The sequence below is a fragment of the Mycobacterium sp. genome, assembly GCF_035274705.1.
In the GTDB taxonomy this organism is placed as follows: domain Bacteria; phylum Actinomycetota; class Actinomycetes; order Mycobacteriales; family Mycobacteriaceae; genus Mycobacterium.
Window position 1 is genome coordinate 1 of the sequence record NZ_DATENY010000027.1, and the last position, 55,214, is coordinate 55,214.

The 55,214-nt window shown below is 64.2% G+C and carries 58 protein-coding genes and 5 pseudogenes (1 of these 63 running past the window's edge); 33 read left to right on the forward strand and 30 right to left on the reverse strand.

Annotated elements, in window-relative coordinates; translation table 11 throughout:
- From VJV41_RS06885 to VJV41_RS06920, 8 genes and pseudogenes are all read left to right on the forward strand, one after another.
- Positions 1-280, forward strand: a pseudogene (locus VJV41_RS06885) (amidohydrolase); the annotation flags it as partial.
- 96 nt (positions 281-376) lie between these two features.
- On the forward strand, positions 377-1,543 hold the full coding sequence (locus VJV41_RS06890; RefSeq protein ID WP_325332576.1) for an acyl-CoA dehydrogenase family protein: 1,167 nt from the start codon (positions 377-379) through the stop codon (positions 1,541-1,543).
- Entirely contained in the window at positions 1,543-2,382 is an 840-nt protein-coding gene (locus tag VJV41_RS06895) for an SDR family NAD(P)-dependent oxidoreductase (protein WP_325332455.1), read from the forward strand. The genes VJV41_RS06890 and VJV41_RS06895 overlap by 1 nt, the downstream gene beginning before the upstream one ends.
- 5 nt (positions 2,383-2,387) lie before the next feature.
- On the forward strand, positions 2,388-3,605 hold the full coding sequence (locus VJV41_RS06900; protein WP_325332457.1) for a CaiB/BaiF CoA-transferase family protein: 1,218 nt from the start codon (positions 2,388-2,390) through the stop codon (positions 3,603-3,605).
- A 110-nt stretch (positions 3,606-3,715) separates the two neighbouring features.
- Positions 3,716-3,913: pseudogene (locus VJV41_RS06905) on the forward strand (enoyl-CoA hydratase); the annotation flags it as partial.
- A 4-nt stretch (positions 3,914-3,917) separates the two neighbouring features.
- Positions 3,918-5,063 carry a thiolase family protein gene (locus VJV41_RS06910; protein WP_325332459.1) on the forward strand — a complete coding sequence of 382 codons (1,146 nt, stop codon included), beginning with the start codon at positions 3,918-3,920 and terminating at the stop codon, positions 5,061-5,063.
- A gap of 13 nt (positions 5,064-5,076) precedes the next feature.
- Complete coding sequence (locus VJV41_RS06915; protein ID WP_325332461.1) at positions 5,077-6,225, forward strand: acyl-CoA dehydrogenase family protein; 1,149 nt, start codon at positions 5,077-5,079, stop codon at positions 6,223-6,225.
- A gap of 4 nt (positions 6,226-6,229) precedes the next feature.
- Positions 6,230-6,736 carry a nitroreductase/quinone reductase family protein gene (locus VJV41_RS06920; RefSeq protein WP_325332463.1) on the forward strand — a complete coding sequence of 169 codons (507 nt, stop codon included), beginning with the start codon at positions 6,230-6,232 and terminating at the stop codon, positions 6,734-6,736.
- Here the strand turns inward: VJV41_RS06920 and VJV41_RS06925 are convergent.
- The gene (locus tag VJV41_RS06925; RefSeq protein ID WP_325332465.1) at positions 6,724-6,849 is read right to left on the reverse strand and encodes a hypothetical protein; all 126 of its coding nucleotides are present in this window, start codon (positions 6,847-6,849) and stop codon (positions 6,724-6,726) included. The two genes, VJV41_RS06920 and VJV41_RS06925, sit on opposite strands and share 13 nt — an antisense overlap.
- Positions 6,850-7,019: 170 nt before the next feature.
- On the opposite strand from VJV41_RS06925, the gene VJV41_RS06930 reads away from it, so the two are divergent.
- Both VJV41_RS06930 and VJV41_RS06935 read left to right on the forward strand, forming a co-directional pair.
- Positions 7,020-7,661 (forward strand): helix-turn-helix domain-containing protein, encoded by a 642-nt coding sequence (locus tag VJV41_RS06930; protein ID WP_325332578.1) that lies wholly within the window; start codon positions 7,020-7,022, stop codon positions 7,659-7,661.
- Positions 7,658-8,161: a hypothetical protein gene (locus tag VJV41_RS06935; RefSeq protein ID WP_325332467.1), complete on the forward strand. Its 504-nt coding sequence runs from the start codon at positions 7,658-7,660 to the stop codon at positions 8,159-8,161. Before VJV41_RS06930 ends, VJV41_RS06935 begins: the two co-directional genes overlap by 4 nt.
- Positions 8,162-8,230: 69 nt before the next feature.
- Here the strand turns inward: VJV41_RS06935 and VJV41_RS06940 are convergent, their stop codons facing one another.
- From VJV41_RS06940 to VJV41_RS06960, 4 genes are all read right to left on the reverse strand, one after another.
- Complete coding sequence (locus VJV41_RS06940; RefSeq protein WP_325332469.1) at positions 8,231-9,196, reverse strand: NADPH:quinone oxidoreductase family protein; 966 nt, start codon at positions 9,194-9,196, stop codon at positions 8,231-8,233.
- Between the two features lies 1 nt (position 9,197).
- Positions 9,198-10,187, reverse strand: coding sequence for a phosphotransferase family protein (locus tag VJV41_RS06945; RefSeq protein ID WP_414684902.1), 990 nt, complete (start codon positions 10,185-10,187; stop codon positions 9,198-9,200).
- Positions 10,188-10,225: 38 nt separating this feature from the next.
- Positions 10,226-11,527: an acyl-CoA dehydrogenase family protein gene (locus VJV41_RS06950; RefSeq protein ID WP_325332473.1), complete on the reverse strand. Its 1,302-nt coding sequence runs from the start codon at positions 11,525-11,527 to the stop codon at positions 10,226-10,228.
- Between the two features lie 279 nt (positions 11,528-11,806).
- On the reverse strand, positions 11,807-12,460 hold the full coding sequence (locus VJV41_RS06960; RefSeq protein ID WP_414684897.1) for a TetR/AcrR family transcriptional regulator: 654 nt from the start codon (positions 12,458-12,460) through the stop codon (positions 11,807-11,809).
- A gap of 285 nt (positions 12,461-12,745) precedes the next feature.
- Here VJV41_RS06960 and VJV41_RS06965 point away from each other — a divergent pair, with 285 nt between their 5' ends.
- The 3 genes and pseudogenes from VJV41_RS06965 to VJV41_RS06975 all read left to right on the forward strand — a co-directional run.
- Complete coding sequence (locus tag VJV41_RS06965; protein ID WP_325332475.1) at positions 12,746-14,029, forward strand: cytochrome P450; 1,284 nt, start codon at positions 12,746-12,748, stop codon at positions 14,027-14,029.
- A complete protein-coding gene (locus VJV41_RS06970; RefSeq protein ID WP_325332477.1) occupies positions 14,026-14,217 on the forward strand; it encodes a ferredoxin in 192 nt (63 codons plus the stop codon). Before VJV41_RS06965 ends, VJV41_RS06970 begins: the two co-directional genes overlap by 4 nt.
- Positions 14,218-14,296: 79 nt before the next feature.
- Positions 14,297-14,458 (forward strand): annotated as a pseudogene (locus VJV41_RS06975) (DUF1330 domain-containing protein); the annotation flags it as partial.
- 86 nt (positions 14,459-14,544) lie between these two features.
- Here VJV41_RS06975 and VJV41_RS06980 read toward each other — a convergent pair.
- The 10 genes from VJV41_RS06980 to VJV41_RS07025 form a co-directional block, all read right to left on the reverse strand.
- Positions 14,545-15,363 carry a hypothetical protein gene (locus VJV41_RS06980; protein ID WP_325332582.1) on the reverse strand — a complete coding sequence of 273 codons (819 nt, stop codon included), beginning with the start codon at positions 15,361-15,363 and terminating at the stop codon, positions 14,545-14,547.
- 195 nt (positions 15,364-15,558) lie between these two features.
- Positions 15,559-16,317, reverse strand: a complete 759-nt coding sequence (locus VJV41_RS06985) for an alpha/beta fold hydrolase (RefSeq protein ID WP_325332479.1) — start codon at positions 16,315-16,317, stop codon at positions 15,559-15,561.
- Positions 16,317-16,517: a ferredoxin gene (locus VJV41_RS06990; protein ID WP_325332481.1), complete on the reverse strand. Its 201-nt coding sequence runs from the start codon at positions 16,515-16,517 to the stop codon at positions 16,317-16,319. Before VJV41_RS06990 ends, VJV41_RS06985 begins: the two co-directional genes overlap by 1 nt.
- Positions 16,514-17,716 carry a cytochrome P450 gene (locus VJV41_RS06995; protein WP_325332483.1) on the reverse strand — a complete coding sequence of 401 codons (1,203 nt, stop codon included), beginning with the start codon at positions 17,714-17,716 and terminating at the stop codon, positions 16,514-16,516. The genes VJV41_RS06990 and VJV41_RS06995 overlap by 4 nt, the downstream gene beginning before the upstream one ends.
- Positions 17,717-17,839: 123 nt before the next feature.
- On the reverse strand, positions 17,840-18,640 hold the full coding sequence (locus tag VJV41_RS07000) for an NAD(P)-dependent oxidoreductase (RefSeq protein ID WP_325332485.1): 801 nt from the start codon (positions 18,638-18,640) through the stop codon (positions 17,840-17,842).
- The gene (locus VJV41_RS07005) at positions 18,637-19,455 is read right to left on the reverse strand and encodes an NAD(P)-dependent oxidoreductase (protein WP_325332487.1); all 819 of its coding nucleotides are present in this window, start codon (positions 19,453-19,455) and stop codon (positions 18,637-18,639) included. The genes VJV41_RS07000 and VJV41_RS07005 overlap by 4 nt, the downstream gene beginning before the upstream one ends.
- On the reverse strand, positions 19,455-20,306 hold the full coding sequence (locus VJV41_RS07010) for an alpha/beta hydrolase (RefSeq protein ID WP_325332584.1): 852 nt from the start codon (positions 20,304-20,306) through the stop codon (positions 19,455-19,457). The genes VJV41_RS07005 and VJV41_RS07010 overlap by 1 nt, the downstream gene beginning before the upstream one ends.
- A gap of 107 nt (positions 20,307-20,413) precedes the next feature.
- Positions 20,414-22,057, reverse strand: coding sequence for a thiolase C-terminal domain-containing protein (locus VJV41_RS07015; RefSeq protein WP_325332489.1), 1,644 nt, complete (start codon positions 22,055-22,057; stop codon positions 20,414-20,416).
- On the reverse strand, positions 22,054-22,353 hold the full coding sequence (locus VJV41_RS07020) for a ferredoxin (RefSeq protein ID WP_325332586.1): 300 nt from the start codon (positions 22,351-22,353) through the stop codon (positions 22,054-22,056). The genes VJV41_RS07015 and VJV41_RS07020 overlap by 4 nt, the downstream gene beginning before the upstream one ends.
- 4 nt (positions 22,354-22,357) lie before the next feature.
- A complete protein-coding gene (locus VJV41_RS07025; protein ID WP_325332491.1) occupies positions 22,358-23,662 on the reverse strand; it encodes an NADH-ubiquinone oxidoreductase-F iron-sulfur binding region domain-containing protein in 1,305 nt (434 codons plus the stop codon).
- Between the two features lie 36 nt (positions 23,663-23,698).
- Here VJV41_RS07025 and VJV41_RS07030 point away from each other — a divergent pair, with 36 nt between their 5' ends.
- Entirely contained in the window at positions 23,699-24,172 is a 474-nt protein-coding gene (locus VJV41_RS07030; RefSeq protein WP_325332493.1) for a hypothetical protein, read from the forward strand.
- 5 nt (positions 24,173-24,177) lie between these two features.
- Here VJV41_RS07030 and VJV41_RS07035 read toward each other — a convergent pair whose 3' ends face one another.
- The 4 genes from VJV41_RS07035 to VJV41_RS07050 are packed head-to-tail and all read right to left on the reverse strand — an operon-like array spanning position 24,178 to position 27,753.
- Positions 24,178-25,086, reverse strand: coding sequence for an alpha/beta hydrolase (locus VJV41_RS07035; protein ID WP_325332494.1), 909 nt, complete (start codon positions 25,084-25,086; stop codon positions 24,178-24,180).
- Positions 25,083-25,475: a Rieske (2Fe-2S) protein gene (locus VJV41_RS07040; protein WP_325332496.1), complete on the reverse strand. Its 393-nt coding sequence runs from the start codon at positions 25,473-25,475 to the stop codon at positions 25,083-25,085. Before VJV41_RS07040 ends, VJV41_RS07035 begins: the two co-directional genes overlap by 4 nt.
- Position 25,476: 1 nt before the next feature.
- Positions 25,477-26,619, reverse strand: coding sequence for an amidohydrolase family protein (locus VJV41_RS07045; protein WP_325332498.1), 1,143 nt, complete (start codon positions 26,617-26,619; stop codon positions 25,477-25,479).
- A 39-nt stretch (positions 26,620-26,658) separates the two neighbouring features.
- Entirely contained in the window at positions 26,659-27,753 is a 1,095-nt protein-coding gene (locus tag VJV41_RS07050; RefSeq protein ID WP_325332588.1) for an amidohydrolase family protein, read from the reverse strand.
- A gap of 277 nt (positions 27,754-28,030) precedes the next feature.
- On the opposite strand from VJV41_RS07050, the gene VJV41_RS07055 reads away from it, so the two are divergent.
- Positions 28,031-29,023 carry an acyl-CoA dehydrogenase family protein gene (locus VJV41_RS07055; protein ID WP_325332500.1) on the forward strand — a complete coding sequence of 331 codons (993 nt, stop codon included), beginning with the start codon at positions 28,031-28,033 and terminating at the stop codon, positions 29,021-29,023.
- Positions 29,023-30,210 carry an acyl-CoA dehydrogenase family protein gene (locus tag VJV41_RS07060; protein ID WP_325332502.1) on the forward strand — a complete coding sequence of 396 codons (1,188 nt, stop codon included), beginning with the start codon at positions 29,023-29,025 and terminating at the stop codon, positions 30,208-30,210. Before VJV41_RS07055 ends, VJV41_RS07060 begins: the two co-directional genes overlap by 1 nt.
- A gap of 11 nt (positions 30,211-30,221) precedes the next feature.
- Here the strand turns inward: VJV41_RS07060 and VJV41_RS07065 are convergent, their stop codons facing one another.
- From VJV41_RS07065 to VJV41_RS07085, 5 genes are all read right to left on the reverse strand, one after another.
- Positions 30,222-30,662, reverse strand: a complete 441-nt coding sequence (locus VJV41_RS07065) for a hypothetical protein (RefSeq protein ID WP_325332504.1) — start codon at positions 30,660-30,662, stop codon at positions 30,222-30,224.
- Positions 30,663-30,729: 67 nt separating this feature from the next.
- Positions 30,730-32,079 (reverse strand): cytochrome P450, encoded by a 1,350-nt coding sequence (locus VJV41_RS07070; protein ID WP_325332590.1) that lies wholly within the window; start codon positions 32,077-32,079, stop codon positions 30,730-30,732.
- Positions 32,080-32,191: 112 nt separating this feature from the next.
- Entirely contained in the window at positions 32,192-32,386 is a 195-nt protein-coding gene (locus tag VJV41_RS07075; protein WP_325332506.1) for a ferredoxin, read from the reverse strand.
- Between the two features lie 13 nt (positions 32,387-32,399).
- On the reverse strand, positions 32,400-33,260 hold the full coding sequence (locus VJV41_RS07080; RefSeq protein ID WP_325332508.1) for a mycofactocin-coupled SDR family oxidoreductase: 861 nt from the start codon (positions 33,258-33,260) through the stop codon (positions 32,400-32,402).
- A gap of 31 nt (positions 33,261-33,291) precedes the next feature.
- Positions 33,292-33,990 (reverse strand): SDR family NAD(P)-dependent oxidoreductase, encoded by a 699-nt coding sequence (locus VJV41_RS07085; RefSeq protein WP_325332510.1) that lies wholly within the window; start codon positions 33,988-33,990, stop codon positions 33,292-33,294.
- A 249-nt stretch (positions 33,991-34,239) separates the two neighbouring features.
- Between VJV41_RS07085 and VJV41_RS07090 the strand changes: the two genes are divergently transcribed.
- The 12 genes and pseudogenes from VJV41_RS07090 (at position 34,240) to VJV41_RS07145 (ending at position 47,236) form a co-directional block, all read left to right on the forward strand.
- A complete protein-coding gene (locus VJV41_RS07090) occupies positions 34,240-35,724 on the forward strand; it encodes an aldehyde dehydrogenase family protein (RefSeq protein WP_325332592.1) in 1,485 nt (494 codons plus the stop codon).
- Positions 35,724-36,929 carry a CoA transferase gene (locus VJV41_RS07095; RefSeq protein WP_325332512.1) on the forward strand — a complete coding sequence of 402 codons (1,206 nt, stop codon included), beginning with the start codon at positions 35,724-35,726 and terminating at the stop codon, positions 36,927-36,929. Before VJV41_RS07090 ends, VJV41_RS07095 begins: the two co-directional genes overlap by 1 nt.
- A gap of 17 nt (positions 36,930-36,946) precedes the next feature.
- Positions 36,947-37,192, forward strand: a pseudogene (locus VJV41_RS07100) (DNA-binding protein); the annotation flags it as partial.
- 144 nt (positions 37,193-37,336) lie between these two features.
- Positions 37,337-37,666 (forward strand): annotated as a pseudogene (locus tag VJV41_RS07105) (thiolase C-terminal domain-containing protein); the annotation flags it as partial.
- Positions 37,653-38,465, forward strand: coding sequence for an ABC transporter permease (locus VJV41_RS07110; RefSeq protein WP_325332514.1), 813 nt, complete (start codon positions 37,653-37,655; stop codon positions 38,463-38,465). The pseudogene VJV41_RS07105 and the gene VJV41_RS07110, both read left to right, overlap by 14 nt.
- Before the next feature lie 4 nt (positions 38,466-38,469).
- On the forward strand, positions 38,470-39,327 hold the full coding sequence (locus tag VJV41_RS07115; RefSeq protein WP_325332516.1) for an ABC transporter permease: 858 nt from the start codon (positions 38,470-38,472) through the stop codon (positions 39,325-39,327).
- A 9-nt stretch (positions 39,328-39,336) separates the two neighbouring features.
- Positions 39,337-40,617 (forward strand): MCE family protein, encoded by a 1,281-nt coding sequence (locus VJV41_RS07120; protein WP_325332518.1) that lies wholly within the window; start codon positions 39,337-39,339, stop codon positions 40,615-40,617.
- Positions 40,614-41,645 carry an MCE family protein gene (locus tag VJV41_RS07125; RefSeq protein WP_325332520.1) on the forward strand — a complete coding sequence of 344 codons (1,032 nt, stop codon included), beginning with the start codon at positions 40,614-40,616 and terminating at the stop codon, positions 41,643-41,645. The genes VJV41_RS07120 and VJV41_RS07125 overlap by 4 nt, the downstream gene beginning before the upstream one ends.
- Positions 41,645-42,739 (forward strand): MCE family protein, encoded by a 1,095-nt coding sequence (locus tag VJV41_RS07130; RefSeq protein WP_325332522.1) that lies wholly within the window; start codon positions 41,645-41,647, stop codon positions 42,737-42,739. Before VJV41_RS07125 ends, VJV41_RS07130 begins: the two co-directional genes overlap by 1 nt.
- On the forward strand, positions 42,736-44,226 hold the full coding sequence (locus VJV41_RS07135) for an MCE family protein (protein WP_325332524.1): 1,491 nt from the start codon (positions 42,736-42,738) through the stop codon (positions 44,224-44,226). Before VJV41_RS07130 ends, VJV41_RS07135 begins: the two co-directional genes overlap by 4 nt.
- A gap of 56 nt (positions 44,227-44,282) precedes the next feature.
- Positions 44,283-45,599, forward strand: a complete 1,317-nt coding sequence (locus tag VJV41_RS07140) for an MCE family protein (RefSeq protein WP_414684903.1) — start codon at positions 44,283-44,285, stop codon at positions 45,597-45,599.
- The gene (locus VJV41_RS07145) at positions 45,599-47,236 is read left to right on the forward strand and encodes an MlaD family protein (RefSeq protein WP_325332528.1); all 1,638 of its coding nucleotides are present in this window, start codon (positions 45,599-45,601) and stop codon (positions 47,234-47,236) included. Before VJV41_RS07140 ends, VJV41_RS07145 begins: the two co-directional genes overlap by 1 nt.
- A 16-nt stretch (positions 47,237-47,252) precedes the next feature.
- Here VJV41_RS07145 and VJV41_RS07150 read toward each other — a convergent pair whose 3' ends face one another.
- The gene (locus VJV41_RS07150; protein WP_325332530.1) at positions 47,253-47,504 is read right to left on the reverse strand and encodes a hypothetical protein; all 252 of its coding nucleotides are present in this window, start codon (positions 47,502-47,504) and stop codon (positions 47,253-47,255) included.
- A gap of 380 nt (positions 47,505-47,884) precedes the next feature.
- On the opposite strand from VJV41_RS07150, the gene VJV41_RS07155 reads away from it, so the two are divergent.
- Positions 47,885-48,235, forward strand: coding sequence for a hypothetical protein (locus VJV41_RS07155; RefSeq protein WP_414684904.1), 351 nt, complete (start codon positions 47,885-47,887; stop codon positions 48,233-48,235).
- Between the two features lie 9 nt (positions 48,236-48,244).
- Here VJV41_RS07155 and VJV41_RS07160 read toward each other — a convergent pair whose 3' ends face one another.
- On the reverse strand, positions 48,245-49,525 hold the full coding sequence (locus VJV41_RS07160) for a cytochrome P450 (RefSeq protein WP_325332534.1): 1,281 nt from the start codon (positions 49,523-49,525) through the stop codon (positions 48,245-48,247).
- A gap of 187 nt (positions 49,526-49,712) precedes the next feature.
- On the opposite strand from VJV41_RS07160, the gene VJV41_RS07165 reads away from it, so the two are divergent.
- Positions 49,713-50,354, forward strand: a complete 642-nt coding sequence (locus VJV41_RS07165; protein WP_325332536.1) for a helix-turn-helix domain-containing protein — start codon at positions 49,713-49,715, stop codon at positions 50,352-50,354.
- On the opposite strand, the gene VJV41_RS07170 is transcribed toward VJV41_RS07165, so the two are convergent.
- Genes VJV41_RS07170 through VJV41_RS07180 form a run of 3 tightly spaced genes read right to left on the reverse strand, consistent with a single transcriptional unit; the run spans position 50,320 to position 52,415 of the window.
- Entirely contained in the window at positions 50,320-50,763 is a 444-nt protein-coding gene (locus VJV41_RS07170) for a hypothetical protein (protein WP_414684898.1), read from the reverse strand. The genes VJV41_RS07165 and VJV41_RS07170 overlap by 35 nt on opposite strands.
- A 55-nt stretch (positions 50,764-50,818) precedes the next feature.
- Positions 50,819-51,961, reverse strand: a complete 1,143-nt coding sequence (locus VJV41_RS07175) for a thiolase family protein (protein ID WP_325332538.1) — start codon at positions 51,959-51,961, stop codon at positions 50,819-50,821.
- A gap of 46 nt (positions 51,962-52,007) precedes the next feature.
- A complete protein-coding gene (locus VJV41_RS07180) occupies positions 52,008-52,415 on the reverse strand; it encodes a Zn-ribbon domain-containing OB-fold protein (RefSeq protein ID WP_325332540.1) in 408 nt (135 codons plus the stop codon).
- A 104-nt stretch (positions 52,416-52,519) separates the two neighbouring features.
- On the opposite strand from VJV41_RS07180, the gene tpx reads away from it, so the two are divergent.
- Complete coding sequence (tpx, locus tag VJV41_RS07185; protein WP_325332542.1) at positions 52,520-53,011, forward strand: thiol peroxidase; 492 nt, start codon at positions 52,520-52,522, stop codon at positions 53,009-53,011.
- A 209-nt stretch (positions 53,012-53,220) separates the two neighbouring features.
- Entirely contained in the window at positions 53,221-53,433 is a 213-nt protein-coding gene (locus VJV41_RS28945; RefSeq protein WP_414684899.1) for a hypothetical protein, read from the forward strand.
- A gap of 3 nt (positions 53,434-53,436) precedes the next feature.
- Here VJV41_RS28945 and VJV41_RS07195 read toward each other — a convergent pair whose 3' ends face one another.
- Complete coding sequence (locus tag VJV41_RS07195; RefSeq protein ID WP_325332544.1) at positions 53,437-54,153, reverse strand: enoyl-CoA hydratase/isomerase family protein; 717 nt, start codon at positions 54,151-54,153, stop codon at positions 53,437-53,439.
- An 82-nt stretch (positions 54,154-54,235) separates the two neighbouring features.
- On the opposite strand from VJV41_RS07195, the gene VJV41_RS07200 reads away from it, so the two are divergent.
- Positions 54,236-55,214: the 5' portion of an AMP-binding protein gene (locus VJV41_RS07200; protein WP_325332545.1), read on the forward strand. 548 nt of this gene lie beyond the right edge of the window; the window shows 979 of its 1,527 coding nt (coding positions 1-979); the start codon lies at positions 54,236-54,238; the stop codon falls past the right edge of the window.

Here is a 55,214-nt window from a genome sequence, read left to right on the forward strand (position 1 = left end):
GATGTGGCCCGGAGCCCCCGAGCAGCTGCACGAGGTGCTGACCAAGAATCAGGTGCCTGATGACGAGGTCAACAAGATGACCTTCGAAAACGCCATGCGCTGGTACCACTGGGATCCGTTCACCCACATCACCCGTGAGCAAGCCACCATCGGCGCATTGAGGAAGGCCGCTGAGGGCCATGACGTCTCCATCAAAGCCCTCAGCAAGCACGAGCACGGCGGCGCCAACTTCGCCGACTTCGCTGCGAATGCCAAGGAGCTGACCGGCAATAAGGACTGAGTCGTAGTTCTAGAGTCAAGTGCGCCGGTGCGAAAGAACCGTTTAGGCACCGGCGCACTGGCTTGTGACCGGAGGGGAGTGGTTGTGTCCAGCGGGATGAGTTTTGAGCTGACCGAGGATCAGGAGTTGATCCGAAAGTCCGTCGCAGAGCTTGCGGGCAAATTTGACGACCACTACTGGATGGAGAAGGACCTAGCCCACGAATTCCCGCAGGAGTTCTACGACGCCATCGCTAAGGGCGGCTGGCTGGGCATGACGATCCCGGAGGAGTACGGCGGCCACGGTCTGGGCATCACCGAGGCGACCCTGCTACTCGAGGAGATCTCGCGCTCCGGGGCGGCGATGAACGGCGCCAGTGCCATCCACCTGTCGATCTTCGGGATGCAGCCCGTGGTCAAACACGGCTCTGCGGAGCTAAAGGCTGCGACGTTGCCCCGGATCGTCAACGGCGACCTGCACGTGTGCTTCGGTGTCACGGAACCCGGTGCAGGACTGGACACTTCGCGCATCACCACCTTCGCCAAACGGGAAGGCGACAAATACCGCATCAACGGCCGCAAGGTGTGGATTTCCAAAGCGCTGGAGTCGGAGAAGATCCTGCTGCTGACTCGCACCACGCCGTACGACGAGGTCACCAAGAAGACCGACGGCATGACGCTGTTCCTCACCGATCTGAACCGCGACCACGTCGACATTCGTCCGATCAAGAAGATGGGCCGCAACGCCGTCAGCTCCAACGAGGTGTTCATCGACGATCTGATCGTGCCGGTCGAGGATCGGGTTGGCGAAGAGGGTAAGGGTTTCAAGTACATCCTTGACGGGCTGAACCCGGAACGGATGCTGATCGCCGCCGAGGCGTTGGGCATCGGGCGGGTCGCGTTGGCGAAGGCGGTCAAGTACGGCAACGAGCGGGTCGTCTTCAACCGTCCCATCGGCATGAACCAGGGACTGCAGTTCCCGCTGGCGGACTCACTGGCGCGTCTGGACGCCGCCGAACTGGTGCTGCGCAAGGCAACGTGGCTGTACGACAACGGCAAACCATGTGGGCGCGAAGCGAATACCGCGAAATATCTGTGTGCCGACGCCGGTTTCGGCGCCGCCGACAGGGCACTGCAGTTGCACGGAGGGATGGGGTATTCCGAGGAGTACCACGTGTCGCGATATTTCCGCGAATCGCGGTTGATGAAGATCGCGCCGGTGAGCCAGGAGATGATCCTGAACTTCCTTGGCGAACACGTGTTGGGAATGCCGAGGAGCTACTGATGACCAATTCTCCTCGCGTCGTCCCCCTGCTCTCCGGGCGGGTGGGCCCCCAGCTTGCGAGGGGAGTGCCCCCAGCGCTCGCCCAGGCCTACTTCGACCTGACCGGCCGCTCAGCGTTGGTGACCGGAGCCGCGGGCGGCATCGGCTCTGCGGTCGCCGCGGCGCTGGCGGACGCGGGTGCGGCGGTCCTCGCCACTGACCTCGACAAGGATGCGGCCGCCGCTGTGGCTGAACGCATTTCGGATGCAGGCGGCCGGGCCGAATCCGCCGCGCTCGACGTTTCGGACCGCGACTCGGCCGACGCCGCGGCCGCCCAGGCGGCCGCACTGGCCGACGGCGCGGTTCACATCGTGATCAACAACGCCGGCGTGACGAGGCCGGCGATGTTCGACAAGACCACCCAGGAGTCGTTCCGGCTGCTGTTCGACATCCACGTGATGGGCGCGTTCAACGTCACCCAGGCGGCGCTGCCCTACATCCCCACCGACGGCAGCGGCCGCATCGTCAACGTGACATCCGCTGCCGGACTGACCGGCACCCTCGGTCAGGTCAACTACTCGGCCGCCAAGGCCAGCATCGTCGGCTTCACGAAATCGCTGGCACGCGAACTGGCGACCAAGAACATCACTGTCAATGCGCTGGCTCCGCTGGCGGCCACCCCGATGACCGAAACCATCCGCACCAACGAGAAATTCGCGGCCAACATGATGAACCGCATTCCGATGAAGCGCTGGGCCGAGCCGTCGGAGATCGCCGGCGCGTTCGTGTTCATGGCGTCCAACGCGGCGTCCTACATCACCGGACAGGTGCTGCCGGTCGACGGCGGCCTGGTGATGTGACGGGGATGTCAGCCGCCCCGCTGGCCGGGGTCACGGTCGTTGCGATGGAGCAGGCCGTCGCCGCCCCGATGTGTACTCGCGTGCTCGCCGACTTCGGTGCGCGCGTGATCAAGGTGGAGAATCCCAACGGCGGCGACTTCGCCCGCGACTACGACGACGTGGTCAACGGTCCTGGCGGCCTTGCCGCCCACTTCGTCTGGTGCAACCGCGGCAAGGAGTCGGTCACCCTCAACACGAAGTCGCCGGCAGGCATGGAACTTCTGCACCGGCTTCTCGACCGGGCCGACGCGTTCGTGTCAAATCTCGCACCAGGATCCACCGCAAAAATGGGCATTGCGGCCGCCGACCTCGCGCAGCGCCACCCCAATGTCATTCCCGTCGAGATAGACGGTTACGGACCGGGCGGACCCATCTCGCACAAGCGCGCGTATGACCTTCTCGTGCAAGCAGAATCCGGCTCGTGTGCCGTTACCGGATACCCCGGCATGCCCGCCAAGCCCGGACCCGCGATGGCCGACTTCACGACCGGGCTGTACGCCGCGATCTCGATCCTGGCGCTGCTGTTCGCACGGGGTAACCGTCCCGAAGGGGCCGTAGCGCCGTCCGTCGAGCTGAGCCTGTTCGACGTGATGACCGATGTGATGGGCTACGCACTCACCTATACCCAGCACTCCGGCATCGACCAGCAGCCGCTCGGCGTCGGATCGCCCGCCGTCGCGCCGTACGGAGCGTTTCCGACCCGTGACGGTCAGACTGTCGTGCTCGGCACCACCAACGACCGCGAGTGGCAGAGGGTGGCCAGGGAGATCATCGACCGCCCCGACCTCGCCGACGATCCGCGGTTTGCCACCAACCGTGGCCGCTGTTCGCACCGCGACATCCTCGATGAGGCCATCGGATCCTGGTGTGCCCAGCATGATCTCGTGGAGATCCAGAAGACCGCCGACGCGGCGGGCATCGGCAACTCGCGCTACAACTTGCCGAGCGAAGTGGTGGTGCACCCACAGTTGACAGCCCGGGACCGCTGGCGCACTGTCGGCACGTCCAAGGGGGACATCCAGGCATTGCGGCCACCGCCGGTGATCAGCGGATTCGAGCAGCCAATGGGTGCCGTGCCCGGGCTGGGCGAACACACCGACGCCGTCCTCGTCGAATTGGGGCTGACCGAAGACGAAATCAGTCGGCTGCGTGCCGACGGGGTGATCGGGCCGGCGTTCTCGTGAGCCAGGAAAAGGTGCTGCTGTCAGACGACCGGGACGGCGTTCGGACGCTGACCCTGAACCGGCCCGATCGCAAAAACGCGATCAACGCGCAGCTGTGGATCGAACTGGCCGACGCGGTCGCGCTCGCGCAAAGCAAGGCCCTGCTCAACGACGGGGCTAACTCGATGTTGCGGGAGGCGCTGGCCCATGAGGCCCGCGCGCAGCCGGGCAACTTCGCGACTGCAGACTCAATAGAGGGGTACGCGGCGTTCGCCGAGAAGCGTGATCCCGCGTTCACTGGTCGATGGGCCGTACCGAGATCGGAGTAGCAAGATGCGTGAAACCGTAATCGTCGAGGCGGTGCGCACGCCCGTCGGCAAGCGCAACGGGGGACTGGCCGACATGCACGCCGCCGATTTATCGGCGATCGTCCTCAATGCGCTGATGGAGCGCGCCGGGGTGGACCCCGACATCGTCGACGACGTCGTGTGGGGCTGCGTCTCGCAGGTCGGCGACCAGTCGAGCAACATCGGGCGATACTCGGTGCTGGCCGCCGGGTGGCCCGAACACATTCCCGGTACCACCATCAACCGCGCATGCGGGTCGAGTCAGCAGGCGCTGGACTTCGCGGTACAGGCCGTGATGTCCGGCCAGCAGGACGTCGTGGTGGCCGGTGGCGTCGAGGTGATGAGCCGGGTGCCGCTCGGTTCTGCGAGGGCGACCGGCATGCCATACGGGCCGAAAGTCCTTGCGCGGTACGGCGATTTCTCGTTCAACCAGGGCATCTCTGCGGAGCTCATCGCAAAGAAGTGGGGTTTTTCGCGGACTCGCGTCGATGAGTATTCGGTCCGCTCACACGAGCTGGCGGCCAAGGCGCAGGACAACGGCGCGTTCGAGACGCAGATCATGCCGGTGTTCACCGACGGCGAGCCAGTGGTGGCCGACGAAGGCATTCGCCGGGGGACGACCGTCGAGAAGCTTGCTGGGCTCAAGCCTGCGTTCCAGGAGGACGGCGTCATTCACGCCGGCAACTCCTCGCAGATCTCCGACGGCGCGGCCGCCCTGCTGGTCATGTCGGCCGACAACGCCATCGCGCTGGGTCTGACGCCGATCGTCCGATACCGGGCCGGCGCGGTCACCGGGGCGGACCCCGTGCTGATGCTCACCGGTCCCATCCCGGCGACCGAGAAGGTCCTGCACAGGGCGGGCGTCACATTGGACGAGGTCGGCGTGTTCGAGGTCAACGAGGCGTTCGCGCCGGTACCGCTGGCGTGGCTGGCCGAAACCGGCGCCGACGAGGACAAGCTCAACCCGCTGGGCGGGGCCATCGCGCTCGGCCACCCGTTGGGCGCGTCGGGTGCAGTGCTGATGACGCGCATGGTCAATCACATGCGCGACAACGGGATTCGCTTCGGCCTGCAGACCATGTGCGAGGGCGGTGGCACGGCCAACGCCACGCTGGTCGAACTCATCTCGTAGACAAGGAGATTCGATGCGCCGCGATCTGTTCACCGAGGACCACGAAGCGTTTCGCGAACTCGCCCGCAACTTCGTCGACAAGGAGGTGGTTCCGCACTATCCCGAGTGGGAAAAGGGAGGACGGATGCCCCGCGACGTCTTCAAGCAGATGGGTGAGCTCGGCATGCTGGGGATGGCCATCCCCGAGGAGTACGGCGGCGCGGGGATGCCCGACTACCGCTATAACGTCGTGATGCAGGAGGAGGCGGCGCGCGCGCTGGTGACCCTGTCGACCGTGCGCACCCAGCTCGAGGTGATCCTGCCGTACTTCCTGCATTACGCGAACGAAGAGCAGCGGAATCGCTGGTTCCCGGGTCTGGCGGCCGGCACGTTGCTCACCGCGATCGCGATGACCGAACCGGGAACCGGGTCGGATCTGGCCGGCATGCGCACCACCGCGGTGCGTGACGGGGACGACTTCATCGTCAACGGTGCCAAGACTTTCATCACCGGCGGCATCCAGGCTGACCTGGTCATCGTGGTCGCCCGCACATCGACAGATGCGGACAACCGCCGCAGGGGTCTGACGCTGCTGGTCGTCGAGGACGGTATGCCGGGGTTCACGCGCGGGCGTGAACTCGAGAAGATGGGCTGCAAGGTGCAGGACACCGCCGAGCTGTCGTTCGTCGGCGTCCGCGTCCCGGCCGCGAATGTGCTGGGGGAGGAGGGTGAGGCATTCGGTTACCTCGGCCATAACCTGCCGCAGGAGCGCCTGACCGTCGCCGTCGGATCGGTTTCCCAGGCCCACTCGGCTATCACGGCGGCCATCGAGTACACCCAGAACCGCAAGGCGTTCGGCACGCCGGTCGCGTCGTTCCAGAACACCAAGTTCGAGTTGGCGGCGTGCTCGACGGAGGTGGAGGCCGCCCAGGCGATGCTCGATCGCGCCGTCTCACTGCACGTCGAGGGTGATCTGACGGCCGCCGACGCCGCCCGCGTGAAGCTCTTCTGCACCGAGATGCAGCAGCGCGTGATCGACCGCTGCCTGCAGCTGTTCGGCGGCTACGGCTACATGATGGAGTATCCGATCGCGCGGCTGTACACGGATGCGCGCGTGGCCCGCATCTACGCTGGTACCAGCGAGGTGATGAAGGTGATCATCGCCAAGTCGCTGGGCCTTTAGCATCATGAGCGATGAATCGTCAGCCGACATCCGGCAAGCACGCGGCGACTGGGCGGCCAGTCACCGCGATACGTATCTGCGAACGGGCGGCGTACAGGGCCACGTCATGGACATCTCCGAGGTCGGTGGCCACTCATTCACGACGCACTGTTTGATCAGGGTGAAGGGGCGCAAATCCGGCAGGACGCAAATCGTTCCGCTGATCTACGGCGATGTCGGTGGTGAGGTCGTGGTCGTCGCGTCGCAAGGTGGCGCCGACCAGCATCCCGAGTGGTATCTCAACCTTCGTGCCGCCCCCGAGGTTGACTTCCAGATTGGTACCCAAGCCTTTCGGGCGACCTGGCGTGAGCCCGAAGGCGAAGAGCGGCACAAGGTCTGGGACTTCATGGTGCGTGCGTTCCCGCCGTACATCAAGCATCAGAAATCAACGGCACGGCACATCCCGGTGATCATGATGACGCCCGTAGCGGCCATCGAGGTGTTCCGGGAGTCCGACGTTCAATCCTCGTAGACCAACTCGACGCGCGGCATCTGCCCGCTCGAACCCATCGGCGAGTCGTACACCACCACCGAGCACATCGAGGTCGACCTCGATGAGGCGGTCTTCTCGTGATCGTCAGCCATACGAGTCTGGGACAGCATGCCCGCACGTTTCTGAACGATGTCTGGAAGGCGCTGACCTGCGGTGTGACGGCGAACGAAGCGTTTTTTTCGCTGAGACCCTTGTCGCAGCTGGCAAACCTACCTACTGTGTGTTCACTAGGTTGGTTGGACGAAGGAGCTATGTGACGTCGGTGTCAGGCCCTGACGCATCGGCTCTTCGCGCGAGCGCTCATCGCAGGCCGTACGCCACACTCCTCGCCAAGGGCGAGGACCGTAGGCAGCGGATCCTGGCCGTCGCCGAACGGCTGTTGGCGCGCAATGGATGGCGCAACACCTCCCTGGCCCAGATCGCGAAGGAAGCCGGGGTCACGCCGGCCGGCCTACTGCATCACTTCGAGTCCAAGGAGCAGTTGCTCAACGCTGTGCTCGACGCCCGTGACGCCGACGACGACGCCCACGCCGATTACCGCCGCGGCGATCTGATCACCGAGCTGAGCCGGGTCCCGGAGCGGTTCGAACGAGCCCCGGAGCTGATCGGCACGTTCACGGTGCTGCTTGTCGAGAACATCGCGCCGGACGCTCCGTTGCGCGACCGCCTTCACAAGCGGTATCGCGACGCCATCGACATCATCACGACCATCATCGAGCGCGGTCAGCAAGACGGGCTGTACCGCACAGACTTCGACCCGGCCAGCAAGGCCGTGGAGATCCTCGCCTTCATCAACGGAATGGAGACCTTATGGTTGCTCGATCCTTCAATACCGCTGACCGAAGTGTTCAAGGGGTACGCGGAGTCGCTAGTACGCGACATCGAGCCGCGGAGCTCGACATGAGGTACCGGCTCGACGTTGTCGCACCGACCGTGCTCGACGCGGTGCGGTTCGCCGGCGGCTGGGTCTATGACCGGGTGATGGCTGGATGGGACGTCACGGTCCTGATCGGCGGCGACGAGGAAGCCCGGCCTCTCGAGATCCTCGGCGCCGAAGTGCGCGATCTCGAGCCGGTGCTGGCGTCGTGGGAAGATCGCCCGCATCCGCAGACTGTTGCCGTCGCAGGGGATCTGTTCGCAGTGGATGCGCGCGTCCGCGAGCATGTCCTGAACGCGTTGGATCAGGGCGCAACCGAAGTGACGCTCTGGGGCGACAGCCTGCCCTCGGAGCTCGATGAGAGTGTTGATTCGGTGCAGCACCGATTGAGTGCGGCGGCACGCGCGTTCAAGGCTCAGGCGCTCGCCGCGGCTGACGATTCGGCGACCGTGGCAGTCGGCGACACCGAGACGTTCCGCTGCGGCATGATGGCCTCGGTCGCCGCGGACCTGATCCCGGCCAGCTAGTTTTCGCGAGCAGTCGCAAAGGACCCCGACACGCCGCGATTTTGGGGCCCTCTGCGACTGCTCGCGCAATTAGGTGAGGTCGATGAGCACCTTGCCGATGGCGCGGCCATCGGCGACATGTCTCAGCGCCGCAACAGTTTCGGTGAGCGGGTAGACGGCGCAGACGTGAGGTAGCACCCGGCCGCTGACGAGGTGCTCACGCAGTTCGTCCTCGTTGCGGGCGAATTCGTCGGGCGGAACATCCTGGAATTGAAAACCAAGGACGTGCACGCCCTTGATGAGCACAAGGTTGAGCGGGATGCGGGGAATGGTGCCGGATGCGAATCCGACTGTGACGAATCGCCCGCCGCGACCGAGCGACCGCAATGCGGGCTCTGACAGCTCACCTCCGACCGGGTCGATGACCACATTGGCACCGCCGGGCACGGCCTCCTTCAGCGCGCTCCGAAAATCACCTGTCTTGTGGTTGACGAGGTGCTTGGCACCGTAACCCGCTGCCACGTCTAACTTTTCGGTCGATGATGCGACGGCGGTCACCGAGGCGCCGAGCTGCACGCCGAGCTGAACTGCGGCAAGGCCGACGCCACCGCCAGCGCCGAGCACGACGAGCTCGTCGCCCTCGTGCACGCGGGCCATCGACCGCAGTGTGTGATACGCCGTGCGATACGCCACACCGAACGCCGCGGCGGTTCGGTCGTCGACGCCTTCGGGGATGCGTGACAGTCGTGCCGTTGGGACCGCCACCTCATCGGCGAAGGCGCCGTACAGTCCGGCGCCGGTCACCCGATCCCCGGCGGTGAAACCCTCTGCGCCGTCGCTCGTCTCGACGATCACACCGGCGAATTCGCTGCCGGGCACAAACGGCGGCGCCACACTGATCTGGTACTCGTTGGCGATCAGCAGCACATCGGGAAAGTTCACCGCCGCCGCGCCGACCCTCACCCGTACCTGCCCCGCCGCGACCGTTGGCGACGGCTGTTCCTCGACACGGACCACTTCCGGTGGCCCGTACGACCGGCAGACCGCAGCTCGCATGTCAGCGGTAGTCGCTGGACTCGGCCAGCTCAGCCGCCGAGGCCATCAGGTCTGTCACGACGGGTCCGAACGCCAGCAGCTTCTCGTCATCGCCCGCGCGCTGGTAGCCCTGCTCCAACACGATTGCCAACTTCCACTTGGCGAGCACCAGGTAGTAGTCGAGGTCGTCCACTTGGCGACCCGATACGTCGGCGTAGTGCGCGACCACCTCGTCGCGCGTAGGCATACCCCGCATGTCGGCATAGCTCATCTCCGACTCTTGCGGAGCGCTGGTGTCGGTCGGCCAGCTCTGCACCATCCAGCCCAGGTCGAGTTTGGGATCGCCGACGGTGCCCATCTCCCAGTCGACGATCGCGGCGAGCCGCGCTGGTGCGCCATGGTGATACATCACGTTGGCGAACTGATAGTCCCCGTGCATCACGCCGGGAATGCAGTCGAGCGGCCTGTGGGCCCGCAGCCAGTCGGTGGCCACCTCGAGCCCGGGTAGCTCGCGCTTCTTGATTCGTTCGAGGAAGCCGATCCACCTCTCGACCTGGCGCTCGTGGAACCCGTCCGGGCGACCGAGATCCTGCAGCCCCTTTGCCTGCCAGTCGACCTTCGACAGCAACGCAATACCTTCGGCCAGCTGGTAGCTCAGCTCCGGGCGCGTGCTGAAGTCGCTGTTGAACGGTTCGGGCCACTTACCGTGCTGATCCATCGGTGACCAGCCGTCGACGAAGCCCATCAGATAAAACGGCCTGCCCAGAACCGAGGCGTCCGAACACACTGCGACCGCCCTGGTGTGCGGCACGTCGGTGCCGTCGAGCGCCTCGATGATCCGCCACTCCCGCAGGATGCCCTTGTCGCGATCCGGGGGAGCGCCCGGCGGAGGCATGCGCAGCACGCAACGCTCCTCGCCGCGGCAGATCTCATAGATGACGTTCTGCGTGCCGCCGGCCAGGAAGCGAGCCGTCAGCGGCTCGTCCTTGCCGGGCAGCGCGGCGGAGTCCATCCAATCGGCAAGCCGCCCAACATCAATCTCGGGTTCGGTCACAGGTTCCCTACTTCGTCTTCCAGGTATTCGGCGTACTTCGCCCTCGCCGCTTCGCGTTTGCGCGGTGTCCATTGGCTGGGCCAGGTGTCGTCGGTGGCCTGATAGTTCCGTAGTACCTGGCGAGCCACCGTCGTCTTGTGTACCTCTGTGGGGCCGTCGGCCAGCCCCATCACCGCAGCGCCGGTGACCATGCCCATGAACGGCATCTCGTTGGTGACACCCAGCGCGCCGTGTATTTGCATTGCGCGCCATGCGATGTCGTGCAGCACTGTCGGCATGACCACCTTGACGGCGGCGATGTCCTTGCGCACCTTCTTGTAGTCGTTGTACTTGTCGATCTCCCACGCGGTGTAGAGCACCATCAGGCGGAACTGGAGCAACTGCGCGTACGAATCGGCGATGTAACCCTGTACGAACTGCTTGTCCGAGAGCTTGCTGCCCTGGGTCTCGCGGCTGAGCGCACGCTCGCACATCATGTCCAGCGCCTTGCGGGCCAGGCCGATGGTGCGCATCGCGTGGTGAATGCGGCCGCCGCCCAATCGAGTCTGGGCGATGACGAATGCCTGACCCTCGCCGCCGAGCACCGCATCGGCGGACACCCGCACGTTGTCGTAGTGAATCAGCGCATGCGAGCCCTCGTTGTCCCGCTCGCCGTACAGGCCGACGTTGCGCACGATGTTGACGCCCGGCGTGTCGGTCGGCACCAGGAACATCGACATGCCCTGGTAGGCGCTGACTTCTGGATTGGTCACCACCATCACGATCAGGAACGACGCGGTTTTGGCGTTGGAGGAGAAGAACTTCCAGCCGTTGATCACCCAGTCGTCGCCGTCGCGCACCGCCGTTGTCTTGAAGAGGGTGGGGTCGGCGCCGGCGTGCGGTTCGGTCATCGAGTAGCAGGAGAAGATCTCGCCCTCGAGTAGGGGTCGCAGGTAACGCTGCTTCTGCTCGTCGGTGCCGTAGTGCGCGATGATCTCGGCGTTGCCGGTATCGGGTGCCTGGCAACCGAACACGATCGGCGCCCACTGCGAGCGGCCCAGAATCTCGTTGAGCAGCGCGAGCTTGAGCTGGCCGTAGCCCTGCCCGCCAAGCTCGGGTCCGAGGTGCGTGGCCCATAGCGCCCTGCGGCGCACTTCCTTCTTCAATGGGTCGATGGCCTTGCGGCGCTTGCCATCCAGCGGAGTGAACGCCTGATGCGGCCACACCAGATCGAGCGGCTCGACCTCCTCACGGACGAACTCGTCCGCCCAATCCAGAACCTTCTGGTACTCAGGATCGGTTTCGAAATCCCACGCCATCGGGGGCTCCTCTCAATTGAAGGTGACGACGACCTTGTCGGCGGCGCCGGGTGTCGTAGGCTGTCGATGACCTTGCCGGCCGGCTCGTGGCCCAACGGAATGCCGCCGTCGTGGGCAGTGATACCGCCCAGGGAGATGAAAAACGAGTCGGTGGCGCAGATTTCGCAGGTCCGGATTTTGACCAGCACATCCGCCGGCGCGATAGTCGGCTTCGGCGCGTCGACTACCTGCGTCGCGCCGGGTGCTGTCACCCACCGACACCTTCATACCTCTGCTCCTTCAGGCGGGAAGTTGGTTGAAACCGGCAATCAGGGCGGCGATACCACGAGTGACGACGTCTGAGAACGGCCGGTCGCCGTAACTGCCGGCCGCCCAGTGTCGGACGCCCTCGCTGACATGCATGCCCGCCAGGTGGGACAGGTGGTCGACATCGATGTGGGCGGCCAGCTTGCCGTCCTGCTGAGCCTTCGTGAACAAATCACCAAACATGTCGGCGTCCGCATCTTCCGCCAGTTCGCCCGAGAGGATTCGGTGCTCGTGCCGGTAGCCCTCCAGAATCGTCTCGATGATCAAGTCGCGTGGGTTGCGTGACATCGAGCGTTCGAGACTGCGCAGCGCCTCCGTGATGACCGACTCGACTTCGTAGTCCGTTTGCAGCATTGCCCGCACGGTCTTCTGAGCCGCGCGAGTCGACAACAGACCGACTTCGAAGAGCACGTCTTCCTTGGCCGGGAAATAGAAGTAGAACAGCGCCCGGGAGACACCCGCCGCGCGGCAGATGTCGGCGACCGTCGTCCTGGCGTAGCCGTTGGTGCGCCAAAGCGCCATCGCGGCCTGCACAAGGGCGCGCTTGGTTTCGTGCGAACGTGCGCGCTGATAAGAAGCTCGGCGCTGACTACCGTCAGCAACTACAGCCCCGTCGTTGTTCGGCACAGACGCACTGTAACAGCCAGATTGGCCCTTGCACATAGTTGACGTATGTCTAACTATCTAGACATGACGCGACCACTGCAGGGCAGGCGCATCATCGTCACCGGGGGCATCGGCGCGGCCGGAAATGCTGCGGACCACTGTGCTCGGCGGCGAGCCGGTCCAGTAACCAAGCAGATGTGCTGAGCAGTCGCCCGTCGTTGACGCCGGAGGGCGGGTGTGGAAATCTAATACCCCAAAGATGAGAATCACGTTCTCGCTCGGCGAGATCGTCGAAACGGAGGGTGTATGGCGGAGGACCTCACCGCGGTCGACTTCTTCCGGGACGGTCGTCTAACGGATGATCCGTACCGGTTCTACGAGGCACTTCGCAACAAATGCCCGGTCAGCCGTGAGGACCACTACGGCGTGACGATGGTGACCGGCTGGCAGGAGGCCGTCGACGTCTACAACGACGAGCAGACGTTCTCGTCGTGCATCTCGGTGACCGGTCCGTTTCCAGGGTTCCCGGTGGCCTTGGAGGGCCTAGATGGCCCAGCTGTCACCGAGCTGATCGAGAAGCATCGCGACGAGATTCCGTTCAGCGATCAGCTGCCGACGCTGGACCCGCCGACGCACACGAACCACCGCGCGCTGCTGATGCGGCTGATCACCCCAAAGCGCCTCAAGGAGAACGAGGACGCGATGTGGCAGCTCGCCGACGACATCCTCGACGACTTCCTCGCGCCAGGTGAAGGCGAGTTCATCAAGGGTTTCGCGGGGCCGTTCACGTTGCAGGTCATCGCCGACCTGCTGGGTGTCCCCGGCGAGGACCGCGACGAGCTCATCGAGCGACTGGCCCGCGGGACCCACGGGGGCGGGCTTGGCAACGCCGACAAGACGCTGACCAAGACGCCTTTGGAATACCTGTACGAGGTCTTCGCGACATACGTCGAAGACCGACGTCGTGAGCCCCGTGACGACGTGCTGACCGGACTGGCAACGGCGACGTTTCCCGACGGGTCGATGCCCGAGGTCGGAGACGTCGTGCGGGTGGCAACCAACGTCTTCTCGGCCGGGCAGGAAACCACTGTCCGGCTGCTCGGCACGGCGTTGAAGGTGATCGGCGACCGCCCCGATATCCAGCGCAGGCTCCGCAACGACCGCAGCCTGCTGCCGAACTTCATCGAGGAATGCCTGCGCATCGAGAGCCCGGTCAAGGGTGACTTCCGACTGTCCCGGGTGCCGACCACCGTTGGTGAGGAAGCAATCGCTGCCGGCTGCACGGTGATGGTGATCAACGGGGCCGCCAACCGCGATCCTCGCCGCTTCGAGAGTCCGGACACGTTCGATCCCGAACGCAAGAACGCCCGCCAGCACCTCGCCTTCGGCCGTGGCATCCACAGCTGCCCCGGCGCGCCGCTGGCTCGCGCCGAGACGCGGGTCGGACTCGAGCGATTGCTCGACCGAACCAGCCACATTCGGATCTCGGAGAGCAAGCACGGGCCCGCGGATAACCGTAGTTACCAATACATTCCGACCTATATCCTGCGTGGTCTCACCGAGTTGCATTTGGAGTTCGATCAAGAATGAAAGTCACCGTCGACGAGGACCGGTGCCGCGGCCACGGCATGTGCCTGACGCTGTGCCCCGATGTGTTCCACATGACCGACGATGGATACGCCGTCGCTGACCCGTCGGAGGTGCCGGCCGGGCTCGAAGGCGCGGCGAAGGAAGCCATCGAGTGCTGCCCAGAGCAAGCTATCAGCGAAACCGACTGAAAGCCAAGGAGATAACGTGGCGAAGGCGTCGCAAAAGGGCTACGTCATCCTGACCGAGCACATCAAAGACCCGGCCAGAATGGCCGAGTACGGCAAGTTGGCCCAGCAGGCGATGGCGGGTGCCACGATCCTGTCCGTCGACCAGAAGCCCCAGGTGATCGAGGGAGAGTGGCACGGCAGCCAGACCGTCGTCCTCGAGTTCGAATCGGTTGACGCGGCCCGTGCCTGGTACGAGTCGGATGCCTAAGCGCCGAGCAGACGTAAACATGCCCATTTTCTGAGGATTTCGGGCAGTTTTGCGTCTGCTCATCTGCGCGTGGGCCCAGCTCATCCAGCCAGTGAGGTCCTGCGGTCGAGGTGTACGGCGATCCTTGCTACCAGGTCCAGTGGATACCGGCGCACATCATCGACAACCATGGGGATGCTCGTCCAACCGCATTCCTGCAGCCTGGCGACCTTCATACGGTCATGCCTGAGCGCTTCCGGCGTCGCGTGCCACTCCATACTTTCGTACTCAGCGACCACCATCGCCTGTGGCCAAGCGAAGTCCACCCGCCAGAGCTTTCCGCACCTATCGACGATCTCGTACTGCAATTCCGGCATCGGCAGTCCGCCGTCGATGAAGACGAGGCGCGCTTCACTTTCCAGAGGCGACTCCGACCGGCCGTTGGCGTACTCGATCAGCTCGCGGACCTTGACGATCCCGCGTCGCCCCTTCTGTTCGTCGATCGCCTCACATAGGTCGGCCGGTGTGCAGCATTCGTTGAACAGCACCGCGTCCAGCACGGCAAGGGCACGTGGACGCCGCAGCGTGCGCGCAAGTTCAACAGCCGTCCACGCCGGCGCCGTCGTCAACCGTCCGTGAATGCGTTTGAGCGGAGCCCCGATTCGCTGGTGAACCATCAACTCAGACGAGGGACGCATGCGCACGCCCGGATCGAGGATGTGAATGCGGCCGTCATTCTCCGTGCCGAATCCGAAGAGCTCGGCGGCGGTGTTCATGCATGCGACGATGGACTTACCCGAGGTGATGTCGAGCGCGGCGAGCCGGTCGATCGTGCTTGGCGACCGTTGGGCATAAACCCCATGCCAGACCCGGATGACCTTTCCGGCCCGGATACGCCTGACGAGAGTGCGGTACGACATCGTTGTGAGCAACTGCTCCGTAGTTGCCAAACCACCGTGAACGGCGAACGCTTCGTCCAGCGACACGAATTGATCATTGATTGCGATGGCCGCCGAGGAAAGGGCCCAGACGCGCGCCTGTGGATAACCTGCGAACAGACACAAACATGTCTATTTTTCACGGATTTTGGGCAGTTTTGCGTCTGCTCGCGCAAGTTAGTGGGGCACCAGCGGGCCGGTGGGTTTCGTCGTCGTGGCGTGCACGAGCAACTCGGCCAAATCGCTTGGGCGGCTGAGGAACGGTGAGTGCGACGTGTCGATGGTCAGCTGCTCGACCCCGAGACGGTGTGTCACAGTGTCGGCCAGCCAGCGCGGCATCGACTGATCCTGCAGACAGCGAATGAAGCTGCGGGGGAGGTCGGTCCCCCAGAACGCGGGCACCGACACCGGTGTCACCGTTGTATCGCCGAACCGTTCGGGCCCGAGATGTTCGAACGCCCAACGGGCGGTCGCCTCGTCGCAGTCGTGGTAGAAGTAATTCCATGCGCCGTCGAAGTCGGCGAACCACATCGCACCGTCGTCGTCGAACTTCAAGTAGCCCAACATGTCTCCGACGTCGGCGTCGAACTCGCCGTCCTCGTTGTCACGCATCGCCATCGCCTCCGGATACGTCCGCCCTTCGCGAGGCAGCGCGGCGGCGAGGTAGGCGATGTGACTGACGAGGTCGGGCGCCGCATCGGCGGCCAGTGTGGCATCGAACCCGCCGCCCGAGTGCCCGACGAGCACATCGCCCGGCTCTAGCACCGACACGATCGCGTCGCGGCGGTTGGCGAGCGTCGACTCCTCGTCCACTCGCGCGCCGTGGCCAGGTAGATCGACCGCGACTGCCTCATGGCCCAGCCGTTCAAGCTCGGCAATTGTCCGCTCCCAGCACCACGCGGCGTGAAAACCGCCGTGCACGAAGACAAATCGCACTACTTGTCGACAATCGAGATGGCCTGGCGCGGGCACTGACGAACGGCCTCGCTGATCTGGTGCTCGTTCTCCGGGGTCACCTCGTCCTGCAGAATATGCAGGTAGTCCTGCTCGTCGAGGTCGAACACCTCCGGGATGATCCCCATGCAGACGCCATTGCTCTCGCACAAGCCGAAGTCAACTTCGACTTTCTTCGTCATCGCAGCACCTTCACCGGCACGTTCGAGTAGCCGGCAACGTTCTGCATGTGGACGCGCTGCAGGCCGTCCCATTCGACCTCATAGCGCGGCATGAAATCGAGCAGCTTTTCAAGCGCGATGGCGCTTTCCATCCGGGCGAGCGCCGCGCCAAGGCAGCTGTGAATGCCGTAGCCGAGACCGAGGTTCTGCGCCTCGCTGCGGTCGCGATCGATGTCGAACTTGTCCGCGTCGGTGAACGCTTCGGGATCTCGACCGGCGGAGGCCATCATCAGGAACACGGGTTTACCCGCAGGGATGGTGACACCGTGCACGCGCGACTCCCTCAGGGTGTATCGCACGTTGTACTGGACAGGTCCCTCGTAGCGCAGCAGCTCTTCGACCGCCGCGGGAACCTTGCTGCGATCATCGAGCAGCTTCTGCCATTGTTCGGGGTTGCGGGCGAAGGTCACCACGGCGGTACCAATGAGCTTGGTGACTGTCTCGGCCCCCGCACCGCCCAATAATGTTGCGAAGCCGGTGATCTCGATATCGTCGAGGCGGCGCACCTGACCGTCGTCATCGGGTATCTCCGCGGCGATCAGTCTGCTGATCATGTCGTCCTGCGGATCCTTGCGGCGCTCCTGGATGAGGTTGTAGTAGAACATCGCAGTGTCGACGTTGGCCTTTATGTTGGCCTCGTTGTATTCAAACTGCCCGGGTTCGCGGGAAAGGCTGGTGTCGATCCAGTGCCGCACCTGTTGGCGGTACTCCTCTGGAACCCCAGCCATCTTGGTGATGACCTCGACCGGGAATGGGCCGGAGAAATCCTGGACGACGTCGAACCGGTCGGGGTTGACTGCTCCCAGGTACCGGTCGATCAGCTCGATGACCGTCTCCTTCTGCGACTGGATCGCGCGGGGCGTGAACGCCTTGTTGACCAGGCTGCGCAGGAGACGGTGGTCGGGCGGATCCATGAAGATGATCGATTTCTGCGGCACTTCCCCGGACTTCACCATCGCCAAATCGCAGCCCCGGGAGGACGAGTAGGTCTCGTGGTCCTTCAGCGCAGCGGCCACGTCTTCGTGTCTCGTCAATGCGTAGAAGTCTTGCTCGTCGTCGTAGTAGACCGGTGCCTCCTCACGCATCCGCCGGTACAGGTCGAACGGATCGTTGAAGAATTCCTCGGAGAACGGATCGAACTTCACTTTTGGCTTGGTCATGGACTCCTCCTTCGCGGCGAGCTGATTGCCGGAAGCGTTACGAGAGACGATCTAACTGTAACGCTAACAGTTTAGGTATCCAGATACCCTGAAATGGGCTGAGTACTCCGCCGTTTTTACGGTTTACGCCTGAAATCCAGCGTTGATCACGTCGTCGAGAAGCCCGAGATCGCCGCCGAGTTCGGCCGCGGTCTTTCGCGCCACGGCGACGTCCTTGCCGACGAACTCGCCGACCATGTCGATGAACGCGTCGACGGAACCGCGGGCACCGACGATGCTCGCCACCCGGCTCGCCGCGCTTCCGTGACCGATCGCGTCCAGCAACCGCTGCTCGTCGATCCCGAGCCGGTTCCCTAGTCGCACTGCCTCATGCAGCAGCCCGATCTGCGCTGCGAACAACGTGTTGTTGACCAGCTTGACGCCTTGCCCGGCACCGATGGGACCGACGTGAAGGATGGGATCGCCGTAACTCTCCAGCACAGGGCGGACGCGCTGGACGGCGTCATCGGAGCCGCCCACGAACAGGGTTACCTGCCCGGCTGCGATGTCGTGCGGACCGCCGCTGACCGGCGCGTCGACGACCACGACGCCATGCGATGTGGCCTCGGCGGCAATCGTCTCGGCCGTGCGCGGGCTCCCGGTGGTGTGGATGACGAGCGCCGCCCCGGCTTGCATCGTCGACAGCAGAACGCTTTCCAGGCAGACCTGCTGGAGTTGCTCGTCGGTGAACACACAGACGATGACGACGTCGGCGTCCGATCCGATGTCCGCCAAGTCGGTCACCGGCCGTGCGCCGAGTTCACTCACAGCTCGCCGCTTCTCGACCGACCTCCCGAGCGCGCGGACCTCGTGGCCGGCCTCGGCGAGGCGGCGCACCATGGGTGCGCCCATGCGGCCCGCCCCGACGAACCCGACCTCGCTCATCTCGGGTGATCCATCGACTTCAATGCGGCGTCGGCCGCATCGAACACGGCGCCCTCGGGCGCCGACGCATGAGCCGCGAGGCTCGCCGCGTGGCGCACGTCCTTCTGTAGCAGTGCTCCCGCGATCGGCGCGAGCCCCTCCAACGTTCCGCCGAACACCGCGATGCTGCTGAGCGCCTTGCTGACAGCGGATCCACCGTTGAGTACCTCGCAGAGCCGGCTGCGGGGGATGCCGAGTGACTCGCCTAATTCGAGCGTGCTGATCGCACTGCCGAGGTTGGCGCTGAACAACAGATTGTTCAGGATCTTCGTCACCTGGCCGCTGCCCAGCGGGCCGAGGTGGACGATCGGATCGGCGTAGGTGGCGAACACCGGGCGGCATCGCTCGACGACATCTTCGTCGCCGCCGACCATGACGAGCAGCTTCCCTTCCTCGACGGCGGGGGCGCCACCACTCACGGGTGCGTCGATCACCGAAACCCCCTGGGCAGCAGCCTTCTCGGCGATCTCCCTGCAGGTGTCGGGATGCACCGTGCTGTGAATGGCGACGATTGCGCCCGATGCCAAACCGGCCAGGATTCCGGTCTCGCCGTACAGCACTTCTCTGACATCGTCGTCGCCGACGACACACAGGCAGACAAGGTCGCTGGCGGCCGCCAGTTCAGCCGGTGACCCCGCGGTCTTCGCGGCCGTGTCTGCGTACGGTTCAAGGCTGGCTGCTCGGCGCGCCCACAGCGTCGTCTCGTAGCCGGCCTCTACGATGCGGCGAGCCATGGGGCCGCCCTGGCTGCCCAGACCGATGAATCCGACACGCATCAACCTGCCTCCAATTTTGCTTCTGCACTTGCGCGTTCTCGCGCGGTGACACATTCCTCGACGAACGAGAGCACCTTCAGGTGGTACGCCGCGGCGTTGACCGAAAGGCTGAGATTGTGTCCAGCACCGACTTGTTCGTTGATCACGAAGCGCGGCGATGCGGTGAACATGGCGGTGATAACCGCATGCGCCGCGGGGTCGGACCGCCACACCCGTTCGTGCTCGGCGAGGCTGAACTGCACTGGCACCCGCACCTGTTCGGCCAACGCCGGAAAATCTTGCCGAGCCCAGTCTTTGACCATCGTGGCCTCGTAGAGCGCGCCCGTCGTCGAGTTCGTGATGCCGGACAGCACCTCGGCCGGATACAGGTGCGCGGGCTGCCAGAGCAGCTCACGAAGTCCAGTCGGGCGTTGCGTGGCGGTCGCCGTCTTGAGGATCTCTTTGGCGTCATCGGCGTACTGCAATCCGGTACCGGCCAATTCAAGGCCGAGAACACCGGCGTCCTCGGCCTTTTCGTCGACGGTCATCCGCACCGCGAGTTCGCAGCCCGCCGAGTGGCCGAGCAGAAACAGTCCCGCGCCGCGTGGCTTGGACCCGAGAATCTTGTCGACCGCCCCGTAGGCCAGTGCAACGCGTTGCTCCGGATGCTGCATCGCATCGGGATACGGCGCCGAGCTGCCGTAGCCCGGCCGGTCCAGCGCCACCACCGTGAAGCCGAGCGCGGCACCGGTGCGCAGCATCGACAACCGCGGATGCCCGGGGCAGTCGAAATACGCTGCGGTGCTTGCTCCTCCATGGAAGGCGACGATGACCGCGCGTGGTTCTGGGGCCTCGGCGACGAGTCCCGACATCGGCACGCCGTCGACGAGGACGACGCGTGGTCGCGGAGCCGCTTCGGCGGCGACATTGGGTCGCGGAGCCGCTTCGGCGGCGACATTGGGCCGCGGAGCCGATTTGCTCACTCGTCCGTCCGCATCAGAATGGCTCCACTCGGTGTAAGACCGCCGCTGCTTACCACCGCGACGCGGGCGTCCTTCACCTGTCGTTCGCCAGCCTCACCGCGGAGTTGGGTGACCGCTTCGTGGATCAAGCCCATGCCGTGCGTGCGGCCGTGCGAGAGCTGGCCGCCGTGCGTGTTCAGCGGAATCACGCCATCGCGGGCGATGGCCTTGCCGCCGTCGAGAAAATCCTTGGCCTCGCCGATACCGCAGAAACCGAGTGCCTCCAACCACGACAGACAGTTGAACGAAAAGCCGTCGTAGAGCTCGGCGACGTCGACATCCTTGGGTCGCAACGAAGTTCGGGTCCACAGGTGTGCGGACTGGCCCAGCACCTGTGGTTCGTGGGTCATCGTGGTCTGGTCCCAGTCAGTGCGCTCGATGATCTGGGTGCCCACCGCCTCGAACAGCACCGGCCGCTTCGGCATGTCCTTGGCGACGTCGACAGCAGACACGATCACGGCGATTGCGCCGTCACACGGCACGTCGCAGTCGTACAACCCGAACGGAGTGGTGATCATCCGGGCGTTCAGGTAGTCGTCCATGGTCATAGGATCGCGGTAGATCGCCGTCGGATTCAACGCAGCGTTGGCGCGCTGGTTCAGCGCAATCCAACCGAGCGTCTCTCTGGTGGTGCCGTACCGGTCGAAGTGGCGTTGCGCGTTGAGCGCCAACGTATGAGCGGCCGACGTCGCGCCGAACGGCATCTGCCAGCTGGAGGTGCGCGCGCCCCCGGGCGGGGACATCTTGCCTTCCTTCATCAGCTGCTGGAACGTCGCCTCCCACAGCGTGCGGAAGCACAGCACATGGCGGGCCATGCCCGTCGCGATGGCCATCATCGCCGCGATCACCGAGCCGCCGGGCCCGAAGGTGTCCATGCCGCCGTTGATCCATGTCGGACGCAGCCCGAGCGCGCCCTCGAGTGCAGAGACGCCGCCCTCGCCCATACCGGCGATGTCGAGCCCCGGATAGGTTGAGAGCCCATCGATGTCGTCGAATGTCAGCCCGGCGTCGGCAACCGCCGCCTCGCATGCCTCAACGGTCAGTGACAGCGGCGGCACCATCAGCCTGCGGCCGAGTCGCGACGCACCGATCCCGGTGATCGCGGATTTCTCCTCGAACTTCTCGGTCGTCAGCGGAGGCCGGACGTAGCGGCCGAAATCCTGGGGCGCGATCTCGTCGGCTGGCTGCGGTGCCGTTGTTTTCTGGGCTGTGGGCCGGAACAGCGGCAGCCAGACGTCCTCGATTTTCTCGAACGTGACCTCAACGGTCTGACCCAGCTCGAGCTCGTCGGGGGCACACTCGACGATGTTGGTGGTCAACCGAACTCGGGGATCCTCCACGATCGCGACCTGTGCGACGACATAGGGTGGCGGGAAGTCGGGGAACCCGAAGCGGTGGTTGACGGTGAAGGCGCTCAGCGTCGCCTTGCCGGAGACGTCTCGCACACCCATGTCCCGGCTGCGGCAATACCGGCACACGGGGGCCGGGGGATGGATCAGCGCCTGGCAGGCCTGGCACTCCTGGATCCGCAGGACATTGTCGCCGCCCGCGGTCCAGAAGAACTCGTTCTGGACCGTTAGTTCGGGAAGCGGTCTTGTCATCGGACGAAACCCCAAACAGCTTCGTTGTCATCGGATTTCGGATCGGGTTCTGCCGATTCCCGGGTATCGTGCGGCGCCACACCGTCGCCGGAAGGGCTGTGTTCGCCCATGTAGATGATGGCGTGCACAGGACAGTCCATCAAGGCTCGCATCACCGCGTCGCGGTCCTGTTCGGGCACGGTTCCATCGCCGATCAGTGACGCATAGCCCCAGTCGTCCAGGGAGAAGTACTCCGGCGCGTGCTTGGCGCAGATGCCGAAGCCGTCGCAGATGGTCCGATCGAGACGAATCCTCAAGCCTTCACTCACGTTTGAGCACCGCCTCCACTTCATATGGCCGCTCGGCCCGGAACGCACCGGCGCGGCACGACGGACAACCATTCGCAAGATGGCGCGCGACCGCCCGAGGGAACTGCCGCAGCAGGCTTGCAGCGACGTTGGTGGCGCCGTCGAGCGTGCCGCACGCGCCGCGGCCGCGCAGCACTACCGACCACCGTTCCAGTCGTGCGAGGTCTTCATCGGTCGCCGCGCCATCCCGCAACGCCGATGTGACAGCAGCCATTGCCGCTGTGCCGTTGAAACATGATCCGCATTGACCGGCGTTCTCGCGGTCGAAGTAGGACATCACCGACGCGGCGACAGCGACGGGGCAGTCATCGGTGAGAATCGAGATCGCACCGCACCCGAGGCCGCTGCCGAGTCGACGGATCGTCTCGTGGTCGAGAGTCGCGTCGAGGATATCGGTGTTGACCAGGCCGGCGAAGTAGCCGCCCATCAGGACCCCGTGCACCGAGTCTGCCGTCATGCCGTGCACCTTGAGCAGATCGGAAAACGCTGCGCCGTGCGGAATCTCGTACAGGGCGGCGGGCCGGGCACCGCCCGTGATCGTCGCGAGGAAGGTGCCTGGCGACATCGGCGTTCCGACTTCCCGGAACTCCTCGGATCCGTTCTGGTGGATATAGGGCAGATTCGCCAGCGTTTCGACATTGCTGACCAGCGTCGGCAGGCCCAAAACGCCTTCCTGGAATGGGCGTGGCGGCTTGTCGGTCGGCTTCGCCGGTCCGCCGTTGATGCGTCGTACGGCCGCCGTTTCCTCACCGGCGACATATCCGGGTTCGACGGTCATGACGGTGACGGCGACCCCGCCGAAGATCTCTGTTTTGAGCTCGGCGAGCGCGGCTGTCACCGATGCGGCCGACCGCTCATCGGAGACGTATACGTACGCACGTCGTGCGCCAACGATCCCGGTGGCCAGTCGGAGCCCGTCGAGCACCACGTGCGGCCGGTTGCGAAGCAGCCAACGATCCTTGACCGACGCGGGTTCGCCCTCTTCGCCATTCGCGACGACGATCGTCTCGGTTCCGCGGCGACCGGCATCACGGACCGTTCGCAATTTCGTTCCGAGCGGAAAGGCCGCGCCGCCACGCCCGAGCAGGCCGGACAGGTCGACCTGCTCCAAAAGCGCGCCGGCGTCATCCAGAGGCCGGTAGCCTCCGGCCGCTGAATAGCTGGCGAAGTCCTCCGCTGGGTCGTGCGCCGGGCGCAGCAGTCGCGGCGGACAGTCCGGCCAAGTGGCCACCACGAGATCGGTTGCGGTGGCGGTCATGAGAGGCCCTTCGTGACCGCGGATAGGCTGACGGACATGAGGACTGCGGTGGTGCGCGTCGCCGTCGACCCGACGGGCGAACTCACGCCGGAGCAGTTAAGCGACGGCATGACAACCCTCCGACTGCTGGCTGACGCTGCGGACGTCGTGGTGATCGACATCGATCTGGCGGCGATGCCGGTGCGGCGTCGCCAGGTGGAGTTGCTCATCGGCGGAAGCGATACCGAAGCGGTCATCGCTATCGGTATCGACCTGTGCGCCAAGGCGTTCGGCGTGACACCCGCCGCCGGCGTCGTTACCTACGTCAGCCGGGGAACCGACGACGACGCCGAGGGTGTGCTGACCCGCTTTGGACTCACCGGCGACATCGAAAGGGTGCCGGGCGAAGACGGCTTCGACGTGGTGTACGTGACGTTGAGCAAGGCCGATCTCGAACGCATCCCGGAAAGCCGCATCCACACGGCGCTGGAGGCGTCGCTGAACTGTGAGGTGCACATCCGGACGGGGTAGGTCGGTCATCTGCCCAGGAAGTCCAGGATCGCAGGGGCGGCCTGCACCCACGTGTCGAACATGTTGAACCGCTTGACCTTTCCTGAAGCGCGGGCTTCGCCGGCACGCTCCCACGCATCTTCCGGCCACGGCGGGTCGATCAACGTCGAGCCTTTGATCAGACAGCTCACCTCGAGTGAGGTGCGCTTCGGATGGTCCAGGTCGTTCTCTCCGCCGCGGATGATCAGGGTGGGCACCGTGATGTCGTCGAACATCTCGTCCTCGACCCCGGGGATGGTTTGGCCGGGCTTAGGCACGAACGCGTTGAGCCAGCGCAGCATCAGCTTCAGGAACTCATCCGAGTCGAGCGCGAGAAACCTTTCGCGGTTTGCCGGATTCTCGGCGATCCGCTGCTTCCACTCGTCGACGTGGATCACGCCATTCATGCCGGCGCCACGCACCGCGAGGATGCTCGGCACGATGTAGTAGGAGCCCAGCACGAAGGAGCCGTATACGCCTCCGACGATGTTCCACACGACGAGCTTCTTCACGATCTCCGGGTAGAGCATCGTCGTGAGCATCGAGTCACGGGCACCGCCCGAACCGCCGGCAAGAATGCACGGCCCGATGTCGAGCCTGGTGATCAGCGCGTGCAGTGTCTCCGCCCGCATGTGGGATTCGCTCTGCCCGTAGAACTGCACGTCGGACTTGCCGCAGTTCGGCCGGTCCCACACCAGGACGCGATAGCCGCCCTTGACCAGGTCCTGCGCCAGCGGTCGTAGCCCATCGATGTCCTTGCTGAAGCGGCCCCCCGGCGTCAGCGCGATGAAACCGCCTTTCTTGCCGAGGATTTCGTAGACGACGTTGCCGCCGTTGATCTCCATGACCTCCTCGCCGCGATCCTCACTCGCGTTCGTCTTCGGTGGCGCGCTCATGCCTGTACCAGTACCTCGTTGCCTACCACCCGCACCGGATACGTGCGGATGCTCCACTCCGGCTTGACCGCGGTGGTGCCCGTCGCGAGCTCGAAACCCCATTGATGCCAAGGGCAGTAGATGAACTCCATGTCGCGCACCATCACAGAGTCACCCGGGACGCTCTCGTCGACGATGGTGCGGCCGCGGGGCCGACCCGAGCACAACGGGCCGCCTTCGTGCGGGCAGTAGTTCGCGATCGCGTAGAAGGTGCCGTTGACGTTGTAGACACCGACACCGTGGCGCCCGACGGGGACGAGTTTGTGTGTGCCAGGAGGAATCTCGTCCACCGTGGCGACGACGTGCTCACGCCCCTGGGCCAGCCGGGGCGTCTTCTCTGTGTTCGTCAACTCAGAACACCCTGACCTGGCCCTCGAGGGCGGGCACCGTATCGGGGAGCTTGTAGGTCGCGATGCCGTTGCGGAACATCACGGCCTCGCGGGCGTGCTCCGGAAGGTGCTTGACCAGCCACCGTGGGTCGTCGAACGTCCAGTGCGGGTAGTCCGACGAGAACAGCAGGATCTTCTCGCACTCCATCCATTCGAACGCGCGCGTGAGTTCCGTCTTGTCCTCGGGATAGTCCAGCGGCTGGGTGGTGAACTTGATGTGGTTCTTGACATATTCGGACGGCTTGCGCTTGATGTCCACCCAAGATCTACGGGCCTCGTAAATCGCGTCCATCCGCCACATCAGCGGCAGTATCCAGGTGAATGCGTGCTCTACGAAGACGATGCGCAACGTGGGGAACCGGTCGAACACGCCGTCGAAGATCAGGCTCATCACCTGGTTCGCGGCCAGCAGCGAGTAGGTGACCATGAAGTCGTGGTTGTAGCTGGGCAGGCCCACCGGCGGCACGGGCAGCTCTTCGTGGTGGCTGCGGGATAGGTGGCAGCTCACCGGCATGTCGTGCTTGGTTGCGGCGGCCCAGATGGGGTCGTACTTCGGGTGACCCCATGACGGCCGGGGCTCGGCCTTGATCAAGATCTGACCCATGTACGGGTGCCCGGCCAAGCGCTCGATCTCGCGGGCGCCCCCTTCCGGCTCCTCGATCGCCACACAGATGGACCCACGCCACCGCTCGTGCCAGTTGTTTTGGCTGTCGAGCCAGTGGTTGACCTGCCAGTCGTTCAGTCCGACCGACATCGCGTGGTTGGCTTCGCCGAGGCGGGCCGGATACGCGGCGGGTTCCAGGATCGCGATGTCCGCGCCGGCCTCCATGATCAACTGCTTGAAGGCCATATCCGGGTCGCTGCAAGCGAATTCGCCATCCGGCGGAAACGTGTCGGCACGCATTGCGTACGTGTGCGCATAGTCCGGGGCGTCGTAGTAGATCTGTTCGCCCACCTTGCGGTTGAGGAAGTACTTGCTACGCCACGGCTCTGGGATGTACTGAACCAGTGCGCCGCGCCGCGGCGTGGGATGGACGTCGGAGTCGACGCACCGGACGGCAGTTCGTTCGGCCGCCGGCTTCCTCTCTGTCGTTGTCACCGTCATCGTGGTCTCCTTGCTCGCAGATTCTGAGGAACTGTGCGGCTATCCAATTGTGATACCGGCCCCGACGTCTATGCCGTACAGCTCGGCGGCATTTCGCCAGCACAACTTGTCGCGTTGTTCGGTCGTGTACGCGCTGGGCACCTTCAGCTCGTTGAGCTGCCAGTGCGGGTAGCTGGACCCGAACATCACCATGTCGTCCTTGCCGGTGAAGCCGAACCACTCACCCGCGAACTCGGTGTCGCCCGGGCCGTCGAGAGCGCCCTGCACGAAGTAGACATGTCCGGGTAGGTAGTCGCTCGGCATCTTCGGCGCCCACGGCGTCTGTTCGAGGTGTGGCCTGCCGAAGCAGTCCATCCGCCAGATGAACGGCGTGAGTAGGTCGGCCGCTCCGTCGGCCCAGACGAACTTCAGCGCCGGCATTCTTTCGAATACCCCTTCGGCGATCATGTTCATCACGTGATACAGGTAGTTCAGCGCCATGAAGCCGACGTACTGCTCGTAGGTCCGGGTGTTTCCGGAGGGAGTGGGCCCAGCGGAGACGCCAGCGCCGACCTCGATGTGCACGGCCACCGGCAGATTCGCCTCGATCGCCGCCTCCCACAACGGCCAGAACTGTGGCTTGCCGTAGAGATCGCGAGACTGCAGCGGGATTCCGATCTGCACCACCCGCGGGTGATCCTTGTACTTGTCGATCTCGCGCAGTGCACCTGCGATGTCGTCGGGATTGACGCGGATGGTGCCGCGGTATCGGCCGGCATACGCGTTGTCGTCGAGCCAACGCGTCACCAGCATCTCGTTGTGCGCGGCCGCGATCGCCGTACCGAGGTGACGGTCCGGCATGATGCCCCGCGTCATCGGATGCAGGATCGCAACGTCGACGCCGCCGTCTTCGAAGAGTCGGCCGCCGACGAAGTCGGGGTCCGAGCTCGGGTAGCCGCGATCAGGACCCTCGGTGTTCGGTGCGTATTCACCGCCGGGTGCGCCGTACCAGTCCATCTCGTAGTCCGGGAAGCCTCGGCTCCTGAACGGCTCGCGGAGAAAGCTGCGAAGGTCTTTGTTCGACCTCGAGAAGATGTGCACGCTGGCGTCGATGACGGGCGTCTCAAAAGACTGCGCCCCGTCTGGGTGCTGCATCACCAAAGCTGTCCTCCGATGCCATCCGGTCGAGGTGAGCGCCTTCGACCGCAGCGCGAAAAACGCGCCCGATACACCTCAGTGTAAAGCGTTGTTCTTCAATAGCAAGAATCGAGTTCTCAGCGAATCGCTTATCTCTTCGCAGGTGAGAGTGTGTGCTGGTCATTCGACTACGACCGGTTGAGCGAAACGGGGTAGTCACACGAAGAGAACGGGTAAAACATCTAGGGAGAATGCTATTCTCGTATCGACGCGAGATGCCCTCAGGAGTGGCCGAATGTTACTTGAGTTCGATGCTGATCAGCGGCTTTGGCAGGAGACCGTGCGCGACGCGGTGGCCAAGCAATGCCCACCGTCGTTGGTACGCGGTGTGGCCGAGGATGGCGTCGATCCGACACCGCTGTGGAAGACCTACGTCGACGCGGGATGGACGGAACTTGCCCACCCGGAGAACGCCGTCGAGTTGGCGATCGTGCTCGAAGAACTCGGCCGCGCCACCGATCCGACGCCGTTCTTGGCGACGCTGACCCAGTTCGCGCCGCTGGCGGGCGATCGCTTCGACCCCCAGCAGGCGGGCACCGCCGTCTATGGCGGGGTATCCGCCCACCGCGACGCCGAGGGCTGGGTGCTCGAAGGGACGGCACATCATGTCCTCGACGGAGATCGTGCCGAGCGGCTCGCGGTGGTCACGGAAGCCGGCGTGTTCGTGGTGGGCGCCAATGAAGCGGCGATCCGGCGCAGTCCGGTGTTCGACCCTGTGCTGCACATCGCTGAGGTGTCGCTCTGCGGCGTTCGCGTCCCTGATTCCGACCGGCTGCACGTCGACGCGGAAAAGGCCCGTCATGTAGCCCTTACTGGTATGGCGATCACCACCGTCGGGGCCTGCCAGCGCATCCTCGACCTGGTGATCGAGCATGTGAAACAGCGTCACCAGTTCGCCGTGGCAATCGGCTCGTTCCAGGCCGTCCAGCACAAGGCTGTCGACATGCACGTCGCCACCGAACGCGCTCGTGCGCTGTCTTACTTTGCGGCACTGACCATTTCGGTGGACGATCCGCGCCGGCGGCTGGCTGCTGCGATGGCCAAGGCCGCGGCCGGGGAGTGCCAGGCGGTGGTGTTCCGGCACGGTCTGCAGTTGTTCGGCGCCATGGGCTTCACGTGGGAGAACGACCTTCAGTTCGCGCTGAAGCGCGCCAAGGCCGGCGAGCTGCTGCTCGGCGGTGCGGCCGAACATCGCGCGGTTATAGGGAAGGAATACAGGGCCTTCTGATGCAGCTGACTTTTGATTCCGACGTCGAGGAGTTCCGCGCGGAGTTCGTGGCGTTCCTCGACGAACATCTGCCGTCGGAGGCCGAGACGCTGGAGCGGCCGCGGTCGGTGTCCCACATGCCGCAGTGGGCGCGGCGATGGCAGCGCTTGCTGTTCGACAACGGTTGGCTGTTGCCGCCGCAGCCGCCGGAGTTCGGTGGCCGCAACGCCACGGTGCTACAGCATTATGTGCATCTCGAAGAGCTCTGCAAGCGCAGGATCTACCACAGCTTCAACCCGCAGGGTGTGAACATCATTGCGGCGTCGCTGCTTTCGTTCGGCTCCGACGAGCAGAAGCATCGCTGGGCGGTGCCGGTGCTGAAGGCTGAAAAGACAGCATCCCTCGGCATGAGTGAGCCCAGCGCCGGCTCCGATCTGGCGTCTCTGCGTACGCGGGCTGAGTTTGTCTCGGGCGTGGACGGTGACCACTTCGTCGTCAACGGCCAGAAGGTGTGGACGTCCGGCGCCCACGATGCCGACTTCCTGCTGACGTTCGTGCGTACCGACCCGGATGCGCCCAAGCACAGGGGCATCAGTGCGCTGATCATTCCCACGGATACTCCCGGGGTTGTGTGCCGGCCGTTCGCGGACATGTGCGGTGAGGAGAACAAGGACTTCAACGAGGTCTTCTTCACTGACGCCCGCGTGCCCGCGGAGAACCTCGTCGGCCCGCTGAACGGTGGGTGGGGCGTGGCCAACGGGTCGCTCGGGCACGAACGCACGATGATGTGGTTGGGCTTCGCCGACCGGATCGACAACATGATCGCCGATTTCCGGCCACGCACCGAGCTGCAACGCGATCAGTACGCCACGACGATCATCGATTACGTCGCGCTGCGCGCGATGGGTTCCGCTGCCCTGGCCCGGGCTGCCCGAGGAGAGATGGACACCGCTTCGGTGTCGGTGCTCAAGGTGTTCGGATCCGAGGCTGAGCGGCAGGCGTTCGAGAACGCGCTGACCGCCGCGGGGCCCGACGGACTCACTCATCCGTCGACGACGGGGCCGTACGAGCACATGAACCTCGACCACTACTTCTCCAGCTGGTTCGAGCGCTATGCCCGTAGCTTTGGCGGCACGATCGCGGGCGGCACATCCGAGATCCAGCGCAACATCATCGCCACGCAGGTGTTGGGCCTGCCTCGCCGCTGAAATCGCAAGCGCTACAAGCGCTGTAAGGCGAAGGTCCAGAATTGGGACCCGGGCGGACCGTTGAGACAGCCTACGTCGTACTGGGAGTCGATCGTTCCGGCGAGGGTGACCGGGTCCCATGAGTAGGTGTCACGGGTGGGCATGGCGTAACCAGGAAGGCACTGCAAGCCATCGGGGACGTCCACGGTCAACCTGTATTGGCCATCGACGAGGTGCGCTTGGCCGTTGTAGTAGGCATAGAACTTCAGTCGCGGTATCGCGCTGATGGCCAAGCAATCCAGGTTCACCGGCTGCGGACACGCCGAGACGAACCATGCCCACGAAGCTCGGTCGTACCTATTGGTGAGCACGTCGTAATTCCCCAGCTGCATCGAGGCGCTGGCAGGCGGGGCGAGCACTGCCGCAGCCGCAGTAAGCGCTGCCGCCGCGGTCGCTACCTTCACGGACTTCATGGTCGTCCCTTCGTCCATCTCACCCCGACGGCTGCCTATCAAACCACTTCAGCTGCAGGAATTTGGCTCAATCGATGACAGCTGCTTCCTTGCGTTCTGTGATCGGCCGCGCGAGTCCTTGCTCGTCGCAGATCCGTTGGAGCTTGTCGAGAGTTTCGCTGAGTCCGGGTCCGAGTCGCTTGCCCGGCGTGAACGTCGCGGGCAGGTGCTTCATCCCCTGGATGACGCCGATGGTCTCGTAGTGCTCGGTGCGCTCGGGATCGCACACGTAGTCGGGCATCCGATCGAGCACGGCGGTCAGCATCGACTTGAAGACCGTGCGGGCGACGTTCGAGCCGACGCAGCGGTGCACACCGATGCCGAAGCTGAAGTGCCGGTTGCCCTTTCGGTCAAGAACGACCTCGTTGGGCTCGTCGAATACCGACGGATCGCGATTGGCCATGGCCCAGGAGATCCAGAGCCGCTCGCCCTCTTTGAACCTCTGCCCCTCGACCTCGACGTCCTCGGAGAACGTGCGGCCGTCACCCGGTGCCGGCGTGTAGTAGCGCAGAAACTCTTCGGTGGCGGGGTTGAGCAGGGTGTCGCGTTCGCGGCTGAGCAACTCGCGCTGGTCCTGATTCTCCGACAGCCACTCCAGCGCGTGTGCGGTCAGCGCGGTGGTGGTGTCGAAGCCGCCGCCGATGATCAAGCCGAGGTTGCCAAGGATTTCCAGGTCGGGTGCGGGCTCGCCGCCGATCCGCAGTTGCAGCAACGCGTTCACTAGGCCCGGCCGTGGGTTTTCCCGAACCTCCATCATGGTGTTGATCATGTCGATGCCCATCTGCCGGTTCAGCTCGGCGACGCGAGCGGCGTCGGGCGAGTGCTCTGGGGTGGACACCGAAAGGTGCGCGGGTTCGCTGTAAACCGGCCACTTCTTCAGCTCGATGCCCATCATCGCGAGAGTGAGCACCGCGGGCACGATGTTGGCCAGGTCGTCGACGAAGTCGATCTGGCCCGACTCGATTTTCTCGTCGAGCGCTGCGCGCACGATCTCGTCGACGAACGGCTGCCACCGCTTGACCGCGGCGGGGGAGAGGTAAGGGTTCAGCGCACCCCGGTAGGTACTGTGCTCGGGCTCATCCATCTCGAGGATGCCGCCGCGCACGACTGTGGCGCGCTGCGCCTTGGGGATGGTGATGCCCTGATAGGGAGTCTCTCCGGCGAGGTCGTGATGGTTGGACACCCCAGGGCAGCGGGCCAATTCGAAGACATGCTTGCTGTCCGCGGCGACCCAATGCCCGTTGTAAGTCTCCGACCACGCCACCGGGCATTTGGACTGCATTTCCTCGGTGATCTTTTCGAACTGCAGTCGGTACTCGGGTTTATGGCGATCAAAGTAGTAGCGGTTCTTCTTGCGGTCGCCGTCGGCGCCGGTTATGTCGTCAGCACTCTTGACTCTTCGCGCGAGCGGCTCATCGGCGCTCTTGACTCTTCGCGCGAGCGGCTCATCGGCGCTCAAGACGTTGTCTCCCTTGATTTTCGGTTGAAACTCATTCTTCGATCGAGATCGCCTGCTCCGGGCACGAGTGCACGGCTTCGCGCACCGCATCTTCTTGCTCGGGCGGAACGACTTCGTTCACGGGCGACGAGGTGCCGTCAATGTCGCTGAGCTCGAAGGAATCCGGCGCGATCATCGAGCACAGCGTGTGGCCCTGGCAGCGTCCCGAATCAACGAAAACCTTCATGATTTCCCCCGGGTCAGTTGTGGTAGTCGTACCACTTGAGGTAGCCGCCTGCGTCCACGCGCACCTGCATGCCCGTGACGTAGCGGGCCTCGTCTGACGCCAACCACAGCACGGCATTGCTGATGTCGACCGGCTCGATCCACGGCACCTTCATCGCCTGCTGCACATAGAACACCGGCTCCGCGTCCGCCTGAGTGGGGTGCTCCAGGTCGGGCCTGAAGGACTTGTACATCGGTTCGCTTTGCAGCATGTCGGTGTTGCAGTTGGTCGGATGAACGACATTGGCGCGGATGCCGCGCGGCGCCAATTCGGTGGCGAGGTCGTGAACGTAGGCCGAGAGCGCTCGCTTGGAGTGCACGTAGGCCATGCCGCCGGGGTCGTTACCCGGGTCGTTCTTCTGGTGGGTGTCCATCAGCGCCGCGGTGGACCCGGTCGCGACGATGGCCGCGCCCTCTGACAGGTGCGGCAGCGCGACGTTGACCGCGTTGATGGTGCCGATCAGGTTGGTGTTGATGACGTCGACCCAAGCCTGCAGGGGCGGTTGGCCTTTCATGCCTGCGATGCCCGCCTGGGCGACGACGATGTCGACCTTGCCGAACTCGGCGATGCCGCGTTCCAAGGCCTCGCGAAGCTGGCCGGCCTCACGCACGTCGGCCTGAGCCGTCACGATGCCGCGACCGGTCTTCTCGACGAGGTTGGCGGTCTCCTCGAGATCCTCGGGCGTCGCCATCGGGTAGCCGATGGTCGGGATGTCCTGGCACAGGTCGACGGCGATGATGTCCGCGCCTTCTTCGGCGAGCCGGACCGCGTGGCTGCGGCCCTGGCCGCGCGCCGCGCCGGTGACAAATGCGACTTTCCCTTGAACGCGTCCCATTCGAAGATGTCCTTTCCTTATTTCTTTTGTCCTATGTGTTTCGGCCGCCGTTGACGCCCAAGATCTGCCCGGTGATGTAGCCGGCTTCCTCGGAGATCAGAAATGCGCACGCCGCGGCGATGTCCTCGGGCCTGCCGATGCGGCGAACCGGGGTCGCCTCGATGTTCTTTTCGACGACGAGATAGCCGCGCGCTTCGGATTTGCGCAGCATCGGTGTGTCGATGAAGCCAGGCGGCACGGCGTTCACGGTGATGCCCGCGGGCCCGTACTCAAGTGCAAGCGACTTGGTCAGCCCGTTGACCGCCGACTTCGCGGCCACATAGGGAGACATGTACGGCTGCCCGGAGTGCGTGCTCGATGAGGAGATGTTGACGATGCGTCCCCAGCCGGCCTCGATCATGTCGGGCAGTACCGCCTGGATGCAGTGGAAGACGCCGTTGAGGTTGACGTCGATCACCCGCTGCCAATCCTCGAATGTGATGTCGGTGAACCGCTTGAACTTCTCGAGTCCGGCGGCATTCACCAGCACCGTCACCGGTCCGAGTTGAGCGCGGATGGCGTCGAGTACCTCATGTACCGCTGCGCGGTCTGTGACGTCGGCGACGAAAGCGAACTGGGCATCTGAGGGGGTGAGGTCGACGGTGGCGACATGTAAGCCGTCGGCGCGCAGCCGTTGGGCGACGGCTTGTCCGATGCCGGAGCCGCCACCTGTCACAACTGCGGTCTTCACGCGGTGGCCTCAGTTATCAAGAATCATCCTTCCGATTATGAGAACCGTACTCTCGGCAACTGCGATCTCGCAAGACAGTAGGGGAATCGGATTCGCACTGGTGAGACGTTTGTGGACGGTTTGTCGCAGCATGAATTGCAGGCAGCTGGAGTTCCGTGCATCTGCTTGAGTTCTCCCTCTGCGAATGTATGATTCGCCGAGGATGAGAATGAAGTTTCCATCACATTGCGATGAATGCTGAGGAGGATGATGCAGGAAACGGCCACCATCTCGAGTGACCGAGCCGGCTCAGCGACAGCGGATCGGCGCCTGCTGATCGACGGAAGGCTGCTCGAGACCGACCGCACGTTTCCTTCTCTCAATCCCGCCACGGGTGCCGTCCTCGGCTATGCGCCGGACGCAACGGTCAGTGACGCCGAGGCGGCCATCGCCGCGGCGCGGCGGGCGTTCGACACGACCGACTGGTCGACCAACACCGAACTGCGCATCCGCTGCCTCGAACAGTTTCACCAGTCACTGGTGGACCACCGCGACGAGCTGGCCGAGCTGACCATCGCCGAGGTGGGGGCCACCCCCGCGCTGATCGCGGGTCCGCAGTTGGACCAGCCGGTCGAGATCGTCAGGTATTACGCCGATCTGCTGAAGAGCTATCCGATGACCGAAGACCTCGGAAACATCGAGAGCCGCGGTCTGCAGCACCACCGTTGGGTAGAGAAAGAAGCCGCCGGTGTGGTCGCGGCGATCATTGCCTACAACTATCCGAACCAGCTTGCGCTGGCCAAGCTCGCACCGGCGCTCGCCGCGGGCTGCACGGTGATTCTCAAGGCCGCACCGGACACGCCGCTGGTCACACTCGCGTTGGGCGAATTGATCGCAAACCACACCGACATTCCCTCGGGTGTGGTGAACGTGTTGAGCGGCGCGAACCCGGAAGTCGGTGCCGTGCTGACCACGAGCCCAGACGTGGACATGGTCACCTTCACTGGCTCCACACCAACCGGGCGCCGGATCATGTCTGCGGCCAGCGAGACGCTCAAGCGCGTCTTCCTCGAACTGGGCGGCAAGTCCGCTGCGATCGTGCTGGACGACGCCGACTTCAACACCGCGGCGATGTTCTCCGCATTTTCGATGGTCAGCCACGCCGGGCAGGGCTGCGCACTCACGTCGCGCTTGCTTGTGCCACGCAAGAGCCACGACGAGATCGTCGAGCTGATCAAGAACAACTTCGCTTTGGTCCGCTACGGCGACCCGGCCGACCCCGCGACGTATATGGGCCCGCTGATCAGTGAGAAGCAACGCGACAAGGTCGACGGGATGGTAAAGCGTGCCGTCGAAGCCGGGGCCACGCTGGCAACCGGCGGCGAAAAGGTCGACCCCGGCTACTTCTATACGCCAACGCTGCTGACCGATGTCGACCCCGACAGCGAGATCGCCCAGGAGGAAGTGTTCGGGCCGGTGCTCGTGGTCATCGCCTATGAGGGCGACGACGACGCGGTGCGCATCGCGAACAACTCGATCTACGGGCTCTCCGGCGCGGTGTTCGGCAGCCAAGACCGGGCGCTCGCCGTGGCGCGCCGCATCCGGACCGGAACCTTCTCCATCAACGGCGGCAACTACTTCAGTCCTGATAGCCCGTTCGGCGGCTACAAGCAGTCCGGCATCGGCCGGGAGATGGGCTCGGCCGGCCTCGAGGAATTCCTGGAATCCAAGACGTACGCGACGGTGGTCGGCTGATGCGCCCGTTGGAGGGCATCCGCGTCCTCGAGGTCGCGATGTACGGGTTCGTCCCGTCGGCGGGAGCCGTGCTCGGCGAGTGGGGTGCCGACATCATCAAGGTCGAGCACGCCGTTACCGGTGATCCCCAACGTGGGCTACGGCAGACAGGCCCGCTGCGTGTCGAAGGTGACCCCAACCCCAACATCGAGCACGCCAACCGCGGCAAGCGAAGCATCGGCCTGGATATGTCGGTGCCCGAGGGGCGCGAGATACTGCTGGTGCTGGCGAAAAAGGCCGATGTGTTCTTGACCAGCTTCCTGCCCGGCCACCGCCAGAAGTTCGGCATCGACGTCGATGATGTCCGGGCCGTGAACCCGAACATCATCTACGCCAGGGGCAGCGCGCTCGGGCCCCGCGGTGAGGAGTCGGTCAAGGGTGGCTACGACATGACCGCCTTCTGGTGCCGCGCAGGCACCGCGGCGACCATCACCCCGCCGGGCATCGAGGGCATGATCGGCCCGCCGGGACCCGCCTACGGCGACACCATCTCCGGCACCAACCTGGCAGGCGGGATCGCGGCCGCGCTTCTCAGACGGGAGCGCACTGGCGAGCCGTCAATCGTTGACGTATCCCTGTTGGGCAGCGGCTTGTGGTCGATGGGTCACACGGTGGCGCTGACGAGCCACCTCAACCAACTCATGGTGCAACCACCGCCCGGTGTCCATGGTTCGCCGATCAATCCGCTCGTGGGCGTGTACCCGACCGCCGATGATCGCTACATCTCCTTCGTGATGATGCAGCCGACCAAGTTCTGGGCCGACGTGTGCAGGCACATGGATCTGGATGACCTTGTCGATGATCCGCGCTTCGCCACCGCGGAGTCGATCGCGGAGAACACCGCGGACGCGGCGGAAATCCTGCGGGAGGCGATGGCCAAGCGGACGCTGCCGGAGTGGAGTGAGCGGTTCGCGACGCTGGCCGGACCGTGGGCCCCGGTGCAGGACACCTTGCAGGCTGCCAACGATGCCCAGATTCGCGCGAACGAATACATCGTCTCCACGGGTGAGCTCGAATTGGTCGCGAACCCGGTGCAGTTCGATGTCAGCGCTCCCCAAACGGGACCAGCGCCCGGTTTTGCGGAGCAGACTGACGAAATCCTGCTGGAACTCGGCTTGGATTGGGACCGCATCATCGAGCTCAAGACCGCCGGCGCCGTCACCTAGGTTCTGGAGAGATCTCAATGCCCTACGTTGCGTCGATCGGCACGTACCTGCCTTGTTGGGGTGCGCCCCCGCACCGGGTCGCCGGTGACGACGAGGACGCGATCACCCTTGCGGTCGAAGCCGGTCGCGCCGCGCTGTTAGCCAGTGGTGCGGTTGACCGAGTTGTTCTGGTCAGCCGCGATATGCCGCTGCTGGAAAGCAATAATGCGGCGGTACTCCTCGCTGGTCTCGGGCTCGATCCCGAACTCGAGGTCGACGAACGGGCATTTGAAGCCAAAACCCGTTGGGAGGCAGGAAGGTTCGCCGATGCGCCCGACGGAGAGGGAGCACTGGACTTCCCGCCCCGCTACCGGCTTTCCGCCGACGGTGCGCTGGCCACCGACTACGAGCTGATCCCGTTGCCGCGCAAAGTTCACGATTTCTTCACGGGAATCGAGCTGATCAGTTATGAAGATCTCGGCTTTGCCGAGCGGTTCGGGGGCTACAAGCTTGTCGAGGCTGAGGTGACAAGTGTCGGCGGCGCCCTGCCGGTGAACCCCAGCGGGGGACTCAAGGCCAAAGGCCATCCCCCCGGGGCCACGGGTGTGGCACAGTGCGTGGAACTTTTCGCGCAACTCCGAGGAGAGGCGGCCAACCAGGTGGATGGCGCACGAGTTGCGTTGGCGCACAACATCGGAGGACCGACAGCGGTGTCGGCCGTCACCATCCTGGAGGGATCGACCAATGGCGCGAGGTAGCGGGCCGGAACGGTGGTCTGCCGGGCTGCCAAGCATCCGCAACTTCTCCGGCCCGATGCAGGCGGTCGGCGGGTTGTTCGCGATGTCGGCCGACGCGGTGCGGTTCATCTTCCGGCGGCCCTTTCAGTGGCGGGAATTCTTAGAGCAGTCCTGGTTCGTGGCGCGCGTGGCGCTGGCGCCGACGTTGTTGGTGGCGATCCCGTTCACGGTGTTGGTGAGCTTCACACTCAACATCTTGTTGCGCGAGCTAGGCGCTGCGGATCTGTCGGGCGCCGGTGCGGCCTTTGGTGCGGTGACGCAGGTGGGCCCGCTGGTGACTGTGCTGATCGTGGCGGGTGCGGGCGCCACCGCGATGTGCGCCGATCTCGGTTCGCGCACGATCCGCGAAGAGATCGACGCGATGGAGGTGTTGGGCATCGATCCGGTGCAACGGTTGGTGACACCGCGGATGCTGGCCTCGGGCTTGGTGGCGCTGTTGCTCAACAGCTTGGTGGTCATCATCGGGATCCTGGGCGGCTACACGTTTTCGGTGTTCATCCAAGACGTCAACCCGGGTGCGTTCGCCGCGGGTATCACGCTGTTGACCGGGGTACCGGAGGTGATCATCTCCTGTGTGAAGGCCGCGCTGTTCGGTTTGATCGCCGGTCTAGTGGCCTGCTATCGCGGGTTGACTATCACCGGAGGCGGCGCCAAGGCGGTCGGCAACGCCGTCAACGAGACTGTGGTGTATGCGTTTATGGCGCTTTTCGTGATCAATGTGGTCGTCACGGCTATCGGTATCCGGATGACGACGGGATAGCGCGATGGGCACGATGACAATTCTGCGGTCGACGTATCCGCGTCTGACCCGGCAGTTTCGGCGGCCGACCGATCTGTTGGGCCGCATCGGCGATCACATGCTGTTCTACGTCAAGGCGCTGGCGGGTACGCCGCACGCGGCGGTGCATTTCCGTCGTGAGATCATTCGATTGATCGCCGAAATCTCCATGGGTGCAGGCACATTGGCGATGATCGGCGGGACCGTGGTCATCGTCGGGTTCCTCACCCTGGCGGCCGGTGGAACGCTTGCGGTGCAGGGGTATTCCTCGCTGGGCAATATCGGCATCGAAGCGTTGACCGGGTTCCTCGCCGCTTTCATCAATGTGCGCATCTCCGCACCGGTGGTGGCGGGCATCGGTCTGGCCGCCACCTTCGGTGCCGGTGTCACCGCGCAGTTAGGGGCGATGCGGATCAATGAGGAGATCGACGCTCTGGAATCGATGGGCATCCGCCCCGTGGAATACCTGGTGTCGACCCGGATCGTGGCGGGCATGATCGCGATCACCCCGCTCTATTCGATCGCGGTCATCCTGAGCTTCGTCGCAAGCCAGTTCACCACCGTGGTGTTGTTCGGGCAGTCCGGTGGCCTGTATGACCACTACTTCAACACGTTCCTGAATCCGATCGACCTGTTGTGGTCGTTTCTGCAGGCGGTGTTGATGGCGATCACGATCCTGTTGATCCATACCTACTTCGGCTATTTCGCCTCTGGCGGTCCATCCGGTGTCGGGTCCGCAGTGGGCAACGCGGTGCGCACATCGCTTGTCGTGGTGGTCTCGGTGACGCTTCTGGTATCGCTAGCCATCTACGGTTCCAACGGCAACTTCAACCTGTCCGGGTAGGGAGAGAAGTTGACGCGAAATCTTGGGCCCGGTCCGGCGCACCGCTCGGAGACCACCAGCGCCGCAACGCCTGTCGGCGGACGTCCCGGCCGGCATTTCGGGACGAGCGGCTACATTCGGCCGCTCGCGGGCCTGGGAACCGTTGTGGCGATTGCCGCGATATTCGCACTTGCCGTCTCGCTCTTCCGGGGCAGCTTTACCCCAACCACTCCGATCACGGTGATTTCGGACCGCGCCGGCCTGGTGATGAATCCCGACGCCAAGGTGAAGATGCGCGGCGTCGAGGTGGGCAAGGTGAGTTCCATCGAGGCCCGACCGGACGGCACCGCGGCGATCCACCTGGCGATGGATCCGAACCAATTGCATCTCATACCGTCCAACGTCGCGGTCGACATCGCTTCCACGACCGTGTTCGGCGCGAAGTCCGTGCAGCTCGAGGCGCCGCCGGACCCATCCCCGCAGAGATTGCATGCGGGACAAGTGATTCAGAGTCAGCATGTTGTCGTCGAAATCAACACCGTCTTCCAGCAACTCGTCGCGGTCCTGGACAAGATCGACCCCGTCAAGCTGAACCAGACCCTCGGTGCGATAGCCAAGGCGTTCAATGGCCGCGGCGAAAAGCTCGGCAAGACTATCTCGGACTTCAACGCGTTCCTCGCCAAAATCGAACCGAGCCTGCCGAATCTGAGCCACGACATCGAGACCGCTGTCCCGGTGTTCACCGCCTACGCCGATGCGGCGCCCGACCTGATCACGACCGTGGAGAGCTCGACCACCATCAGTCGCAGCATCGTCGAGGAGGAGCAGAACCTCGATGCCTTCCTGGTCAGCTCGATCGGTCTGGCCGATATCGGCAATGATGTGATCGGCGCCAACCGCCAGGCGTTGACGGACACGCTGCGCCTCTTCGTGCCAACCACCGATCTATTGAGCAGGTATCACGAAGCATTGGGATGCGGCCTCGGGGGACTCGTTCCTTTCGCGAGGTCGGTGCCCCAGTTCTCGAGTGTGTTGGTATCGGCAGCCATCACCATGGGTGTGGAACGCTATCGCTATCCGCAGGATCTGCCGAAGGTTGCTGCGAAGGGCGGCCCGTACTGCAAGGAACTGGGCCTGCCCGAACTGCCGCCGGAGTTCCGCCCGCCGCTACTCATCACTGACAGCGGCACCAACCCGGTGAAGTACGGGAACCAGGGCATCTTGCTCAACTCCGATGCCCTCAAGCAGTGGCTGTTTGGGCCGATCCCCGGACCGCCTCGCAACACCGGACAGATCGGGCAACCGGGATGAAAACGCGCGCGACAGGGACGCTGATCAAGTTCACGATATTCGCGGTCGTGATGGCGGTGCTGACGGCCTTCCTGTTCTTCATCTTCGGACAGGTCAGAACAGGCCCGACGAGCGGGTATTCGGCAGTATTCTCCGACGCGTCCCGGCTGGCACCGGGAGACACCGTGCGCGTCGCGGGTCTTCGTGTCGGCACAGTGGACGAAGTGTCGTTGCAGAGCGACCGCACGGTGCTTGTGAAATTCGATGCTGACCGCAACATCCGGTTGACGACCGGCACCAAGGCCGCGATCCGCTATCTCAACCTGGTCGGCGACCGATATCTCGAACTCGTCGACAGTCCGGGATCGACGAAGATACTTCCTGCTGGGTCGCAGTTACCCGAGGATCGCACAGCTCCCGCTCTGGACCTCGACCTGCTGCTCGGCGGCTTGAAACCTGTTATCCAGGGCCTGAATCCGCGGGATGTGAACGCGTTGACGGCGTCGCTCGTTCAGGTGTTCCAGGGCCAGGGCGGGACGCTGGAATCGCTGTTGTCGAATGCGTCGTCGTTCTCGAACTCGCTCGCGGACAACAACCAGGTGATCGAGCAGCTGATCGACGACCTGCGGGCCGTGCTGGACACCTTGTCGAAGGATGGCGACGACTTCTCGGGGGCGATCGACCGACTCGAGCAACTCATCAAGGGCCTGTCCAATGACAGGGATCCGATCGGAACCGCGATCGAGCAGTTGGACAACGGAACCGCCTCGGTCGCCGATCTCCTCGGTCAGGCGCGGCCACCGCTTGCCGGCACTGTCGACAGGCTGAACAGTCTCGCCACCAACATCGACAACGACAAAGATCGCCTCAACGACAGCATCGGGCGCTTGCCCGAGATTTATCGCAAGCTTGCTCGCGTGGGCTCTTACGGCAGCTTCTTCCCGTATTACATCTGCGGAATCGCCTTCCGCGCCAGCGACCTTCAGGGCCGGACCGTTCAGTTTCCCTGGATCAAACAAGAAACGGGAAGGTGTGCGGAGACGAGCTGATGCTGAGATACCACGGAACCCAACTCATCAGGGCAGGCTTCATCGGCGTTGTCCTGATCATCCTTGTCATCGCGATCGGATTACAGCCTGAGCGGCTGCTGCAGTGGGCGACGGCGATCAGATACCAGGCGTTGTTCTCCGAGGCGGGCGGCCTGACCGTTGGAAATGACGTGACGGTATCGGGCATCAAGGTCGGTTCGGTCTCAAGTGTCGAGCTCGACAACGGCGACGCGTTGGTCGGCTTCACCATCGAAGGCAAGTACGCCCTCGGGTCGGACACCACGGCCCACATTCGCACGGGAACATTGCTCGGCGAGCGCGTCTTGGCGTTGGACTCGGCGGGCAGCGGCACCCTCGATCCGCAGCACGTGATTCCGACGACGCGAACGTCGTCGCCGTATTCGCTGACCGACGCGGTCAGCGAGCTCACCGCCAACACCGCCGCCACCGACACCGAGAGCCTGAACCAGTCTCTCGACACGCTATCGGCGACGCTCGACCAGATCGCTCCGCAGCTGGGTCCGACGTTTGATGGCCTGTCCCGGCTATCGCGGTCGCTGAACAACCGCAACGAAAGCCTGGCAGAGCTGTTCAAGACCGCGGGTGACGTCACGGGGATCTTGTCCGAACGCAGCCAGCAGGTGGACAGCCTGATCCTCAATGCAACCGATCTGCTCGCGGTGCTCAACGAGCGTCGGCAGGCGATCGTGAGCCTGCTCGCCAACACCTTCGCGGTGGCGCGTGAACTGTCGGGTCTGGTGAAGGACAACGAGAAACAATTGGCGCCCGCACTCGAGAGACTGAACCGCATCACCGAAATGCTGGAAAAAAACCGCGACAACATCGCCAAGGCACTTCCTGGTCTGGCCAAATACGAACTAACCCAAAGCGAGATCGTGGCGAACGGTGCCTACTACAACGCACTCGTGCCCAATATCCAACCTGCGCAGCTTCTCCAGCCGTTCCTCGACTACGCCTTCGGGTTCAGGCGAGGGGTCAACGCCGGCCAGCCACCGGACAATGCCGGGCCACGGGCTGAGTTGCCGTTCCCGGTCAACGGCATTCCGCAACCAGGAGACCTTCCGCCGCGATGAACAGAAAAAGACTCGTCACCGTCGCGGCCATCGCGCTGGGCGTCGCCCTCGTCGCGGGCGCAGTGTTGTTGGTGCGCCAGGCGTTCTTCGGCCCCAACAGGATCACCGCGTACTTCCCGACCGCCACGTCGACCTACCCGGGCGACGAGGTGCGCGTCTCGGGCGTGAAGGTTGGCACGATCGATTCGATCACGCCCGAGGGCACGCAGACGAAGATGATCCTCAAGGTCGATAGGGATGTGCCGATTCCGGCCGACGCCAAGGCCGTGATCGTTGCCCAGAACCTCGTTGCGGCCCGCTACGTCCAGCTCACGCCGGCCTACCGGAATGGTGCCGGACCGACCATGCGTGACGGTGGAGTCATTCCCAGCGACCGCACCGCGGTCCCCGTCGAATGGGACGAGGTCAAGGCCCAATTGATGCGCCTGGCAACGGAACTGGGCCCCAAGAGTGACGTGTCGGGTACATCCGTCTCCCGGTTCATCGACAGTGCTGCGAACGCCTTGGACGGTAACGGCGCAAAGCTTCGGGAGACGATCGCGCAATTGTCCGGTGCGGCGCGAATTTTCGCCGAGGGCAGCGGCAACATTGTCGACATCATCAAGAACCTGCAGACGTTCGTCACGGCGCTGCGTGACAGCAACAAACAGATAGTGCTGTTCCAGAATCGGTTGGCCAGCCTGAGTAGCGTCGTGAACGACAGCAGGTCCGATCTGGACGCCGCACTGAACGAGCTGCCTGGCGCGATCGCGGATGTGCAGCGGTTCGTCGCGGGCAGCCGGAATCAGACCGCCGAGCAGATCAGAAGCCTGGGCGCCGTGACGCAGAACCTGGTCGACCAACACATGGCTTTTGAGAACATTCTTCACGTCGCACCGACCGCGATCGCCAATTACGAGAACATCTACTATCCAGCGTCTGGCGGCGTGACCGGAGCGTTCTCATTGGCCAACTTCTCGAACCCGGTTTGGTTCGTCTGCGGTCTGATCGGCGGTATCGAGAACACCACCGCACCGGAGACGGCGAAACTGTGCGAGCAATACCTGGGTCCCGCGCTGCGGTTACTGAACTTCAACGGCCTGCCGTTGCCGATCAACCCATACCTGCGCCCGATACCGAGCCCGGGCAAGCTCCTCTACACCGACCCGAAGCTTGCGCCAGGAGGAGCAGGGCCCGGCGACGCACCCGAGCCTCCGCCGATGGTGTCGGCCTACACCGGCATGGGCGATGTTCCGCCACCGCTGGGCTGGGGAGTCCCGCAGCCTCCGGGGCAGGGGATGTACGGACACGACGAAGTGCCTGCCATCACGTCGCCGGCACTGTTCCCCGGCGCGCCGATTCCGGGCCCGCCCAACGTGAACACGGGAACCGCGCCCACCGTCGACAGCATGCTGCTTCCGGCGACCCCGCCGCCGGGCGCTCCACCGGCCCAACCGGTTTCACCCGATGCACCCCTCTTACCGGCTGAAGGGATGCCACCCTCATGATTCGCACCGCGCACGCATGGGGGTACCGCCCGCCCGAAGGGCAGGGGGAGAGCAAAATTCACAGAAGTCGTGCGAAACGGTTGACCGTCCTCGCGTCATGCGTTGCGCTGACGCTGACGGGCTGCTCCTTCCAGGGGTTGAATTCACTGCCGCTTCCCGGGGCGGTGGGGCGGGGCCCCGACGCGGTTACCTACCACGTCCAGGTACCGAATGTTGCAACGCTGGAGTCCAATTCGCCGGTGATGATCGATGACGTCGTGGTCGGCAGCGTCGGGAAGATGACGGTGCAGGACTGGCATGCCGACGTGGAGATCTCGGTCAAGCCCGACGTGGCTGTGCCTGCCAACGCTGTGGCGACGGTTGGGCAGACGAGCCTGCTGGGATCCATGCATTTGGCGCTCGATCCACCGATCGGCGAAAAGCCAAGCGGCCGCCTGCAACCCGGGGCAACGCTGCGCTTGAATCAGTCGTCGACCTTCCCGACCACCGAGCAGACTTTGTCGTCCCTCTCGGCGGTCGTCAACGCAGGCGGACTCGGTCAACTCGGCGACGTCATCCACAACTTCAGCATCGCGTTGAATGGGCGTGGACCCGAGCTCCGTGAGCTGCTGACCCGGCTCGACAAAACCGTCGGCGTGCTTGATCAGCAGCGGGACAACGTCATCGCGTCGATCCAGCAACTCAATCGAATCGCCAGCAAGTTCGCCGGCCAACGAGACGTGATCGACCGTGCGCTCAAGGACATCCCTCCCGCATTGGACGTGCTGAACAAGGAGCGGCCTCGTTTTACGACCGCGCTCGAGAAGCTCGGTCAGTTCAGCGATACCACCGCGGGGCTGGTAAATGACGCAGGCCAGGATCTGGTGAAGAACCTGAGCGACCTGGAACCGGCCCTTAAGGCGCTCGCCGACATCGGCCCCGAGATAACCAAGGCGCTCAACTTTGCCCTAGCGTTCCCCTACGGCCCGGCCTTCGCCGACCGAATCACCAAGGGCGACTACATCAACCTGTATGCCGTTTTCGACATCACGTATCCGCGACTGAAGCGGACGACATTTCTCGGCACCCGGTGGGGCGACGAAGACGCCAAGCTGATCCCGGCGCCGGGCGACCCCTGGTACCTCAACTACTCGTACAACCCGCTATCCCTCGGTGTCGCGCCGCCGCCTGAGGCGCTGACTGCGTCAGCGTCAGAAGCGTCGCCAGGCGGTCCTATTCCGCCAGTGACCGAGCCGGTGCTGCCGGTGGCGCCGCCGCCCGCAATGCCGAATGCGCCGGCCACGGTAACCACGTCGTCGCAGATCTTCGCGGGTCCCTACGGTGCTGAGGCGCCGCCGGCTCCGGCCGCACCCGCACCGGGAGGTGGTGGCTGATGCTTACCCGTTTTGTGCGCAACCAATTGATCATCTTCACCATCGCGTCGGTGATTGGTGTGGCGGTCATGCTGTTCGCCTACATGCAGGTGCCAACGCTGCTCGGCGTGGGCCGCCTGACCGTGAAGCTTGAGTTGCCTGCTTCCGGTGGGCTGTACCGCTTCAGCAACGTCACCTACCGAGGCGTGCAAATTGGCAGGGTGACTGGGGTGGCGCTGACCGAGAACGGGGCCGAGGCAACGATGAGCCTCGACACGTCGCCGAAGATTCCAGCGGATCTGAAGGCCGAAGTACGAAGCGTTTCGGCCGTGGGTGAACAGTATGTGGATCTTCGCCCACAAACCGACTCCGGCCCTTATCTGCGGGACGGCTCGGTGATCGGTGTCGAGAACACGACGATTCCGCAGCAAGTCGGGCCCATGCTGGACCAGGTCAGCTCACTGGTGAAGAGCATTCCGAAGGAAAGACTGGCCGATCTGCTCGACGAATCGTTCAAGGCTTTCAACGGCGCAGGTGACGATTTCCAATCACTGTTCGACTCGTCGTCCAGCATCAGCCAATACCTGAACGAGGTATCCGACCAGTCGCGGGCCCTGATCGATGACAGTGGGCCACTTCTGGATTCGCAGGCCACGACCACCGATTCCATCCGAACGTGGGCGCGAAGTGTGGCGGGGATTTCCGATGAAGTCGCGCAGCACGACGCGGACGTGCGCACGATCCTGCAGCGGGGACCCGGCTTCGCCAACGAGGTTTCAACACTTCTGAATCAACTCAAGCCGACCTTGCCGGTGTTGCTGTCGAACCTCACCACCCTGGGTCAGATCTTCGTCACCTATAACCCATCGCTCGAACAACTCCTGGTCCTCCTACCGGGGACGGTCTCGCTACAGCAGTCTTTCGGGATCATGAAGAACAACCCGTACGGTCTGCCCTTGAGCGACTTCGCGTTTACCATCAGCGATCCACCACCGTGCACCGTCGGTTTCCTGCCGCCGTCGCAATGGCGATCGCCGGCCGACACCACCACCATCGACACACCAGATGGGTTGTACTGCAAGCTGCCCCAGGATTCACCGATCGGCGTACGCGGTGCTCGCAACCTCCCATGCATGGGACACCCTGGGAAGCGCGCGCCCACAGTTGAACTGTGCAACGACCCCAAGGGATATCAGCCGCTAGCGATCCGCCAGCACTATCTCGGACCGTATCCAATTGATCCGAATCTGATCGCGCAAGGGATCCCGCCCGACGACCGCGTCGACTTCAACGACCGTATTTTCGCGCCCACCGAGGGCACCCCTTTGCCACCTGGAGCAGTTCCTGGAGGTACACCGCCGGATCCACTGATGGCTCCGATAACGCCCACATCGCCGGCGCCGCCATTGCCGCCGCCACCGGGGAATTCCATCAACGGCCCGCCTCCCGGGCCCGTCGAGGTGCCACCCGGTGACGGCACCATTCCAGCGGCTCCAAGTGCCTTTGGCGGCAACGGTTCTGGCGGCCCATCCATCGCATTCGCACAATATGACCCGCGAACGGGGGAATACATCTCGCCCGACGGTCAGAAGCAGCAGCTGACGAATGCGGTTGCAGGAGCTTCACCCAAGTCGTGGAAGGACCTGCTGCCGATCTGACCCGGTAGGGCGACGGTTAGGACAGCTTCTCCAGCCGCACCGGCACCTCGATGACAAGCGGCTTGTTGATGCCGCAATTGCCGCTCGCAGCCTGTGTCCTGACGCGGCCGGCGAGGAGGTCGACAATCTTGGTGTCGCGCTGGCTGTTGACTGGGTCCCAACCCCAGAACCAGAACCGCTGGGTGCCAGGGACAGCCGTGCCGTCTGGACACGGCTCCCAGTTGTCGACAACGCGCTCGGCGAGCCAGTAGTCGCCAGTGTTGGTCATTGGGGCAGTCCAGCCCTGGTCGCTCGTCACTGTGCCCGTGCACCGAATCGGACTCTCGCAACTCGAGCTGAAGGTCCAGGTTTGAACCTGCGTCGGTTCGTTCATGAAGACCTCGTTGGTCTTCGCCCAGTCGCCGTTCGAAATCATCCGATAGGTGCCGTTGAGTTCGACCCCGTAATTCGAGGCTGAAGCCGGCGTTGCCAGGCCTACACTTCCGAACACGGCAACTACCGCCGACACTGCGCCTGCTACCCGAACTCCACGCATAGCGCGTAAGCCTATCGTGGCCGGTAGCAATCCTCTCCGAAAGGGAGAATTTCGTTCCCGCTTGTGTGAAAATCATGGCCGTGCGATTCGCTGTTGCAGTGCTTGCTGCCTTGATGACTTCCGCCGCGGTCATTGCCGCACCGCCGGCAGCCGCCGATGATCCGACCGACTGCAACTATCCATCGTGCACGCCCGGCATCGCGCCCAACATCGTGCTTGGTTCGTACTGCGACAACCCCACCTACTACTCGTTTGGGGTGACGTCGTGGGGACGGCTGGTGTTCTGCGGTTCGCCCAGGCGGTACGAACCCCGATGGTTCCGTTCACCCGAAATGCACGGGGTCAAGAATGAGAACGATCCGTGTCCGGCCATGGATGGCGAGGTCGCGCAGGCGCCGGACGGCCTCTTCCTCACCTGTGTGGCCAAGGAAGGCAGCAGCCACTGGGAGCGCGGCGACCTCTGACGCCAGTGTTTACCCGACGCGTTTGAACTTGATGTTCAGGTCGGTCAGCCCACGCAGGATGAAGGTCGGCTCGTAGGTGTAGCGGCGATCACCGGCGGGGCCGTGCTTCTCCTCATCGATAGTGATATCGGCCAAACGGTCGAGGAGTCGCTCGATCGAGACCCGGCCCTCGACGCGCGCTAGCGGCGCGCCGGGGCAGGAGTGGATGCCGCGGCTGAATGCGATGTGCTCACGGACGTTGCGGCGGTCGAGCTGAAATTCATGCGGATTGTCGAACCGATTCGGATCGCGGTTGGCGGCGCCAGGACTGACCATCACCGTCGTTCCGGCGGGGACCGGCGTATCAGCGAGTGTCGTTGACTTGCGGGCCATCCGGAACACACTCTTCACCGGGCTGTCCATGCGCAGGCACTCCTCGATGAAGGTCGGGATCAGGCTGCGATCCTCGCGCAAATGCTGCTGGATGTCGGGCCGGTCGCCGAGCACCCTAAGGGCCGCGCTGAGCAGCTTGGCGGTCGTCTCCTGTCCTGCACCGAACAGGAAGGTGGCGGTGCGGACCACGTCGACCACCTCCGGTGTCGAACCGTCCGGGTAGAGCGCCGTGGCCAACCCGGTCAGCACATCGTCGCGCGGATTGCTGCGCCGGTCTTCGATGTAATGGCTGAACTTCTCGTCGGCCCACTCCAGGGGGTTGGCCGCGATCGGCTCGTGGTCGAGTCCGCCGATATTCGTGCCGGGCCGCTGCGCCCCGAAGGCCTCGCGAAACTCCTCGTGGTCCTCCTCAGGAACACCGAGCAGGTCCGCGACAACCAGCAGCGAGAACGGCCTGGCGTAGGCGGCGAGGAATTCACACTTGCCGTCGTTGATGAACTCGTCGATGTGCCGGTCGGCCAGCCGCCACATGAAGTCCTCGTTCTCCTTGAGCCGTTTCGGCGTCAGAAGTCGGTTCAGCAGCGAGCGCGCGTCCGTGTGGTTCGGCGGATCCATCGTGACCATGTGCTCGTACATCGGGATCTCGGTGCGGTGCTCGACGAGCTGCGCGCAGATGTCGTCACCCTGGGGCACGAATGGCATCGGGGTGAATGGTCCGGCGACGGCAACGCAGGACGAATAGTTCTCGGTGTCCTTGTAGACGGCGTTCGCCGCTTCCCAGCCGGTGACGGCCAGCACCCCGTTGTTGATCGGGCAACTGACCGGGTTCTTGGCGCGCAGGTGGTCGAAGTAGGGGTGCGGATCGGGAACCAGCGACGGGTCGGTGAAGTAGTCGACGGAGTCGTAATCGGTGGTCATGTGAAGCGCTTCCTCCCGAAACCCATGGTCGTGTGGCGTCGACGCCGACGGTGCCCAAATGCGCGAGAAACGAATGTGCTGAGCACCTGCTTAGCATGGAGGTAGAGTCACGGTCAAGGTGACCACGCGGTCCTGCGTCTAACATCTGCCCTGTCAACCGTGTGGGCTGAAGAAATGGGGAGGTGGCATGACATCGGCGCGCAGAATCGGGGCGCCGGATGCGAAGAATCGCGGCGTGTTGCTCGACGCCGCCGAGCAACTTCTCCTCGAGGAGGGCTACGCCGCGGTGACGTCGCGTCGGGTCGCCGAAAGGGCCGGACTCAAGCCTCAGCTGGTGCACTACTACTTCCGCACGATGGAAGATCTCTTCTTGGCGGTGTTTCACCGAAGGGCCGAGGAGGGACTCGGCGTCTTGGCGAAGGCGCTGGAGTCACCTCAGCCGCTGTGGGCGTTGTGGCGGTTCAGCACCATGCCGGATGCCACCCGGTTGACCATGGAGTTCATGGGCCTGGCCAACCATCGCAAGGCGTTGCGGGCCGAGATCGTCTATTACGCAGAGCGTTTCCGGGCCGAGCAGAACAAGGCGATCGAATCCGCGCTGCGCCGCTATGGCGTCGACACGGCGGACGTACCGCCGGTCGTATGGACGGTATTCGCGACAAGCGTGTCGCAGGGTTTGGTGATGGAACGAGCGCTCGGAATCTCCACTGGTCACGAAGAGACATTTGAATACTGCGAGCAATGGCTGCGCCGGCTCGAGGGCGAACCGCTTCGTAACCAGTTAGAGGCGAGGGCTACCAATTCCGAAGCGAGCAGAGCGCGCCCTTAGGCCCCTGGTGGGTGGCGACGATCACGCCGTCGACCGCAAGCGCGCAGTGGATATTGGGCGTCTTCGTTGTCTCCGGCGCGCTGGCGACCACCATTGCCCACTCATCCGGGTTGGCCAGCGGCACGTCGAGGTTCCACTGCTGGTTCGGGCCGACATCGGCTTCGACTTTGGGGCTGAACTGATACGGGTTGTAGCTATAGTCCGCCCAGTTCGGCGGGTCGACATCGCGATAGTAGATGTCAACGTTGAACGGCGTCTGGGCCCACACCGTGTAGTGGACGTTGTGCAGCGGGGGCGGCGGCACGTCGTCGTCGGCGTTGGCTGTTGGGGCTGTCAGGCCAGCCACTGTCATCGCTGCCGCGAACGTCAGCAGGGCATGCAATCTCATCAGACGTCGCGGAAACATCATTTCCGAATTTTAGAACTATGTTTCCGCATTGGATGTCCGAATCGGCAATCCAGTTCTACAGCGACAGTATCGTCGCCGACGCGGTGCCCGGTGCGCCGTAGACCTGCGCAAGGCCCACCTGCGGATTGCCCGGCGCCTGTCGGTCGCCGGCCTCGCCGCGTAGCTGGCGCACCAGTTCGTGAACCTGCCGCAGGCCCGAGGCGCCGATCGGCTCGCCGTTGGCGATCAGTCCGCCGTCGGTGTTGACCGGAAGCGAGCCGTGGATTTCGGTGGCCCCGTCGGCCAGCAGCTTCTCCTGCTCTCCGTCCGCGCACAGTCCTGTCTCGGCCATGTGGATCACCTCGGCGCCCGCGTCGGTGTCCTGCAACTGCGCCACGTCGACATCTTCGGGCCCGATCCCGGCCACCTCGTAGGCGGCCTTGGCCGCGTACACGGTGGGGGACGGGTCCTCGTCCAGTGGCGCCGATGTCGCGTGCACTTCGTAGGCGCCGAACGTCCGCGTGCGGATCTCGGTGGCACGCACGTAGACCGGCTTGTCGGTGAAGCGGTGCGCGATGGCGCCGCGGCACATGATCACGGCGGCCGCGCCTTCGTCGGGTGCGCAGAACATGTACTGCGTCAGCGGGTAGTTCAGGACGGCCGAGTTGAGGATCTCTTCCTCGGAAATCGGCTTGCGCCGGAAGGCATTCGGGTTTTTCTCTCCGTTGCGGAAGTTCTTGGCGGCGACCTTGGCCAGCGTCGCCTGCGAGATGCCGTGCTTATGGATGTAGTGGTTGGCCTTCATCCCGAAGAACTTGGTGGTCACGAATTGACCGTTCTCGGCGTACCACTGCGGCAGCGCGAGCTTCGCGGGATCGTCGGTGAAGGCGCCGCGCGGGTGCTTGTCCATGCCGATCGCGATGCCGATGTCGTACTTGCCCAGCCGGATGGTGTCGGCGGTCTGCTGGATGGCCGTGGCTGCAGTGGCACAGGCATTGAACACGTTGGCGAAGGTGATGCCGGTCAGGCCGACCAGCCGCGTCACCGCGTCTGGATTGGACACCTCATAGCTGCCGCCGAAGCCGAACTGGATGTCCTTCCAATCCACGCCCGCGTCGGTGAGCGCGAACTGGATTGCCTCGGCGCCCATTTCCATGGCTGTCTTGTCGAACCGGCCGAACGGGTGAAGCCCCACGCCGATGATGGCAACGTCGTTCATTCCTGAGGTGTCCTTCCGCGGGCGGTGCCGGCAATCGTATGAAGACTCAGACGGGCTGGAAGGCGAACGTGACGATCTCGCTGCCCTCGTCATCGGTGGTGAAGGGCACCATGGTGAGCTCGACCTCCATGCCGAACTGGAGCTTGGCGGGATCGTTTTCGGTGAGGCGGCCTTCGACGCGGATCACGTCGTCGAGTTGCACCAAGCCGACGCCGAACGGGACGAAGTCCTTACCGGTCGGGCCCTTGTACGGCGCACCGGGCGGGAAGCCTTGAGTCGTCCATGCGACAAGCGTGCCGCGCCGGGGGAGCCGCACGGCAGACATCTCCCCGGCGCTGCACTTCGGGCAGCGCTGCTGGACGGGAAACGTGGTGGCTCCGCACTTACCGCAGGTGCTTCCGATGAGCTCAGGATTCTCGTCGGGCCAGGTAGAGATCTCGGGGGCGAGCGCCATCTGCTGTGTCGATACACCGTTGACGATAATCGGAAATGATGTTCTCGTCCAGCGAGAACCTAGCCCGGTGTGCGGTCCGCTTTCGGCCTTGACAGACTAGGCGCATGGCGCAGATAACCTTGCGGGGAAATCAGATCAACACAATCGGACAGCTGCCGGCCGTCGGGTCCCAGGCTCCCGGTTTCACTTTGACCGGCACGGATCTCGGTGAGGTGAGCAGCTCGCGGTTCAGCGGCACTCCCGTGTTACTGAACATCTTCCCGTCCATCGACACACCTGTTTGTGCAACCAGTGTTCGGACCTTCAACGAGCGCGCGGCCGCGGACGGCGTGTCCGTTCTGTGTGTCTCGAAGGATCTGCCGTTCGCGCAGAACCGATTCTGTGGCGCGGAGGGAATCGAAAACGTCACGACGGCATCGGCGTTCCGCGACGGCTTCGGCGAGGACTACGGCGTCACCATCGTCGACGGGCCGATGGCCGGGCTGCTTGCGCGCGCCATCGTGGTGATCGGTGCGGACGGCAACGTCGCCTACACAGAGCTGGTGCCCGAGATCGCTCAGGAGCCCAACTACGATGCGGCGCTAGCCGCGCTGTAGCCGTCAACGAGCGCCGGTGGACTGGTACGGCCCGCTCGACGCGGTGGTTGAGGGCAGGCTCGACCCGCATATCGTCCATCCGACGGAGACGTCATGAGCGTTCTTCCCGGGCCGATCCGTCAGATCGGTTATGTCGTCACCGACCTCGACAAGGCGCTCGCCAGCTGGGTGGAACTGGGCGTGGGCCTACTGGACAGAGGATTTCGACGATGCAGGCCGTGCAAGACGCTGGCTGGCCGGTGGTGTGGTCCGGTGGTGAGGACGTCGGCACCCGATTCGCCTACGTCGAGCCGCCGAACACCCCGGCGGCGATCATCGAAATCATGGAGCTGACGGAGACGACAGCCGGAATGGGCAACTTCATCCGCGACACCGCTGCGAATTGGGACGACACCGATCCCATTCGCGAAATGGGCAGCTGACCCCTACTTGCCCCGCTTCATCACTTTGTCGGCGGCGGTCCAATGCTCGTCTGACACCCACAGTCGGGCAAAGGCCGCGACGGCTTCTGTCGTGGACACCCCACGCATCACCCGCTTGATCTCGCCCGACGGCGGCCTGGCCAGCAAGCGGGTGATGCTGCGCCATCCCTCGTCGAACGAATCTCGTGGGAACACCTTGTCCACCAAGCCAATTCGCTCGGCCTCGGCGGTGTCGAGCACCGTGCCGGTGCCGGCCAGCAAGAGCGCCTTGCTGTAGCCGATCAGCGCGGCCAGCCGTTCGGCACCGCCCCATGCGGGCATGATCTCGAGTGCCACCTGGTTGAAGCCGATCTTGATGTCGTCGGCGGCGAGTCGGATGTCGGCCGCAACCGCGAACTCGGCGCCGCCGCCGAGCGCGTGACCGTTGAGCACCGCGACGGTCGGCGTGGGGAAACTGGCGATCCGATCGCAGATGGAGCGCATCCCAAAGGCCATTGCCGAAGCTTCCTGCTCGGTGCGCAACGCGGCCAGTTCCTTCAAGTCGCCACCCGAGACGAAGGCGCGGTCGCCGGCACCCCTGATGACGAGGGCCGTCGCACCTTCCGCACCGTCGAGCGCCTTCTCCAGCTGGTCCATCGTCTCGAGCGAGATGGCGTTGCGGGCCTGTGGCCGATCGATGGTGACGATCGCCAAGCCGTCGTCGAACTCCAGGTCCACCATCGAGCGTTCTCCGTCTGCGGTATTGGCATTCTCTGCTACGGAGAATAGCATCGCCTTCGTATTGGAGGTGCCACGGCAATTCATGCGAAATATCCCTGCTGAGCTCAAGAATCGCTACGAGGACGAGGGCTGGTGGACGCAGGAAACCCTTGGTGTTCTTCTGGCGCGAGGACTGCAGGCCAGCCCCGACGCCGGCTTTTGGGTGCACTCCGCAGTCCGACCCTTCTCCGGTACCTTCCGTGACGTCGAGACCCTCGCCCGCAGGCTCGCCGCGGGGCTGCGGGCGCGCGGCGTCGGGCCCGGTGATGTGATCGCCATCCAGCTGCCGAACTGGATGGAAGCCGCGGTCGCCTTCTGGGCATCGGCCTTTCTCGGCTCGGTGATCGTGCCGATCGTGCACTTCTACGGCCGCAAGGAACTCGCCCACATCCTTGGCACTTCGAAGCCGCGCGTCTTCATCACCGCCGAAGAATTCGGTCGAATGAAGTTCCAGCCTGACCTGTGCGCCGGCATCCCGATCGTCGGGCTGGTGGGTAAGGACTTCGATGACCTCCTCGACGACGAGCCGATGGCTGGCACAGTTCCAGCCGATCCGGCGAGCCCTGCGCTGATCGCGTTCACGTCGGGCACGACTCGGGATCCCAAGGGCGTCATACACAGTCACCAGACGCTCGGCTTCGAAACGCGCCAGCTGCTCGAGAACTACCCGCCAGACCGCGGCCGCCAACTCACCGGGACGCCGGTCGGGCACTTCATCGGCATGCTCGGTGCGTTCCTGATCCCGGTGCTCGAAGGCGCACCGATCGATCTGTGCGACGTCTGGGATCCGGGCCAGGCGCTCAAACTCATTGAGCGCGACGGGCTTTCCATCGGTGGCGGGCCGCCCTACTTCGTCACCAGCCTGCTCGACCATCCCGACTGCACTCCGGAACACATGAGCCATTTCACGACCGTTGGCCTTGGTGGGTCGACCGTGCCCGCGGCGGTCACGCGTCGGCTGGCGGACCTAGGCATCTTCGTGTTCCGGTCGTACGGCAGCACCGAACATCCGTCGATCACCG

Bases quoted from the DNA above. Each gene is read 5' to 3' on its own strand.
- VJV41_RS06915 (WP_325332461.1), top strand. From the start codon at position 5,077: ATGCGCCGCGATCTGTTCACCGAGGACCACGAAGCGTTTCGCGAACTC.
- VJV41_RS07010 (WP_325332584.1), bottom strand. From the start codon at position 20,306: ATGTCGGGACTCGTCGCCGAGGCCCCAGAACCACGCGCGGTCATCGTC.
- VJV41_RS07090 (WP_325332592.1), top strand. From the start codon at position 34,240: ATGCAGGAAACGGCCACCATCTCGAGTGACCGAGCCGGCTCAGCGACA.
- VJV41_RS07135 (WP_325332524.1), top strand. From the start codon at position 42,736: ATGAACAGAAAAAGACTCGTCACCGTCGCGGCCATCGCGCTGGGCGTC.
- VJV41_RS07080 (WP_325332508.1), bottom strand. From the start codon at position 33,260: ATGGGACGCGTTCAAGGGAAAGTCGCATTTGTCACCGGCGCGGCGCGC.
- VJV41_RS06980 (WP_325332582.1), bottom strand. From the start codon at position 15,363: ATGTCGTACCGCACTCTCGTCAGGCGTATCCGGGCCGGAAAGGTCATC.
- VJV41_RS06935 (WP_325332467.1), top strand. From the start codon at position 7,658: ATGAGGTACCGGCTCGACGTTGTCGCACCGACCGTGCTCGACGCGGTG.
- VJV41_RS06990 (WP_325332481.1), bottom strand. From the start codon at position 16,517: ATGACGAAGAAAGTCGAAGTTGACTTCGGCTTGTGCGAGAGCAATGGC.
- VJV41_RS07025 (WP_325332491.1), bottom strand. From the start codon at position 23,662: ATGACCGCCACCGCAACCGATCTCGTGGTGGCCACTTGGCCGGACTGT.
- VJV41_RS07035 (WP_325332494.1), bottom strand. From the start codon at position 25,086: ATGAGCGCGCCACCGAAGACGAACGCGAGTGAGGATCGCGGCGAGGAG.
- VJV41_RS07005 (WP_325332487.1), bottom strand. From the start codon at position 19,455: ATGCGTGTCGGATTCATCGGTCTGGGCAGCCAGGGCGGCCCCATGGCT.
- VJV41_RS07130 (WP_325332522.1), top strand. From the start codon at position 41,645: ATGCTGAGATACCACGGAACCCAACTCATCAGGGCAGGCTTCATCGGC.
- VJV41_RS06925 (WP_325332465.1), bottom strand. From the start codon at position 6,849: ATGGCTGACGATCACGAGAAGACCGCCTCATCGAGGTCGACCTCGATG.
- VJV41_RS07060 (WP_325332502.1), top strand. From the start codon at position 29,023: ATGCAGCTGACTTTTGATTCCGACGTCGAGGAGTTCCGCGCGGAGTTC.
- VJV41_RS06995 (WP_325332483.1), bottom strand. From the start codon at position 17,716: ATGACCAAGCCAAAAGTGAAGTTCGATCCGTTCTCCGAGGAATTCTTC.
- VJV41_RS07015 (WP_325332489.1), bottom strand. From the start codon at position 22,057: ATGACAAGACCGCTTCCCGAACTAACGGTCCAGAACGAGTTCTTCTGG.
- VJV41_RS06970 (WP_325332477.1), top strand. From the start codon at position 14,026: ATGAAAGTCACCGTCGACGAGGACCGGTGCCGCGGCCACGGCATGTGC.
- VJV41_RS06890 (WP_325332576.1), top strand. From the start codon at position 377: ATGAGTTTTGAGCTGACCGAGGATCAGGAGTTGATCCGAAAGTCCGTC.
- VJV41_RS07165 (WP_325332536.1), top strand. From the start codon at position 49,713: ATGACATCGGCGCGCAGAATCGGGGCGCCGGATGCGAAGAATCGCGGC.
- VJV41_RS28945 (WP_414684899.1), top strand. From the start codon at position 53,221: ATGCAGGCCGTGCAAGACGCTGGCTGGCCGGTGGTGTGGTCCGGTGGT.
- VJV41_RS07155 (WP_414684904.1), top strand. From the start codon at position 47,885: ATGACTTCCGCCGCGGTCATTGCCGCACCGCCGGCAGCCGCCGATGAT.
- VJV41_RS06950 (WP_325332473.1), bottom strand. From the start codon at position 11,527: ATGGCGTGGGATTTCGAAACCGATCCTGAGTACCAGAAGGTTCTGGAT.
- VJV41_RS07115 (WP_325332516.1), top strand. From the start codon at position 38,470: ATGGGCACGATGACAATTCTGCGGTCGACGTATCCGCGTCTGACCCGG.
- VJV41_RS07055 (WP_325332500.1), top strand. From the start codon at position 28,031: ATGTTACTTGAGTTCGATGCTGATCAGCGGCTTTGGCAGGAGACCGTG.
- VJV41_RS06940 (WP_325332469.1), bottom strand. From the start codon at position 9,196: ATGCGAGCTGCGGTCTGCCGGTCGTACGGGCCACCGGAAGTGGTCCGT.
- VJV41_RS07030 (WP_325332493.1), top strand. From the start codon at position 23,699: ATGAGGACTGCGGTGGTGCGCGTCGCCGTCGACCCGACGGGCGAACTC.
- VJV41_RS07145 (WP_325332528.1), top strand. From the start codon at position 45,599: ATGCTTACCCGTTTTGTGCGCAACCAATTGATCATCTTCACCATCGCG.
- VJV41_RS07170 (WP_414684898.1), bottom strand. From the start codon at position 50,763: ATGATGTTTCCGCGACGTCTGATGAGATTGCATGCCCTGCTGACGTTC.
- VJV41_RS07160 (WP_325332534.1), bottom strand. From the start codon at position 49,525: ATGACCACCGATTACGACTCCGTCGACTACTTCACCGACCCGTCGCTG.
- VJV41_RS06895 (WP_325332455.1), top strand. From the start codon at position 1,543: ATGACCAATTCTCCTCGCGTCGTCCCCCTGCTCTCCGGGCGGGTGGGC.
- VJV41_RS07000 (WP_325332485.1), bottom strand. From the start codon at position 18,640: ATGAGCGAGGTCGGGTTCGTCGGGGCGGGCCGCATGGGCGCACCCATG.
- VJV41_RS06965 (WP_325332475.1), top strand. From the start codon at position 12,746: ATGGCGGAGGACCTCACCGCGGTCGACTTCTTCCGGGACGGTCGTCTA.
- VJV41_RS07125 (WP_325332520.1), top strand. From the start codon at position 40,614: ATGAAAACGCGCGCGACAGGGACGCTGATCAAGTTCACGATATTCGCG.
- VJV41_RS07150 (WP_325332530.1), bottom strand. From the start codon at position 47,504: ATGACCAACACTGGCGACTACTGGCTCGCCGAGCGCGTTGTCGACAAC.
- VJV41_RS06910 (WP_325332459.1), top strand. From the start codon at position 3,918: ATGCGTGAAACCGTAATCGTCGAGGCGGTGCGCACGCCCGTCGGCAAG.
- VJV41_RS07175 (WP_325332538.1), bottom strand. From the start codon at position 51,961: ATGAACGACGTTGCCATCATCGGCGTGGGGCTTCACCCGTTCGGCCGG.
- VJV41_RS07050 (WP_325332588.1), bottom strand. From the start codon at position 27,753: ATGCAGCACCCAGACGGGGCGCAGTCTTTTGAGACGCCCGTCATCGAC.
- VJV41_RS07180 (WP_325332540.1), bottom strand. From the start codon at position 52,415: ATGGCGCTCGCCCCCGAGATCTCTACCTGGCCCGACGAGAATCCTGAG.
- VJV41_RS06900 (WP_325332457.1), top strand. From the start codon at position 2,388: ATGTCAGCCGCCCCGCTGGCCGGGGTCACGGTCGTTGCGATGGAGCAG.
- VJV41_RS07045 (WP_325332498.1), bottom strand. From the start codon at position 26,619: ATGACGGTGACAACGACAGAGAGGAAGCCGGCGGCCGAACGAACTGCC.
- VJV41_RS06945 (WP_414684902.1), bottom strand. From the start codon at position 10,187: ATGGACTCCGCCGCGCTGCCCGGCAAGGACGAGCCGCTGACGGCTCGC.
- VJV41_RS07195 (WP_325332544.1), bottom strand. From the start codon at position 54,153: ATGGTGGACCTGGAGTTCGACGACGGCTTGGCGATCGTCACCATCGAT.
- VJV41_RS07110 (WP_325332514.1), top strand. From the start codon at position 37,653: ATGGCGCGAGGTAGCGGGCCGGAACGGTGGTCTGCCGGGCTGCCAAGC.
- VJV41_RS07095 (WP_325332512.1), top strand. From the start codon at position 35,724: ATGCGCCCGTTGGAGGGCATCCGCGTCCTCGAGGTCGCGATGTACGGG.
- VJV41_RS07075 (WP_325332506.1), bottom strand. From the start codon at position 32,386: ATGAAGGTTTTCGTTGATTCGGGACGCTGCCAGGGCCACACGCTGTGC.
- tpx (WP_325332542.1), top strand. From the start codon at position 52,520: ATGGCGCAGATAACCTTGCGGGGAAATCAGATCAACACAATCGGACAG.
- VJV41_RS07065 (WP_325332504.1), bottom strand. From the start codon at position 30,662: ATGAAGTCCGTGAAGGTAGCGACCGCGGCGGCAGCGCTTACTGCGGCT.
- VJV41_RS06920 (WP_325332463.1), top strand. From the start codon at position 6,230: ATGAGCGATGAATCGTCAGCCGACATCCGGCAAGCACGCGGCGACTGG.